The organism is Lysinibacillus sp. FSL K6-0232 (genome assembly GCF_038008325.1).
GTDB lineage: Bacteria > Bacillota > Bacilli > Bacillales_A > Planococcaceae > Lysinibacillus.
On record NZ_JBBOYW010000001.1, the window covers coordinates 4,103,258 to 4,160,928 of the forward strand.

General features: G+C 35.4%; 55 protein-coding genes (2 of these 55 running past the window's edge). 13 read left to right on the forward strand and 42 right to left on the reverse strand.

The window, feature by feature from the left end; translation table 11 throughout:
* The 3 genes from MHB42_RS20275 to MHB42_RS20285 form a co-directional block, all read right to left on the reverse strand.
* Positions 1–72: the beginning of a restriction endonuclease subunit S gene (locus MHB42_RS20275; RefSeq protein ID WP_340808444.1), read on the reverse strand. Its footprint begins 495 nt before the window's first position; 72 of the gene's 567 nt are visible here — the first part of the coding sequence; it begins with the start codon at positions 70–72; its stop codon lies off the left edge, out of view.
* Between the two features lie 333 nt (positions 73–405).
* Positions 406–1,416 (reverse strand): replication initiation factor domain-containing protein, encoded by a 1,011-nt coding sequence (locus MHB42_RS20280; RefSeq protein ID WP_340808445.1) that lies wholly within the window; start codon positions 1,414–1,416, stop codon positions 406–408.
* Between the two features lie 210 nt (positions 1,417–1,626).
* A complete protein-coding gene (locus tag MHB42_RS20285; RefSeq protein ID WP_340808446.1) occupies positions 1,627–2,076 on the reverse strand; it encodes a helix-turn-helix domain-containing protein in 450 nt (149 codons plus the stop codon).
* A gap of 242 nt (positions 2,077–2,318) precedes the next feature.
* Here MHB42_RS20285 and MHB42_RS20290 point away from each other — a divergent pair, with 242 nt between their 5' ends.
* The 4 genes from MHB42_RS20290 (at position 2,319) to MHB42_RS20305 (ending at position 7,401) form a co-directional block, all read left to right on the forward strand.
* On the forward strand, positions 2,319–3,095 hold the full coding sequence (locus tag MHB42_RS20290) for an Abi family protein (RefSeq protein ID WP_340808447.1): 777 nt from the start codon (positions 2,319–2,321) through the stop codon (positions 3,093–3,095).
* Between the two features lie 903 nt (positions 3,096–3,998).
* Positions 3,999–4,172 carry a hypothetical protein gene (locus MHB42_RS20295; RefSeq protein WP_340808448.1) on the forward strand — a complete coding sequence of 58 codons (174 nt, stop codon included), beginning with the start codon at positions 3,999–4,001 and terminating at the stop codon, positions 4,170–4,172.
* Between the two features lie 5 nt (positions 4,173–4,177).
* Positions 4,178–5,647 carry a recombinase family protein gene (locus MHB42_RS20300; protein ID WP_340808449.1) on the forward strand — a complete coding sequence of 490 codons (1,470 nt, stop codon included), beginning with the start codon at positions 4,178–4,180 and terminating at the stop codon, positions 5,645–5,647.
* A gap of 68 nt (positions 5,648–5,715) precedes the next feature.
* Complete coding sequence (locus tag MHB42_RS20305) at positions 5,716–7,401, forward strand: recombinase family protein (protein ID WP_340808450.1); 1,686 nt, start codon at positions 5,716–5,718, stop codon at positions 7,399–7,401.
* A gap of 91 nt (positions 7,402–7,492) precedes the next feature.
* Here MHB42_RS20305 and MHB42_RS20310 read toward each other — a convergent pair whose 3' ends face one another.
* Positions 7,493–9,868 (reverse strand): TOTE conflict system archaeo-eukaryotic primase domain-containing protein, encoded by a 2,376-nt coding sequence (locus MHB42_RS20310; RefSeq protein WP_340725440.1) that lies wholly within the window; start codon positions 9,866–9,868, stop codon positions 7,493–7,495.
* A gap of 265 nt (positions 9,869–10,133) precedes the next feature.
* Between MHB42_RS20310 and MHB42_RS20315 the strand changes: the two genes are divergently transcribed.
* Complete coding sequence (locus MHB42_RS20315) at positions 10,134–11,261, forward strand: Fic family protein (protein WP_340808451.1); 1,128 nt, start codon at positions 10,134–10,136, stop codon at positions 11,259–11,261.
* A gap of 251 nt (positions 11,262–11,512) precedes the next feature.
* Here the strand turns inward: MHB42_RS20315 and MHB42_RS20320 are convergent, their stop codons facing one another.
* The 3 genes from MHB42_RS20320 to MHB42_RS20330 all read right to left on the reverse strand — a co-directional run bounded on the left by MHB42_RS20320 (position 11,513) and on the right by MHB42_RS20330 (position 13,598).
* Positions 11,513–12,325 carry a bacteriochlorophyll 4-vinyl reductase gene (locus tag MHB42_RS20320; RefSeq protein WP_340808452.1) on the reverse strand — a complete coding sequence of 271 codons (813 nt, stop codon included), beginning with the start codon at positions 12,323–12,325 and terminating at the stop codon, positions 11,513–11,515.
* Between the two features lie 138 nt (positions 12,326–12,463).
* The gene (locus tag MHB42_RS20325; protein WP_340808453.1) at positions 12,464–13,300 is read right to left on the reverse strand and encodes a TcaA NTF2-like domain-containing protein; all 837 of its coding nucleotides are present in this window, start codon (positions 13,298–13,300) and stop codon (positions 12,464–12,466) included.
* A gap of 28 nt (positions 13,301–13,328) precedes the next feature.
* Entirely contained in the window at positions 13,329–13,598 is a 270-nt protein-coding gene (locus MHB42_RS20330; protein WP_340808454.1) for a Mor transcription activator family protein, read from the reverse strand.
* 172 nt (positions 13,599–13,770) lie between these two features.
* On the opposite strand from MHB42_RS20330, the gene MHB42_RS20335 reads away from it, so the two are divergent.
* Positions 13,771–14,907 (forward strand): ISL3 family transposase, encoded by a 1,137-nt coding sequence (locus tag MHB42_RS20335; RefSeq protein WP_340804888.1) that lies wholly within the window; start codon positions 13,771–13,773, stop codon positions 14,905–14,907.
* A 146-nt stretch (positions 14,908–15,053) separates the two neighbouring features.
* Here MHB42_RS20335 and MHB42_RS20340 read toward each other — a convergent pair whose 3' ends face one another.
* The 5 genes from MHB42_RS20340 to MHB42_RS20360 all read right to left on the reverse strand — a co-directional run bounded on the left by MHB42_RS20340 (position 15,054) and on the right by MHB42_RS20360 (position 23,480).
* Entirely contained in the window at positions 15,054–16,694 is a 1,641-nt protein-coding gene (locus MHB42_RS20340) for a recombinase family protein (RefSeq protein WP_340808455.1), read from the reverse strand.
* 274 nt (positions 16,695–16,968) lie between these two features.
* Complete coding sequence (locus MHB42_RS20345; RefSeq protein ID WP_340808456.1) at positions 16,969–18,678, reverse strand: DNA primase family protein; 1,710 nt, start codon at positions 18,676–18,678, stop codon at positions 16,969–16,971.
* 237 nt (positions 18,679–18,915) lie between these two features.
* Positions 18,916–20,235 (reverse strand): IS1380 family transposase, encoded by a 1,320-nt coding sequence (locus MHB42_RS20350; RefSeq protein WP_340804206.1) that lies wholly within the window; start codon positions 20,233–20,235, stop codon positions 18,916–18,918.
* A 149-nt stretch (positions 20,236–20,384) separates the two neighbouring features.
* Entirely contained in the window at positions 20,385–21,320 is a 936-nt protein-coding gene (locus MHB42_RS20355; RefSeq protein WP_340808457.1) for a hypothetical protein, read from the reverse strand.
* Between the two features lie 1,162 nt (positions 21,321–22,482).
* Positions 22,483–23,480 (reverse strand): IS630 family transposase gene (locus tag MHB42_RS20360; RefSeq protein ID WP_340808651.1). Its coding sequence is split into 2 segments (ribosomal slippage): positions 22,483–23,022 and positions 23,025–23,480, totalling 996 coding nucleotides; the frame shifts between segments, so codons are not numbered across the junction.
* A 178-nt stretch (positions 23,481–23,658) separates the two neighbouring features.
* On the opposite strand from MHB42_RS20360, the gene istA reads away from it, so the two are divergent.
* Positions 23,659–25,089 carry an IS21 family transposase gene (istA, locus tag MHB42_RS20365; protein WP_258860958.1) on the forward strand — a complete coding sequence of 477 codons (1,431 nt, stop codon included), beginning with the start codon at positions 23,659–23,661 and terminating at the stop codon, positions 25,087–25,089.
* Entirely contained in the window at positions 25,082–25,804 is a 723-nt protein-coding gene (istB, locus tag MHB42_RS20370; RefSeq protein ID WP_258860959.1) for an IS21-like element helper ATPase IstB, read from the forward strand. Before istA ends, istB begins: the two co-directional genes overlap by 8 nt.
* Positions 25,805–26,069: 265 nt before the next feature.
* Here istB and MHB42_RS20375 read toward each other — a convergent pair whose 3' ends face one another.
* The 6 genes from MHB42_RS20375 to MHB42_RS20400 all read right to left on the reverse strand — a co-directional run bounded on the left by MHB42_RS20375 (position 26,070) and on the right by MHB42_RS20400 (position 29,389).
* Complete coding sequence (locus tag MHB42_RS20375) at positions 26,070–26,360, reverse strand: hypothetical protein (RefSeq protein ID WP_340808458.1); 291 nt, start codon at positions 26,358–26,360, stop codon at positions 26,070–26,072.
* Between the two features lie 83 nt (positions 26,361–26,443).
* The gene (locus MHB42_RS20380) at positions 26,444–26,899 is read right to left on the reverse strand and encodes a JAB domain-containing protein (RefSeq protein ID WP_340808459.1); all 456 of its coding nucleotides are present in this window, start codon (positions 26,897–26,899) and stop codon (positions 26,444–26,446) included.
* Positions 26,900–26,961: 62 nt separating this feature from the next.
* A complete protein-coding gene (locus MHB42_RS20385; protein ID WP_340808460.1) occupies positions 26,962–27,483 on the reverse strand; it encodes a DUF1643 domain-containing protein in 522 nt (173 codons plus the stop codon).
* On the reverse strand, positions 27,480–27,785 hold the full coding sequence (locus tag MHB42_RS20390) for a hypothetical protein (RefSeq protein ID WP_340808461.1): 306 nt from the start codon (positions 27,783–27,785) through the stop codon (positions 27,480–27,482). Before MHB42_RS20390 ends, MHB42_RS20385 begins: the two co-directional genes overlap by 4 nt.
* Before the next feature lie 82 nt (positions 27,786–27,867).
* A complete protein-coding gene (locus tag MHB42_RS20395) occupies positions 27,868–28,314 on the reverse strand; it encodes a JAB domain-containing protein (protein ID WP_340808462.1) in 447 nt (148 codons plus the stop codon).
* A gap of 112 nt (positions 28,315–28,426) precedes the next feature.
* Positions 28,427–29,389 (reverse strand): DNA adenine methylase, encoded by a 963-nt coding sequence (locus MHB42_RS20400; protein WP_340808463.1) that lies wholly within the window; start codon positions 29,387–29,389, stop codon positions 28,427–28,429.
* Between the two features lie 51 nt (positions 29,390–29,440).
* On the opposite strand from MHB42_RS20400, the gene MHB42_RS20405 reads away from it, so the two are divergent.
* Complete coding sequence (locus MHB42_RS20405) at positions 29,441–30,286, forward strand: type II restriction endonuclease (protein ID WP_340808464.1); 846 nt, start codon at positions 29,441–29,443, stop codon at positions 30,284–30,286.
* A gap of 46 nt (positions 30,287–30,332) precedes the next feature.
* On the opposite strand, the gene rlmH is transcribed toward MHB42_RS20405, so the two are convergent.
* The gene (gene rlmH, locus MHB42_RS20410; RefSeq protein ID WP_340808465.1) at positions 30,333–30,812 is read right to left on the reverse strand and encodes a 23S rRNA (pseudouridine(1915)-N(3))-methyltransferase RlmH; all 480 of its coding nucleotides are present in this window, start codon (positions 30,810–30,812) and stop codon (positions 30,333–30,335) included.
* 90 nt (positions 30,813–30,902) lie between these two features.
* Positions 30,903–31,067 (reverse strand): CxxH/CxxC protein, encoded by a 165-nt coding sequence (locus MHB42_RS20415; RefSeq protein ID WP_340808466.1) that lies wholly within the window; start codon positions 31,065–31,067, stop codon positions 30,903–30,905.
* A gap of 291 nt (positions 31,068–31,358) precedes the next feature.
* Here MHB42_RS20415 and MHB42_RS20420 point away from each other — a divergent pair.
* A protein-coding gene (locus MHB42_RS20420) for an IS3 family transposase (protein WP_340804338.1) occupies positions 31,359–32,524 on the forward strand; the annotation gives its coding sequence in 2 pieces (ribosomal slippage) (positions 31,359–31,635 and positions 31,635–32,524; 1,167 coding nt in all).
* Between the two features lie 258 nt (positions 32,525–32,782).
* Here MHB42_RS20420 and MHB42_RS20425 read toward each other — a convergent pair.
* The 7 genes from MHB42_RS20425 to MHB42_RS20455 form a co-directional block, all read right to left on the reverse strand.
* The gene (locus tag MHB42_RS20425) at positions 32,783–34,078 is read right to left on the reverse strand and encodes a S1C family serine protease (protein WP_340808467.1); all 1,296 of its coding nucleotides are present in this window, start codon (positions 34,076–34,078) and stop codon (positions 32,783–32,785) included.
* A gap of 165 nt (positions 34,079–34,243) precedes the next feature.
* A complete protein-coding gene (locus MHB42_RS20430; protein ID WP_340808468.1) occupies positions 34,244–35,032 on the reverse strand; it encodes an MBL fold metallo-hydrolase in 789 nt (262 codons plus the stop codon).
* Positions 35,032–35,856: a two-component system regulatory protein YycI gene (locus MHB42_RS20435; RefSeq protein WP_340808469.1), complete on the reverse strand. Its 825-nt coding sequence runs from the start codon at positions 35,854–35,856 to the stop codon at positions 35,032–35,034. The genes MHB42_RS20430 and MHB42_RS20435 overlap by 1 nt, the downstream gene beginning before the upstream one ends.
* Complete coding sequence (locus MHB42_RS20440) at positions 35,843–37,171, reverse strand: YycH family regulatory protein (RefSeq protein WP_340808470.1); 1,329 nt, start codon at positions 37,169–37,171, stop codon at positions 35,843–35,845. The genes MHB42_RS20435 and MHB42_RS20440 overlap by 14 nt, the downstream gene beginning before the upstream one ends.
* Complete coding sequence (gene walK / locus MHB42_RS20445) at positions 37,168–39,033, reverse strand: cell wall metabolism sensor histidine kinase WalK (protein WP_340808471.1); 1,866 nt, start codon at positions 39,031–39,033, stop codon at positions 37,168–37,170. The genes MHB42_RS20440 and walK overlap by 4 nt, the downstream gene beginning before the upstream one ends.
* A gap of 5 nt (positions 39,034–39,038) precedes the next feature.
* A complete protein-coding gene (gene yycF, locus MHB42_RS20450) occupies positions 39,039–39,752 on the reverse strand; it encodes a response regulator YycF (RefSeq protein WP_340808472.1) in 714 nt (237 codons plus the stop codon).
* Between the two features lie 214 nt (positions 39,753–39,966).
* Positions 39,967–41,430 carry a M23 family metallopeptidase gene (locus tag MHB42_RS20455; RefSeq protein WP_340808473.1) on the reverse strand — a complete coding sequence of 488 codons (1,464 nt, stop codon included), beginning with the start codon at positions 41,428–41,430 and terminating at the stop codon, positions 39,967–39,969.
* A gap of 425 nt (positions 41,431–41,855) precedes the next feature.
* Here MHB42_RS20455 and MHB42_RS20460 point away from each other — a divergent pair, with 425 nt between their 5' ends.
* Complete coding sequence (locus tag MHB42_RS20460) at positions 41,856–42,719, forward strand: YitT family protein (protein ID WP_340808652.1); 864 nt, start codon at positions 41,856–41,858, stop codon at positions 42,717–42,719.
* Between the two features lie 43 nt (positions 42,720–42,762).
* On the opposite strand, the gene MHB42_RS20465 is transcribed toward MHB42_RS20460, so the two are convergent.
* The 8 genes from MHB42_RS20465 to rpsF form a co-directional block, all read right to left on the reverse strand.
* Positions 42,763–44,052, reverse strand: coding sequence for an adenylosuccinate synthase (locus MHB42_RS20465; RefSeq protein WP_340808474.1), 1,290 nt, complete (start codon positions 44,050–44,052; stop codon positions 42,763–42,765).
* A gap of 211 nt (positions 44,053–44,263) precedes the next feature.
* Positions 44,264–45,625, reverse strand: coding sequence for a replicative DNA helicase (dnaB, locus tag MHB42_RS20470; RefSeq protein ID WP_340808475.1), 1,362 nt, complete (start codon positions 45,623–45,625; stop codon positions 44,264–44,266).
* 13 nt (positions 45,626–45,638) lie between these two features.
* Complete coding sequence (gene rplI / locus MHB42_RS20475; protein ID WP_340808476.1) at positions 45,639–46,085, reverse strand: 50S ribosomal protein L9; 447 nt, start codon at positions 46,083–46,085, stop codon at positions 45,639–45,641.
* Positions 46,082–48,055, reverse strand: a complete 1,974-nt coding sequence (locus tag MHB42_RS20480; RefSeq protein ID WP_340808477.1) for a DHH family phosphoesterase — start codon at positions 48,053–48,055, stop codon at positions 46,082–46,084. Before MHB42_RS20480 ends, rplI begins: the two co-directional genes overlap by 4 nt.
* Before the next feature lie 13 nt (positions 48,056–48,068).
* Positions 48,069–49,010 (reverse strand): YybS family protein, encoded by a 942-nt coding sequence (locus MHB42_RS20485; protein WP_340808478.1) that lies wholly within the window; start codon positions 49,008–49,010, stop codon positions 48,069–48,071.
* A gap of 192 nt (positions 49,011–49,202) precedes the next feature.
* Complete coding sequence (gene rpsR / locus MHB42_RS20490) at positions 49,203–49,439, reverse strand: 30S ribosomal protein S18 (protein WP_012296211.1); 237 nt, start codon at positions 49,437–49,439, stop codon at positions 49,203–49,205.
* A gap of 40 nt (positions 49,440–49,479) precedes the next feature.
* The gene (ssb, locus tag MHB42_RS20495) at positions 49,480–50,049 is read right to left on the reverse strand and encodes a single-stranded DNA-binding protein (RefSeq protein ID WP_340808479.1); all 570 of its coding nucleotides are present in this window, start codon (positions 50,047–50,049) and stop codon (positions 49,480–49,482) included.
* Positions 50,050–50,093: 44 nt separating this feature from the next.
* Positions 50,094–50,381 carry a 30S ribosomal protein S6 gene (gene rpsF / locus MHB42_RS20500; protein WP_340808480.1) on the reverse strand — a complete coding sequence of 96 codons (288 nt, stop codon included), beginning with the start codon at positions 50,379–50,381 and terminating at the stop codon, positions 50,094–50,096.
* A gap of 166 nt (positions 50,382–50,547) precedes the next feature.
* Between rpsF and MHB42_RS20505 the strand changes: the two genes are divergently transcribed.
* The gene (locus MHB42_RS20505) at positions 50,548–51,096 is read left to right on the forward strand and encodes a DUF3267 domain-containing protein (protein ID WP_340808481.1); all 549 of its coding nucleotides are present in this window, start codon (positions 50,548–50,550) and stop codon (positions 51,094–51,096) included.
* A gap of 52 nt (positions 51,097–51,148) precedes the next feature.
* On the opposite strand, the gene MHB42_RS20510 is transcribed toward MHB42_RS20505, so the two are convergent.
* The 4 genes from MHB42_RS20510 to MHB42_RS20525 all read right to left on the reverse strand — a co-directional run bounded on the left by MHB42_RS20510 (position 51,149) and on the right by MHB42_RS20525 (position 54,644).
* The gene (locus tag MHB42_RS20510; protein WP_340808482.1) at positions 51,149–52,189 is read right to left on the reverse strand and encodes an acyl-CoA dehydrogenase; all 1,041 of its coding nucleotides are present in this window, start codon (positions 52,187–52,189) and stop codon (positions 51,149–51,151) included.
* Positions 52,190–52,371: 182 nt separating this feature from the next.
* The gene (gene ychF / locus MHB42_RS20515) at positions 52,372–53,472 is read right to left on the reverse strand and encodes a redox-regulated ATPase YchF (RefSeq protein ID WP_340808483.1); all 1,101 of its coding nucleotides are present in this window, start codon (positions 53,470–53,472) and stop codon (positions 52,372–52,374) included.
* A 98-nt stretch (positions 53,473–53,570) separates the two neighbouring features.
* Entirely contained in the window at positions 53,571–53,771 is a 201-nt protein-coding gene (locus MHB42_RS20520; RefSeq protein ID WP_340808484.1) for a DUF951 domain-containing protein, read from the reverse strand.
* Positions 53,772–53,786: 15 nt separating this feature from the next.
* On the reverse strand, positions 53,787–54,644 hold the full coding sequence (locus tag MHB42_RS20525) for a mechanosensitive ion channel family protein (RefSeq protein WP_340808485.1): 858 nt from the start codon (positions 54,642–54,644) through the stop codon (positions 53,787–53,789).
* A gap of 91 nt (positions 54,645–54,735) precedes the next feature.
* Here MHB42_RS20525 and yyaC point away from each other — a divergent pair, with 91 nt between their 5' ends.
* On the forward strand, positions 54,736–55,368 hold the full coding sequence (yyaC, locus tag MHB42_RS20530; protein ID WP_340808486.1) for a spore protease YyaC: 633 nt from the start codon (positions 54,736–54,738) through the stop codon (positions 55,366–55,368).
* Here the strand turns inward: yyaC and MHB42_RS20535 are convergent.
* The 3 genes from MHB42_RS20535 to MHB42_RS20545 all read right to left on the reverse strand — a co-directional run.
* On the reverse strand, positions 55,285–56,004 hold the full coding sequence (locus MHB42_RS20535; protein WP_340808487.1) for a DUF554 domain-containing protein: 720 nt from the start codon (positions 56,002–56,004) through the stop codon (positions 55,285–55,287). The two genes, yyaC and MHB42_RS20535, sit on opposite strands and share 84 nt — an antisense overlap.
* Before the next feature lie 74 nt (positions 56,005–56,078).
* Positions 56,079–56,930, reverse strand: coding sequence for a ParB/RepB/Spo0J family partition protein (locus MHB42_RS20540; RefSeq protein ID WP_340808488.1), 852 nt, complete (start codon positions 56,928–56,930; stop codon positions 56,079–56,081).
* On the reverse strand, positions 56,923–57,671 hold the 3' portion of the coding sequence (locus MHB42_RS20545; RefSeq protein ID WP_340808489.1) for a ParA family protein. 13 nt of this gene lie beyond the right edge of the window; only the last 749 of its 762 coding nucleotides appear in the window; its start codon lies beyond the right edge, outside the window; the stop codon is at positions 56,923–56,925. The genes MHB42_RS20540 and MHB42_RS20545 overlap by 8 nt, the downstream gene beginning before the upstream one ends.

Sequence of the window (57,671 nt, forward strand, 5' to 3'; positions counted from 1 at the left end):
GCTCTTATTCATCGCCTTTTTGCGCGTAATGACCATACCTGAGCGTATATCCGCAATATCTCCTATCAGCAAAACTCACACCTCCATTTAGTTAAATGAATTATTTAACAATTAAGTTAAATACATCATATAACGAAATGATTGCGTTTGTAAAATGTTTTTTGAATTTTTTAAATCGTTACAAAGGCAACGATTTCAACTGTACATAGTAAATATAATCAAATGTCTAATCGAACTTCGATTATAATCGCTAATCTAATATGAAATAGATGTCCAAACATATTGCTATTACGAATACAATTGCAATATAACTCGATGACAAATAGATTCATGAATATACATTGGATGATAATCTTGCATCGAACTTCGATTATATTCTGCAATTCATTACAAATAGAATTATCATTATAATTCATATTTTGCATATAGCGCGTTTAATGGATTTTCTAATTTCTTCGGAGCGTTTGGGTAGTTTTTCGGAATGAGGATGGGATTGATTGAAAAATCCCTTAGTAGCTGTAATACTTTATTATATTTATATGGGGTTAACTGTTTTTTCAATGTACTTAATCCATACGTTGAAATTTTTCGAAGTGCGGTTATCAACATGTTCTTATCGTCAGGTGTAAAATGAGAGGCGCGAATTTTTTTCTCTGCTTCATTGAATCTGTAATAATCACCTTGAGGATAAATCGGCAGTAAATACTTTTGAAGATATTCATAATAGAGGGTTTCTTTCAAATAATATTCAAGTTGCATCGGCAAGGGATTTTTACATCTTTTCGAGGCTCTATAACGTAGGTGTTCATATCTAAGACGAACTTCAAATCGAATAACATTTCTTTCATATGATTCAATAGCACATCCTTTTGCTTCGCGTTCGGCACTTTTATCGTAACAACAAACTGATATGGATTCTTGAGTGCTGTGATACACTGTTGTCTTATACTTAATCATTTCACCTGTGTGTTTATCTTTTCCACCTTTGCGCTTGATTTGCTTTTTATATTGGTTAATATGTTTCCCTATCATATGGAAATAAAGTTGGCGGATATGCTCGTCTTCAATCAAAATGTCTAAGCGATAATCAATTCTTTTGAGTGTATGATTTTCATAACAGTCTGTATGTCCAATGAGTAGCATCAACAATTCCATAATACGTCGTTTAATAAGGGGATAATCTCCTTCAAGAATATTGGGTTTTCCGAGCAGGCGCACCGCATCTACAAAAAGAGAGAGATAACATTTCCCAAACTTCTCGATAACTTGAATTGTATAAGCATTATTAAAGTATGCGCCGTACAGCATTTGAAATTTGTCATTTGCCTTTTTGTAACTATCGCCTAAGTTTTCTTCTAACGTGTAAAGGTCGTTTTTCTCAATATGAAATGTCAATTCTGCTGTATGAATTATCATAAAGTACGCTCCTTTTCAGTTGATGGTTAAAATTCTGGGAAGCCTTGAATCATTGATACGAATGATTTCTTTAGTCTATTTTTACGTCCCAGACCCCCTATGAATTTTTCCTTTTTAAATTTTATCATAGCCATTATACAAACAATGCAAGAATTGAAAAGCCCTCTTATTGTCGGACCCTGTTCTATACATAAAAAAGACCGAGAACAATTACATCCTCGGCTCAACAGCGTGCATTCCCTTGAAAGCATTTATTAAACTCCCTATTTCACAAAGTTCGCGCCACATTGATTGTTCATTCCAGTCAAACTCTGCAATACGTTCAATTAAATGAATTACCTGCCTCGTTTCCTCCTCAGTTAAAATCTTGTCCGCTACGCGCAACGGCGACTTGAACATTAACGAATACAGATCTACTACTTCATCTTCTTGCTTAACTAACCCTTCTGCCAGCGTCAATACATCTACCTTTAACGCACGCGCGAGTTCCACTAAAATCGGGAACGATGGAGATTGCTTTTCGTTGCGTTCTAATCTGGATATATAACTTGGACTTACGCCAGTCATATCGCCTAATCGTTGCAAAGTTAATCCCCGTCCTTTTCTGAGTCGCTTCAACTTGTCCGCAAATGCTTCGTCAAATACATTTACCTGTTTCATCTCATTACCTCCTAAAATATACCTAATTGGTAATCCAAATTATTTTTTATCTATTTTATAGTTGACAAAGTAAATTATTACTCTATTTGTTTTATTTTTTAAATTATGCATATAATTAATTTAGAAGAATTCTTAAAATACAAATATTGATTATCTTACTCTATGTCCGTATAATCATGCATTAACTGATAAATTATCAACTTAATAGTAATTAAAATATTCAAATGACTGGAGTGAATATATTGGTTCGAGGTAAAACCGTAAATGGATTAATGAGGCATCTAAGAGATACTCATAACATTGAAATAAATGGCAGTAAGAATAAAAAAGATTTATTAAATATGGGCTATTATCATGGATTTAAAGGTTACCGTTTTATCGGTCAATCAGAACATAAAATCCCTTATACTAAATTTGATGAAGTCGTAGCCGTTTATCAATTCGATTCAAATTTAAAAACAATTTTTTACCCAAATATTATGTTTATAGAAACAGCTATAAAAAACTATACTTTGAATACATTAATCAATTTAGGTCCTGTTGATTTTGATCATATTTTCGCGAATTTACTAAATGATTATAAAAGCGAAAATACAGGTAATAGTAAATATCGAGATAAAATGAAAAAGCGCTTAGAACTTAGAAATAAAATAAATGAAGCGATAAGCTATAATTATTCCGATAAAGTTGCAGTAATCCAACATTTCTTTCACACAAATCAACAGATGCCTTTATGGGCTATATTTGAAGTAATTAACTTAGGGGTTTTCGGTTTTTTCTTACAATGTTTAAATAAAGATGCTCGAATTAAAATTGCTGAAGACTTATGCCTTCACACTACCTCACATAATCAAAACGGTCGAATTGTTGAAGATATTATTTTCTTGATTAAAGAATTACGCAATGCAGTTGCTCATAATTCTGTTGTTTTTGATTGCAGATTTAAGAAAACCAATCCACCTTCAAGATTAAAAGAATATGTACAGAGCGAAACTAATATAGAAAATCATGCGTGTTGATTAACCTTTATTTTACAGAGAATCGCTTAGAATTCATTGATTTCTGTTACAGGTGGACGCTTTCTGCGGGTGTGGCTTCAACTCATTTATTTCGGCAAATGCCGAAATAAATGGATTTTCAGCTCGCACTTTTTCCGCTAGAGTCGCCACCTTTCACGCCAATCAACGAGAGAATGCTTTAGACAAAGCGTTTTCCTTCTCACAACACGCAAATGAATAGCCAATATTTAGATAATCAACACGCTTGATAGAAAATATTACTTTTGATAATATTATTGATTATTTTATCCTCGTAATTTTCTTACTAAAAAAATTAGGTGTAACTAAAACCGAATTGAAAAGAACCATTAAAAGTTTCCATAATGAATCAGAACAACTTCGTGAAAGTATCCCAATCCCTATTCATACATCTATTATGGGTTCTGATTTCAAGAAAAAAATAAATAAATTATCTAATTATATCTGAGTAAATACTTTACGTATAAAATCACTTGTAGTATCATAAGATACAACTAATCGCGGTGTATAGCTTCGGCTTGCACTTAAGGGAGCTGGATGCGTCTGGCTCTCTTTTAATTTCAAAAAAATTCATTAATATTGTTGACACAGAAAAAAATTTGTTGTATTTTATAATCAAAAATTGAATATAGGCAATTTAACATATAGTTTTTGATTTATTTTCCGATAGTTTTAACTGGCTTATTTAGAAATACATGTTTTTATTTAGAGTGCTTTTTAGCAATCAATGGGTATTTTGTGCCCATTTATAGGCTAAGTGCGCCTCTAAGTATGAATGTATCTTTAAATAAGCCAGTTTTTTTGTGCCTTCCTTCTTACATAGGCTACTTGCGCATTTTCTGCGTTAGCCTTCCCCAATAAAATTCCTCGAAAGGATGATCCTCTATGAAACATTTTCCTTCTTTAAATTTCCATGATGAAATGGAAAAACAATTACTCATGGGTGATGAGCTGGAAAAGTACCATGCCCGCCATTTTTTAAATGTCCTCTCAGAAATGATTCTTAAATATGAAAATACTCTTTGCGAGCAACATAAACAAAATCAATTAGGAGCGTGATAGGTATGCGTGCAGTTGGCTACGTTCGTGTAAGTACAGAAAAACAATTAGGTAACACTTCTATTGCAAAGCAAACCGAGGAAATTAAGAAGTTTTGTAAAACTAATGGCATGACTCTTGTCCAAATATTTGATGAAGGCGCTAAATCAGGTAGAACTTTTAATAACCGCGATAAATTTAAAGAAATGTATGCGTTCATTTTTAAAAAAATTAATAAAATTGATTGTGTCGTTGTATATGATTCGGACCGCATTTCTCGTAACAATGTCGAGGCGCTTCAGTTTTATCATCGATTAAATCAACTAAAAATACGACTCGTTTGTATTGCTGATAATATCGATACCGATTCCCCTCAGGCTAAACTTATGTACTATTTCTCTTCACTAATGGCAGATATAGAAAGGGATATGATCGTTAGTAGAACAAGTTCTGGTATGCAAAAACGCGTGTCTAATGGCTTATTTAATGGAGGCATTGTTTACGGCTACACATGCTCCTCTAAACAGCTAAAAGTCGTCCCAAAAGAAGCTAAAATCGTAAAGTTTATTTTCGATAAATACGCAAACGAGCAATGGGGCTATAAAAAAATAGCTTCGGAGTTAAATAATACAGGTAGTCGGACGAAGAAAAATAACTACTGGACTATTTATGCTGTAAAAACGATTTTGACGAATCCGATTTACATCGGGAAAATCAAATGGAATGGTGAATTGTACCAAGGTCAGCATGAGCCAATTATTAGCATTGAATTATGGAATAAGGCAAAAAATGTAATGAAACAGAATAGTCATTATCAAGAGAAAATTCACCCTGGCAGTTTTCCGCTATCTGGTTTATTAAAATGCCCAGAATGTGGCGGTCCAATGGTTCAAGGAAACAGTAGCCCAAAGTATAAGTATTACCAATGCTCACGCAACAAAAATAGCGGTTCCTCTGCCTGCTCGGCAAATCTGATCCCGAAGGAATACGCCGAAAACACCGTATATGCACAAGTATTTGCCACTTTGCAAAAGTATAATCTCATTGAGCCATTAATAAGTACGCTTCAATCTAATTCAATGAATTCAGTGATAGATCTACAACAGCAATTGAAAAAACAAGAAGCTGATTTAACAACGCTAAAACAAAAAAGAAAAGAACTAATGAATTGGCGCTTGCGGGACATTATCACAGAAAAAACATTTAAAGAAGAAATGCGCGATGTACAACAAGAGGAGCAAGCAATTGTAAAGCAAATCGAAAGCATAAATCAGCATATAAAACTATGTGATAAACACGTCCTAACAGCTATTGTTACCCATTCATTAAAGGACTTTACTCACTTTTTTAATACGATAGATGACGCGGACAAAAAGCTCCTTTTACACTCTTTAATTAAAGAAATCCACGTTAATCCAGGTGACAAAACAAAGAACCGAACAATTAAAGACATCATTTATAAATTTGATTTAACGTATTTAAATCAGGCTATTTAAGAGAAAGGTGCACTTCCTTTCTCTTTTTTTCGTTTCATATTAAAATGGCGGTGAAAGGAGGATTTATCATGAATGAAATTAGACAAGTAGCGATTTATTGTCGGGTGTCGACTGAGGAACAAGCAACAGAAGGTTATAGTATTTCCGCGCAACTACAAACATTACGACAATATGCACAGCTATACGGTTGGGAAATTGCTGGTGAATATGTCGATGAAGGGATAAGTGGTAAAAACATTACAGGTCGCCCTGCAATTCAAAAACTTATTGCTGATGTCGAGAACAATAAGTTCCAAGCTGTGCTCGTTTGGAAAATCTCACGTCTATCACGCAACATGTTAGATACACTTACGTTATTAGACTTGTTTGAAGCGAACGATGTAAAATTCATTTCTTACTCTGAAAACTTTGATACAGGTACCCCAATTGGACGTTTAGTTGTTCAGCTTATGGCTTCGATTGCTGAAATGGAACGTAATACGCTATCAGAAAACGTAAAACTCGGCATGAAGCAACGCGCATATGAAGGTTATTGGAATGGGGGCATCGTATTCGGCTATGACGTCGTCGATAAAGCGTTAGTCATTAACGAAAAGGAAGCATTTATTGTTAAATTAGCCTTTGAACTATACGCGGAAGGCAAAGGTTTAAAAGCAGTTGCTAATCACTTGAACAAGGCAGGTTATCGAACGAAACGCGGACATCATTTTTCGGTTAATGGTGTTGCACAAATTTTGGACAACATCGTTTACAATGGCAAAATTAGTTGGGCAAAAGTTGAGAATTGGGATAGCAAGCGCAGAAAAGGCAAAAACCCTAATCCAATCATTGTTGAAGGTAAACATGAGGCAATTATTCCAGACGACCTTTGGAATATCGTGCAAGCACGACGAAATAGTAGGTCCTTTAAACAGCGCCAATCAAACGAACCTTTTTTACTTAGTAGTCTGCTACGCTGTCCTACTTGTAACCAAGGTATGGTGCCAGCCATTACTACTTGGAAATCAAAAGACGGCACTAAAAAGAAATACCGCTATTATGTATGCAGTGACTTTCATAATAAAGGCTCGTCTGCCTGCCGTGCGAACTCAACGAAAGCGTATGAAGCGGAAGCGCAACTTATTGAGCGAATTGAACAATTTGCACATAGCGAACAACAGCTGTTCTCAAAGCTACAAGCTCTTAACACGACGTCAATTGAATTGCTCCATTCCTTAACCAACGAGCTTGAGGACATAAAAAAACGACTGCTCGAAATACAGTCGCTTCAACACCAATATTTAGATGCCTTTGAACAAAAGACGCTCCCCGTTACAATACTGCAAGAGCGCCTTCAAAAACTAACTACTGAAAAGACAACTTTAGAGCAAAGACAAAACGAAATTACCGCGCAACTAAGCTCTAACGATTCAAAGGTTATTCAGCCTGAATTAATTCAGACGTTGCTATTACGATTTTTAGACGCTTATCAATGTGCGCCACGTGAACATCAAAAACGGTTACTACAATTACTAATTGGACAGATTACTGTGAAACATCAAAACGGTAAACCGCGCTCCATTGATACGATTGAACTCGACTTCGATTTTTCGGAAGTAAACGTGTCGAAAACATTTATACTTCTTCATCTTTTATATCGTGAAGCAAATACGGAAGATGAATTTTCATCCCAAAAATTCGCTTACGACCACAAAATACCACCTTATTTACAACTTTTTTTGCCTCTATTTATGATACGGTTCACCGTAATGTAGCTAAGTGCGGTTATTTAACTAACGTTTATAATAAAGAAAAGAAGTACATATTTAATATGGATATCTATTTACTCTAGCACTTTCATATAAATCAAAATAACTTTATTTGCTCTGTACTTGATAACTTACTTTTATTTTCATCAACAAGTTTATATCCCATTGATTGATAAGCCTTCAACCTTTTCTCAAACATTCTCTGCAGCATTGGCTCTTTTCGGTCAACATAATCATATACCTTTACTACTGATTTATTTTCATCTACCCGATGTAACCTACCAACATACTGCTGCAATGTTCCTTTCCATGATAAAGGCATCACTAAAAATAATGTATCTAAACTTGCATGGTCAAAACCTTCTCCTATATATTTTCCTGTTGCGATAATGAGCCGCTCTTCATTCGCATTTAAATTTTGCAATGCATTTAATTTCTCCAATTGCTCCTTAGACTTCATACCGCCCGTTAACACAATCAAATTTTTTACGAAGTTTCTAAACATACCTTCTAAAATTTTCACATGCTCTACTCTTTCAGTCAAAATCAATGGGGTAGCTCCGTTATCTAAAGCTTGTAACACATCATCAAAAATTAATCGATTGCGAACATCATCTTGTATTAGTGCTTTATAAACGTCCTGAATTTTTTTAGAATCATTTGTTGTATTATCTTTAAATTGCGTATAACGAGGATATAGAAGATGCTCAAATGAATGTACTTTTGAATAGGATTTAGCTGTAACTCTATGGCAAATTGAACCTAATTGCATCGTCATAATTGAATGTAAACCATCTTTTCTAGTAGGAGTAGCCGTTAAACCGCAAATATATTTAGCTTCTACTTTTTTCATTACTTTTTCAAAGCTTACTGCTGAAATATGATGACACTCATCCACAATAACCTGACCATAGTTTTTCACTTCATCCTTTATTTCTCCACGATAATTTAAGCTTTGAATTGTGGCTATATCAATATTAAATGTTTGCTTATTTTTCCCTCCACTAATGTGACCTATTAATGTATCTTTATCTAAAAAAACATTAAGACGTTCTTTCCATTGTTCAATTAATTGTTTCCGATGAACAATAATTAATGTATTCACCTTTCTTTGCGCTATCAGTGATGCAGCTACAACCGTTTTACCAAAACCTGTTGTGGCCGATAAAATTCCTATTGGACGTTCCAAAAGCTTTTCTACCGCTACTTGTTGTTCTGGCGTTAAATTCCCTTTGAAGTTAGATGTAATTGTTTCACCTAATTGTGTTTGATCGTCAAATAAAGCCGTAATTCCTCTGCCCTCTAATACCTTTATTAACGCTTCCTTGCATCCGCGAGGGATAATAATAAAGTCAGTAGTTTCCTCATGACAATTTATATTTTTAGGTATACTATGCGTACTTAAGCGTCTAGCCTGTGCCTTGAAAAATTCAGGATTCTTTATTGAGGATAACTTTAAAATCTCATGCATTATTTGCGAAGGAATTTCATGCTTATTTAAATATAGTCCGTTTTTTTCGATGATTGTAATAGCTAATGGAAGCTTATCTACATCGTTATCCTTCACTTCTTTCACTTGTATAATCTGCTTCGGCTGAGAAGTTGCCCATAGTATTTTTTTGATTGCATTTAAATCTAATTTACGAACTTTTTCTAAATATCCCCATTGATCTTCATAAGCATTAAAATTTTCATCTACAAATACACTATTCAACTGTATTCGAGGACCTCTTTGTAAAGGAAGTGCGATTAAATTTCCGAATCCTCCCTTTGGTAAAGTATCTTGATTTGGAAATAGACGATCATAGGAATCCATTCCGATTTCATATCGATTAGAGAGCGTTTCTGATAAAATAAAATGCCCCAATTGTCGAGCTACTTTTGCTGAAATGGGCTCACTAAAAAACAGCCACACATGTCCTCCATTTCCAGATCTCGAACGTTCAATACTAACAGGTACATCAAGTTGTTGACATGTATCTACAAATGCTTGAATATCTTTTTGCCAATCACGTTTATCAAAATCTACTGCTAAAAACCAACACGTTTCATCTTTTAACAATGGGTATAGACCGATAGTAATCTCTCCTGAAAGATGCCGATAAATCGTTTCATCGCTAAGAGGTATTAGTTTTCTAACCTGACATTGCGAACATTTTATATTTGGCTTCTGACATAACGGAGGCTGCCACTCTAACGAACAGGCAGGTGTATAGCCTGATTTATTATTTTTAGACTGCCATCGAACAGCATAAACATCGTCTCTTCCGCGGAATAAACTTTTAAAAATCTGCACTCTTTTTTGAAGGATTTTTTCTTTCAATTGTTCGTTATGATTAGCTCGCTTAACTGGCTCTACTATTTTATTTGGTTCAACTTGCTTTTGTTTAAGCAATCCCCTCAAATGTGCATTTTCTTTTTTTAAATGTTCGATTTCTAAAAGGGCTTGATGGAGTTGTTGTTCAATATTCATCAAATTGTGCCTTTCCGTTTTTTTAAAACTCAATTTTTATTCCGATTCATCTAAATTCATTATAATTTTTTGCACCAGATTTTTGTATCCTTAAATTAAACTCAAAATTAGAAAAAGTAAAAAATAACCAATTATTTCGCTATCAAAATATCTCAACAAATTAACGTATCATTAATTTAAATTTAGCGTATAAATAGCGTATTTAAATTATAAATTAGCATACGAATAGCGTATAATTAACGTACGTTATTATATTCTATTTGAGGTGATTCATCTGTACACACCAAAATTTATTTACACGCAAGCTATTGTAAAAGATTTAATGTCAATTGAACGTTCTCGATCTATCGTAGAACTAATGCCTATTCCGGCACATATTGAAAGTGACTTAAAAGAACAAGCTAAATTAAAAGCAACCCATTACTCAACACGAATTGAAGGGAATACTTTAGATTTAGAACAGGTTGCACGTGTAGTTAAACAAAAGAAGGACGACTTAAGAATACCTGTCGAGGAAGAAGTACGAAATTATTGGGAAGCCCTTTCGTTTTTAACACAAGAAAAAAATAAAAATACACCCATAACTGAAGATTTTATTAAAAAGTTACACTCCATCATTGTTAAACATGGCTCAGGTAGAAAGTCTTCTAAAAGTAATTACCGTGGACCAATGCCTCCAGGAGTACTATTTGCTGTTTTCGATAATCAAACAAGACAACCCGATTATATTCCTCCAGAATACTCTGATGTCCCTGCGTTAATGAAATCTTTTGTTAAATGGATACAGTCAGAAAACGAAATGCCTGTTCCGATTAAAGCTGCAATTGTTACTTATCAACTACTAACGATTCATCCTTTTGAAGATGGTAATGGACGTACCGCACGAGCTTTAGCATCTTATGTTTTATCAACAACTAATTATGATGTGAAAGGCTTCCATTCTATTGAAGAATATTATGTTGAAGATTTACAAGGCTACTACAAACATTTACAAATGGGCTTACCCGCTCTTTATTATGATGGGCGTGAAAATCCAAAAAATTTAGCTCCATGGATTGAGTATTTCCTTAGAACAATGGCACTTGCCTATGAAAAAGTTGCTAATCTATCTATCCAATTTGCTACCTCCACTACAGATCAGCGTATCTTATCGTTAGAGCCAAAAGAAAAAACGTTACTTCGCTATTTAATTGAACGCAATAGACCTGTTAAACCAAAAGAAATTGCTGAACTGTTCCAAGTGAAACCAATAACGATTACAAAATGGGCTAATACTTGGTTAGAAAGAAATATAATTGAAGGGGCTAGTGGAAATCAGCGTATCACATCGTATAGAATTGGTAAAAATTATAAAGATTTAACTTTGAATGATTTAGGTTATAAAGAAGACTAAATAAAATCACGCCAAACATTATCAAATAAATGTTTGGCGTGGCAATATTGATCACTAATTCTTATCTCACTTCTTTAGCTTTCTTCTAGAATATGTTACGCCCTCCCGTAATCTATCTGCAAATTTCTATTTACTATCTAACAAAAACAAACCACCAACTACAATAAATCTACTGTAATCGATGGTTTATTAAAAACCGCACTTACTTATGATACGGTTCTCCGTGATGTGGCTAAGTGAGGGTTTTTTAATTAAGATTTTAGTACTTCTTCAAAATCCACATCTATAATATCTGGGTGCTCTTTTTTCAATTCATTAAAACTGTCAATAATTTCTTCTTCTGACAATGTAAGATTATTTGAGAGAGCATACTGTAACTTACTCCCCATTTTTGACATTGAAGCGTACGTTATACCTCCTGAAACTATCCCACCTAATATCGGAATAGCTTTAGAAACACCTTTAGCAAATGTATCTTTTGTTACTTTCACACCTATGAATCCTAACGTTTTCTTGATAATAGGATAGTATATAGTTTTAGTTAATGCTTGTTGGGGAATTTTTTTTAGTGCTTGTTGGGAGAGTTTAGATGAAAGAACTTTAATAGCAGCTGCACTTCCCCCCACTCCAAACATAACTCCTAAAAACAGAACCAAGTCACCATTAATTTTTTCAATATTAATATCATCATCATCCCAGAAATCTTCATACCCATATAAATATCCTAATTCTTGTGCCATTCGTAAAGCTACTCCAAAAAATTGTAAAGTATCTGCTGGAATTGTCGCTGCCATAGCTAATCCACCAGGAACCCCTGCTACAAAAGATGCACCTGTACTTGTTAATGTTCGAGTATTAATTAATCCTTTTGCGATTTTATCTATTGTTGCCTTATTAACATTAGCTTCAATAGGACCCTGTTCCATTATTGTGACTAGTTGACTTGAAGAAACTTTATCCGAAAAGTTTTTAGCTAGAAATTCTTGTCGATTTACTTTAATACCTGGAATCTTTATAGCATTTGCTAGTACTAACTCAAAAGTACCTGATTCATTATTTGACATCACAATCACCGCTCTCCCTATACTAAATAGACATTTTACAATATTATACATCCAAGAGTATTTCATGTAAATTAGATGATTGCTAAAATAGTAAAAGGAGTGGAAGCAGCAATTGTAGTTCGCTCCCTTCATTTTTAATTATAGTATCTCTAACCCTGTAATATAGAATTCACCATCAATTAATTCTATTGTATATTTGCTATTTTGTTGCACATCTTTACTTCCCTTTTCAGGATTGTCTATTGTGTAATGCTCCTCTACACTTACTTCGTACCTATGCTCTGCAACTTGCTCCATCGAAATAATGGAAAAATCAATCAATTGAATATCTATACCCTGTTTATTTATAGACTCCATATAACTAACTTGCTCTTGATAGAATGGAGAAGATGGATGTATATAGTGTACAAGCTGTAACGCCTGCTCTGTGGTATAAACTTCTAGGTAGGCGGAAATTAAATAATTTATCTGCTCTCTTGCTGATTCTGTTGTATTTATTGCACCTAAAACAGGTATTATATCTAAATCAGCTTGAACACTTTGTGTGTCATCTACCTTATTTTCATTTGTATCAATTTCCTCATTAACTTCATTATTATCACGATTCATTTCCTCGACAGGCTCTTCGTAAAAAGTAATATTATCATCTTCTGCAACAAGATGAGTACCGTATCTCGTGTTTGATTCGTCACTTTCTGTTTTGCTAGTATATTTAAATACATCAATTACAAGACAAATAATAGCTAATGGAATCAGGAATTTATTAACTGTTTTATTAATGGGTCTTAATGCTATATTGACAAATACAATCAAGACAATTACTGCAAATGTAAATGAAATCATACCAAAAGCAACTGTCACAAAAGCGCCTAGTAAAAAACCTTTAAATCCATATCCTAGAAGCAAAAAACCTACACCTATACCAATCCCCATTAAAAGTAAGAAAAACATATATACATTTTCAAACAATCCCATTTCAGAATCCTCCAATGTTAAATTTACCTTATTTACAAATGGCTTTCTTCTTTAATATTTTCCTGATCCAACTATAGGAATAATCATATTTCCTTGCTAATTCTTTAGCGTTTGTTCCATCGTATTCCTTTGCAATTTGTTCATACAAATATTGTTCTGATAATAATCTTTTCGGAAAGGTTACATATTGACCAGCAAAATAGCTATGTACTAACAAGGTATTTTGATACCCAATCAATTCTACAAATTCCTTATATGCCCCATTAAAACATGAACTATCTAACCTACTCGTATCCATTGTTTTCTCCTTTCTCCTTTTTGTTGGTTCTTCACCATAACTTGTGGTTGACTTTCTATTAATTCAATAATTTCATATTTTCTATAGAAGAAAAGCGAAAACTCACGTATCGTAATTGTTGTCGAAACAAACCACGAGAGGAGTTTTCGCTTTGTACTCCAAGTTTATCAAAATGCTATTACCGTTACCATCTTTTTTCGAAGTTTCTTTTCCATCTGACGAAGAACCAAATGTATTTCCTGCTACTGTAGGTGCTTATTCAGTGCCATGTCCAATTTGCCAAGGGAAAACGATTCGTCATGCGCAAACATTACGTCGTTTTCGTCATGGCTATGCTTGGCACCTCGGATTTATTTGGATTGAGATGGCGATTCCACGTCATCGTTGTGTTGCTTGCGACCTCACATTTACCTATGACTTCGGTTTAGGAATTATCCAAGCGTCTTCAGCTATGTTTCGTAAAGAACTTGTAAGGCGTTGCCACGGGCGTTCCATTGCTGATGTGGCACGTGAATATGAACTGCCCTACACGACGGTTGAGCGTTGGTATTACTTGCTGGCAGCTAATGAATTAACGGATGAAATCGCCACTACTATTTGTGTAGACGAGTTCGCTTTGCGCAAAGGACATCATTATGCGACCAGTGTTTTAAATGCCGACTCAGGTCGTATTTTGGCAATTGTTCCTCATCGAAATCAGGACGCTATTACCACTGCTTTACAAAAAGTAACAGGTCCAATTCGTGCGGTGGTCAGTGATTTCGCTCCAGCGATGGCGAATGCGATACAAGCCGTTTATCCCACTGCGATTCATGTGCTGGATCGCTTTCATCTCGTGCAATTTTTCACCGATGCCCAGCAGCGAAGACGCCGGTATTTAGGAGAAGCCAAAAAGCATCATCAATCGCGATTCATTGACCGTTGTTTGGCACGAAAACCTGAACAATTAACGGATGAAGAACGTGGATTTGTTGCACAGTGGCATCAGGAAGATTTGCCTACAAAATACATTTATCAAGCATTGAATCATATGCGTTATGTACTAAAAGCAACAACGATGACACAAGCAAAACGACGATTAACAGAATGGTTTAAACGGTATCAATTTCATCTTTGTAGTGCCGTTTCTAAAATCGCAAAAACATTGAGTACACGTGAAAAAGCATTGCTAGATACCATTATTTCACCGCTATCAAATGGCATGATGGAAGGAACGAATAATAAAATTAAACTTATTAAAAGACGTGGTTTTGGCTATCGAAATGAAAACCGTTTATTTCTTCGTTTACGTTTAGAAATAGGTCACTGATTTTGTCACCCACGGCTTTTGGTGAAGAACCTTTTTGTTGTTATAAATATGGCATTTTTGAATGTGACAAGCACTTTGACTATCAAATGGCTTTTCGCAATGAAAATCCACTTCGTTTTTACCTATTCTTCCTAAAATGAATCACTTTAAATTGCCACTAAAACAGAAAAAGGAGTGGAAGAAATGTCCGTAGACATTTCTCCAACTCCTAGTTGTAACTCTTCCAATACAGCATCATTTAGCTTGATTTGGATGCTTTCAATTTTCCGACTTTCATCAATAGTGATTTGATGAATCAATAAATGCAATAATCTTTTTCTTTGTTCCCTTGTCAATGCTTGTGTAAAGGCTTGATGGAAATTCGTCATGATGGCATGGATTTTTTCATAGGTGACTTCACTCGATACTGTCGATTGCAGTTGTGCTTGAAGTGGCTCTATTTGTACTTTCAGATTGGTCATGGTTTCTTCCATACTTCGTGATTTTCGTTGGAACACCTCTTTGGAAATCACTTCATCTGTATAGGCATCTAACAAGTTGGCTAACTTTTTCTCACAGCGCTCCAACTCCTGTTGATAATGCTCATATTCTCGCTGTAAAGGGGCAATTAACGATTGTTGCTTTGTATTAATGTTATCCACTAATTTTCTCGTCAAATGCTCGCTTTTCATCAATGCTTGCAGTTTATTCAGCACATAATCATCCGCATATTCTGTACGTACCCCATTTGACCGACAAGCAACTGTTCCCTTATTCTTCCATGCACCACAAACATAATACTCTAGGACACGTTTCTCACCAGATTTTGTTCGATTTGTTGTACGTCCTACCACCATTCCTGCATCACACTGTGGACAGCGCATAATACCTGTGAGGGGAAACGCACCCTCATGAATTCGATTGGGTTTACAGGAACGCTCTTTGTAAACTTTTTGCGCTATTTTCCATGTTTCCTCTGAAATAATGGATGAATGCTCACCTTTCACAATGATTGGATTCGGATTAATATTGTTACGACGCTTTTCATTCCAATCTCTTCGAACATTATAGCGAATATAGCCAGCATATATGGGATTTGTTACGATAGTTTTAATCGCATTCAATGAAAAGGTCTTATTCTTTTTTGTTCGATAACCGTCCTGATTTATTTTATTGGCAATTGCCTTATAACCATGACCTGTTGTATACATTTGAAAAATTAAACGTATAATCTTTGCCTCTTGATCATTAATTTGTAAACCTGTCTGTTTTCGCTTTTTGTTCTCATCATCTTTTTCTACCACATCGTAGCCTAGTACTTGACCACCATTCCATTGTCCTTCCTTAGCACGAGCAATCATACCCATCTTGACATTTTCCGCTATGTTGTTACGTTCATACTCAGCAATAGCAGCCATCAAGTGAAAATTGAGTTTACCTGTAGGTGTTTCAGTTTCATGTTTCTCTGTATAAGAACGAAAAGCTATGTTTTTACTGTTGAGTTGTTCCACAATATTCATCAAGTCTAAACTATTACGAGCGAGGCGGTTCATCTTCCAAACAAGTACAATATCAAATTTCTTTTGTCCCGCATCAACTAGTAATCTCTTAATAGCTGGACGTCCTGCGATATTTTTCCCACTAATTCCTCTGTCTACATATTCATCGTAGACAACATAGCCCTCCTTCTCACAAAATTCTTTAAGAACACGTATTTGTTCATCAATACTATATCCTTCCTCAGCCTGCTCTGTCGTTGAAACTCGAGCATATATTGCTACTTTTTTAGGACTCATTTGTTGACTCATCGTCTTTTTCATCTCCTTGATTGGTCATATAGTTTTGGCACATTTCTGCAATAATCATTAATATTTCATTCGAATTCTCCAACTATAATTCTCCTTATAAAAGTCTAAGTGATAATATATTTTTGATTTCTGTAATATTTCAGGGAATAATCCAGATTTTTTCTTTCAATTATTAGCAGAGTGAAAAAGTGGTAGCAAATTTAAAAAAATATAAATTATCCCTGAAAAAATACAAAAATAAAAAATTATTAATTAAAACACTGTCACTTTGACCCTACGTTTTAAAACGTAAGTTTACCCAAAGTTTCTGACCATTTGATTTTTTCTCACCGACAGACCAGTTTTTCCTTTGTATTGCTTCTTTACAATTAGATAAGATTGAAGCTGTCCCTAACGGTATGAAATTTGTAATTGAATTTGTATCTACCCACGCTGTGTATCTTTTAGATATATCTGATTGCAAGATAGTTTCACCATTTGCATATTCTAAGCACTCATCAACAAAGGTACCTACTGAATCATTCATAACTTTAAATTTTCTTAATTCTGATTCACTTGCTGCACAACAAGGTAAATCCCAATTACTTTCTTTTAATTGTTGATAACCCTCATATGCAAAATTAAAAATCCCTGATAATTCCTCTAACAATTCCTTTTCAAGATTTGGATTCATATAAGCTTGATTTTCAAGTAATACTTGTCTAGATTCTACATAGGTACGATAAAATGGGATGATGGTTAACCGTCTATATAATCCATTTGAATGATCATCAGTTATGAATAAACGATTAAGTAATAAAATTAACTTCACATATAGTGCTTTTGTTTTTGGTGCTTGGTGTTTCTTGTTAATTAAAATTGAATCTCCAGAAGTAATCGCTTTAAGACGCTGAGTATTTACCTTTAAAGTTGATTCATTTTCTGACGCAATATTCACAAGCTTCCCATCTAAATCTTGAATACCAAAAGCACCTTCCATCTCATTTAAAGGGGTACTTGATACATTAAATTCACCATAAAGTCTGGTTAAAATTTTTGCTAATACAGATTTACCATTTGAACCGCTTCCTGTGAAAATAAATACTTTGTGAATAGGTGTACCTTTATGCAAAATATATCCCATGATATTTTTTATCAAATGGTACCGTTCTTCATCATTTTCAAAGACATCATTAAGAAATTCTTTAAATTTAGGAGCTTTAGCTTTAGGATCATAATAAATAGGTAACTGATTTGTAGAAATATAGTTTGAATGATGAGGTACAATTTTTCCTGAATCAAGGTTAAAATATCCATTTTTTAAGTTAATAATATTTATATCACCATCAAATTCAGATACTATTGGAATTAATACCTTTAAAGCCGCCATATATTCACTTTCCCAAGACTTCCGCCAGATAGTTTCATCAACTTCTCTTACTATTGCCGCACAAATAGTTTTAAAGAGATTATCTGATATAAACTCATATTTCCCCTCATTACTATATGCGTAAATACGTTCATCATTTGTTTGAATAAATGCTATCCTTGAAAGAACATAGTGGGCAAATACATTTGCATTGAAACAGAATTTTCCGTCATTTCTTTCTATTCCTCTTCTCCTTAGTAGAAGGTCTGAATGGTGACGTAATACGCACTCGGCAGGTGTTTCAGCGAGATGTTCTTCTTGATTAGGAGAATATCCAAACAATTGCAAAACTTGATATGTAGCAGTATTTGCTACAGAAGAATCTTCTTGGATTTTTGTAAATGCAACTTGTTGTTCTTCAGAAAGTTTTTTTAATAAAAGCTGTTCAAATAAATTAGCATCTTTCCCTAAATCAACAAGATTAAGATGTACACATTTAAGAAACTCATCGGATAAACCATTTACATTTGTTAAGACCCAATTAAAAAAGGGTAATTTTGAAATGGAGGTGTGTAAACTTTCTACATCATCCACTTTTACATAATTAGTCAAATTAAATACACTCGATTTATTCATCTTTTCCACCCCTAAACAAAATTGATTATGCATCTGCAATAACAACTTGAACCCGAATTATTCATAGCTAACTGACCTGAGTTCGTTTTGTCATATTTCTTATCACAGACCAAGTTTCTCTGGAATTTAAATGGAGGAATAAATGATTTAGGCCAGTTGATACTTAAAAAATGGGAATTTACCTGTTTTTAGGCAGACTTATCCCTTGGTACGGGTTCGATTTTTTAAAAAAGTGATCTAGTTGGTGGAAAGCTGCTGCACTCTGGTCAGAATGTCTGAAAAGAAGCGCGCATAGACGAAGCTGGACGCTAATTTGAAATGCAGGTAACGACCAGATTTTACAAGTTTACTGGCAACTTTAATTAACCGTGTGCGAATGGTTTGGATTTGAAGCCCATTTTTCGCAGATGGAAACGTTAATGTACGTAACCAATTCGTTAAATTGTAGGCGAGTAAACTGATCATCATGCGTGCTTCGTTCACTTGGAAATCATGGCTTTTCATTTGATCGAATCCGAAGCCATCTTTCGCCTCTTTAATGAAGTTTTCCATTGCGCCACGTTTTTGATAGGACGTGAGAATGGCTTCCGGTGAAAAGGCAGTTTCGCTTAAATTTGTGACGAAAAAGGCATGGGTGAAGAACAGTTCACCTGCTGGGCGTGTAGACTGAATAATGATGCGACGTGACGTATTCCATGAACCAGCCTGATAGATTGACTCCTCCACATAACGTTCGGCTTTTGTGACATCACGGATTTCAGATGTTGGATGTAGTTCTTCCGCAAGTGCTTTCAGTCTGGCGTTCGACTTTAAACGAATGATGTAATAGACCGATTCATCTTCGCAAAGTTTGTATAAGTCGGGTACTGCGAAGCCGCTATCACCACGCACGAGTGTTGTCGTTTCGGGAAAGTTTTCGTTGTAATGATCCAGTAAAGGGCGGACAAATTCCACGACACCGTTTGATGTATACCTATTCCCTGGGCGTAGCTGCGCTTTTAAAAAATCACCGGTGAAGCCGTCAAACGCAACGAGTGGATGAAAGCCGACTGTGCCGTAATGGCTATTGTATGAGGCATTTTCTTGCTTGCCATATGTATCCGCATGAGACGAATCCAGATCAATTAAAAGAGTCGTCGATTGACGTAACTGATGCACCCGGTCCAGTAGTTCTTGATTCGCCGCTTGAAGTTGTTGGAGTGCCTGTTTGTCAAAGCGTTTGAAAAATCGAGATAAAGATGGCTGAGATGCAAGTGCTGGTTTTCCAAGTACACGCGTGAAAACTGGATCGTGCGTTAATGTATCCGCTGCGTCATCCTCGTGATAGCCTGCGATGAGCTGATATATTTTTTGACGAAGAAGTTCCATATTGTCATGGATACAGTAAGAACGCTCATCTTTTAAGTGAAGGTGTTTGGCGATTGTTTTGGAAAAGCCGATTTTTTCATCGAACTCACGGAAGATAAATTGGCCTGTATCAGAAGAAAGCTCACCTCCATCGTGAGTTAATTTCAGTTGGTGATTGAAATGAAGTGTTGTTTGCGGTAATCTAATCATGAGAAGAATCCTTTCTTTTGGTTAGTTCTTGGTCGATTTAACCTTAACAGAAATGGATTCTTTTTTCATTTTTTTAGTGAAAAAGAGAATCCCACAGGAAAGGCGATAAATCGCCTTTCCTGTGGGATTTTGTATTTGGGTGTGAATAATTAGGGTTGAATATCATTAATATTTATCTGGGAATTAATTTGGTGAACTAGACTATCTAAAATTAGCGAAAGATGATGCAAACCAACCATCCCAATTTTCTTTTTAAACTTTAGACAAATTTGAATTTTATCATTTGTAAACTTGCCCAATCCGATTGATTTTAACGTCGAGTTAAATATCACGATATTCTCCAATTTTGAGGTCAGTACTGTATTTGCTGATAACCCATCTACAAGTAATGAAATCTGTTTAATTTTGAACTTAGCAGGTTTAATGTACTTTTTCTTAGGGAGAACCTCATTATTACTTTCACCAGTTGTTAGGTAATGGACTGTTTCATAGATCTCAAATGGTAATTTTAATTTCATTAATTCTGATACCAATTTTGAAATTTCTTCTCTTTCTTCGAAATATAAATTATTCAATGTAACAATTCCTTCGATTCCCGTTTCGATATGATCATAATAAGAAAAATCCAATCGAACTATAAAGTATTTTGAAGTTGTTAGATAACTAATATCTGCAACATTTTGAGCAATATTTAGAAATTTTTTCACCTTAGGTATATCAGTCATAATAACATTCTTAGAGAATACAAATATTAATTCGCCTTGGGTACACCAATACTCCATATTTTTAATAGGATTCTTACAAAATTCACTTGTATAATCACCTTGTAATACATAGATACTTTTATCCTCACTATATTTTTTTACAAATCTCATATAAGGTTGCTGTTTTTTAAGTAGCGGAATAACCTCTATATCCAAGTCATTCCCTTCCCTAAATACCTTTGCAGACGACCAATTTACATGAGTTAATTCATCTAGTAATAAATCTGCATACTGTTTTTCCTTTACACGACCTACTTTTAAGTATTCCTTATTCTTTTCCATTACTTTTGGAAACACATATTGTTTTGCAGCATTCATCATTTCAAAACATCACCTTTCAGAAAATTCCGTTCTTTTTTATAAGCATTTAAAGGTATCATTAGTCATCAAATAAGTTATTTTAATATCATCATACAAATCAAAAATAACTGTTCTTTATTACCTATCCTTAATCGACAATTCATCTAAAAACCTTTAATACCAATGCCTATGCAACAGAATATATATGACTTAAGACGAAAGCGCAACTTATTTTATAGTTAAAAAATCCCAAAATATTATTTAAAAATAATAAATATTTCTCTTTTCTAAAATTCACTTTCTCTTTTGTAAAGGAATATCGTAGCCATAAACCATTAAATCACTTTTAGTAAGGAAAATCGTATCTTCCCGAGCGAAGAGCTGTAAGTATAAGTATTACTTAGGCTTATCACATTTCTCTTATTAGACCTCAATAAAAGAAAATAGGATTTCATATATGTGACAATTTTGTGTACATAATATTCATCCCTATTTTGCTTAACAAAAAAAGAGTAATGGTTCATGGTGGGCATGAACATTACTCTCCCATATTAAGTAATTGAAAGGAAATACAACTTCCTTATCTATTGCTTTTGAAATGAACTTCAATCCAGCCAATAGACAGGAATGGAAAAGGTAAAATATTAATTTCAGACGTATTGAGGGGATTGAAAAAGCCTTTATAAAATTCGAGAAATCCTTGATTATAAATGTAGATCCTTAAACATGAGATGATTTACTGTTATCTTTCCTCCATCTTTATTAAATATTTCTACAATGATAACTGAAAATATCCCTATACATGTGCCAACCACAAAATAATTCAAATCATTTCTCCTCTCTTTGTTTGCTACAAAGCATCACTAATATGGAAATTCCAAAAAATACGCCTTGCTTGAATAATTCAATTTGATTTAGATTTTTATTTTTACAATCAGCCATCCTCTCCCCCCTTTCAATCAAAATTTAACTCAGAAAAATGAGGATAACGTAAAACAAACATAGGCTCTGCGCTGAATCTCTATTAGAATTTTTAATTTACATAAAATTAGATGAAAACTTGCTTATTAACACAAAGTTACCTCTCTTTTCAGGAGTTAAAATTTTGAACCAATATATCATTTACTAGCCAAACTTCATGAAAATTTTCACCACCTGTTTCTATATATACGGTGAAAGAAAATTAGAGTTTCAAGCACAGCCTATTCACCGTATTTTCAGGTGTTTGATTAATCATTTGGATAAAGCCTTGGACAGCACGTTGAATCTTTCCGACATTTGAGTAAAAGACATTGTGGATCACCGTTGTCTTCATCCATTTCCACAGTCCTTCGATTAAATTTAAATTGGGACTGTACGGCGGAAGGAACAGAAATTCAAAGAAATCTTGATACTTTTCTAAAAATGGTTGAATCAATTTCGCATGGTGTATGCGCGCATTGTCTAATACCATCACGATGCGTTCATTCGGATAACGAGCGATGACTTTTTCTAAAAAACTTAGGAATTCAACAGCGGTATATTGTTCTTCTTGCACGCAAAATACATCGCCCGTTTCGTAATCCAATGTACCAATTAGCTTAACCCCTTGATGTCGGCCATATGTTGGAATGATTTTTTGTTGACCTTTAAGAAACCACGTGTTGGAAATCGCTTGGTAATCACGGATCATTGACTCGTCTTCAAATAAAATACGATCAATTTGACCATGAATTAGTTTTTTTTCGCCTGTTCAAATTTTTCAAGGAAAACTGCTTGTTTGAGGGGGTCTGCTTTTTCCAATGTATACGTTGGTTTCGTATAACTTAAACCAAGACGGTACAATAAATCACGTGTCCCACGTACAGAAAAAGACACACCAAATGTTCGCTCAATCCAATCGCGAAGAAGAGGCGCTGTCCAGTTCATTTCAACGGGAAAACCAGCATCTTTAGGCGTTTGGTTGACAATTGTCGCGACGACTCGTGCTTCTTGTTCAGCCGTTAAATGACGCTTTCGACCAGGTTGTTTTTTACGTCCAAGTCCAGCGATCCCTTTTTCACAATAAGCTTTGCGATAATTGAACAGCGTCGCTAAAGAAAGACCTGTATAGTCGACAATTTTTTCATACGATTCGCCGGAAAGTAACATATAAATCACTTGGTAGCGAACGAACATTTTATGATTGTTTTCTTCTTTCATGACAAGCTTTAATTCTTCTAAAGCAGCAGGAATGTGTATTGCATAATAAAAGTGCAGACTAGTGCAGCGAATTTGTACAGAGTCTAGCACTTTTTTAGTGCAAAAAAATAGACTTGCCAGCCACCCCAAGTCACTCTACTGTTAAAGTGTCGAATTTTACCAGTGGAGGTTTGAAAGGATGCTAGCAATGTCTGAAGTTAATTGTATCAAAACATTACGAAATGAAAAAGGATTATCGATTACTGAAATCGCCAATACAATGCAAGTCAATTGGCGTACTGCCAAGAAATACGGTGATGGGGATCAGTTGCCGCAGGAGAAAACTCACCTGAAAAAAGGCATGATGTACGACGAAAAATGGGGAGAAATCGTAGTTGATTGGTTAGAAGAGGATTTAAAACTAAAGAAAAAATTACGCCGTACAAACAAGAAAATGCTTGAGGATCTAGTAAAGATGGGATTCAAAGGTTCTTACAGAACGCTTTGTAATTTTATTCAAGAATGGAAAGCAACAGAAGAAGAGGAAGCAGATAAAGGGCATGAACGTTTAAATCATCCAGGAGGAGAAGCACAGGTAGACTTCGGTGTAATGGAGGCTGTTCAAGATGGGGAAATTATTGATGTTCACGCATTAGTCATGTCATTCCCTGCAAGTAATACAGCATTTGCGGTGCCGATGCCTGGTGAAAACTTAGAATGTTTTTTAGGTGGACTTCAAATGTTGTTTAAACAGGCTGGTGGTATTCCTTTGAGCATTCGAATTGATAACCTAACACCTGCGGTGAAAAAAGTAAGAAAAGGAGATTCAGAGGCCCAATTAACCGAAGCCTTCCGACATTTCCAACAATATTACGGCTTTAAAGTGCAAGTGTGTAACCCACGCAAAGGAAATGAAAAAGGTCATGTAGAAAGAAAGGTTGGCTATGTACGCTATAATTTCTTTAGCTTGCCACCTGTCATTAAAGACCTTGAGGATTTAGGAAATCAATTAGAACAGCAGTTAGCAAATGATCGTCAACGAATTCATTATAAAAAGGAAGTACTGATTGATGAGCTATGGCAGCTTGAACAAAAGCAATTGATCAAATTACCTGAAGAACCATATCCGATATTTAAGCAGTTTCTGATAAAGTTTAATAAGTATAATGAATTCAAGCTTGATGGACATTTGATTCATGTACCAAGAGCAAGGAACTACGTCCAACTTTCTTGTGTGACATATTGGGATTCGTATAAAGTCATCACAAATGACGGTGAAATTCTATTATCTGATGCCCGTCCTTATATGAGAAAACGCCGTTTTATTCCTTGGAAGGAGATTTTAAAAGATTGGTTGAAAAAACCACGTGTTGTAGGGCATTCTCGTTATTCAAACTATTTACCAGCGCGTATTAAAGAGTATTTAACAGTGCCTTCGCTTGCCTTAAGAAAACAACGGATTAATGAATTACTGACGCTTTTACTCACACATGATATGAATGACATTGATCAAAACTTTTATAGTTATATTGGACGTGAGGTAGAAGAGACAGAACACCCTTACGGTGTGAATTGGACAGAATATGATGCCTTATCGCCAAAAGGAACGGAGGCGTTGAATCATGAATGAAGCGATTTTAACGCTCTGTAAGCAATTGAGATTGGCTTATGTGGCAGAAGCTATTAAAGTGGTACCTTTTACCGATCCAGAAGAATATATTTATCAAATTTTATTAAAAGAGCAGCTTGGCAGAGAACAAGCAAAAATAGCGCGTAATTTGAAGCAGGCACGTTTTATCGATACGAAGACGCTTGAAAGTTACCAGTGGCATAAAGATATTTGTTTACCTAGCCATTTAACAAAAGATGAATTAGAGCGACTAGATTTCATTCGAAGAAAAGAGAATATCATTTTAGTTGGAGCACCTGGAACAGGTAAAACTCATTTAGCTTCTGCACTTGGACGAAAAGCTTGTGAACAAGGATTTGAAGTGCGTTTTTATCGCGTTTCACATTTGGTTGAAGAATTAGAGCAAGCACTCCTTGTAGGGAAATTAAAGCAATTTAGAAGTAAATTAGAGAAAGTTGATTTAATGATTTTAGATGAAATGGGTTATTTGCCTTTTGGTAAAGAAGGAGCAGAATTACTGTTTCAAATTATTTCAGAGTTCTATGAACAAAAGAGCTTGATTATCACATCAAATTTAGAATTTAGTCAGTGGAACCGCATTTTCTCGGATTCACGTTTAACGGCAGCTCTGGTGGATCGTTTGATTCACCACGCCCATATTATTTCATACACGGGTCAGAGCTTCCGTTTAACCAATGCGTTGTCGAGAAAATAGAGAAAATATTGGGTGGCAATGCTCTGTATTTTTCGTTGCAATTCTCTGCACTTTTCTCTTGCAAAATACAAGGAATTTGTTCTTCAGGAATTAGGACAATTTTACGCATCATTTTTCTCCGTTTCATATCTATTAAGAATAGTATACAGGAAAACGAAGAAAAAGAGTGTAAGTCTAAAAGTTAATCACCTTATATATATTAAAATTTTTAAATTACATAAAATTAGATGAAAACTTGTTTCTTAATACAAAGTTATTTCTCTTTTCAGGAGTTATAATTTGGAACTAATTTATCATTTACTAGCCAAACCTCATATAAACTTTCACTTCCTGTTTCTATTAGCATTAATGTAAAGTAGTTCCCTTCTACATCTGTATAGTTGGCACTATGACAGAGAATTGGTGCTGGTACAAAGGCAATCATATAAGGTGGTACAAGTTCCTCATCTATTTCCTCATGAGTAAAGCTCATTGTTTCATAGCCTACTTCATGGAGTGGGATTTTCTTTCCTAGTTTTCTCTCCAATACTTCTGTCAATCGTTGGATTGCTTCCACTTTCAATAACCTCCTTATTTTTATGAACATAAAAAGCCCTAACATCCATTTCAGATGTTAGAGCCTATTTATCATTTAAAGCTTTATCCTTTTTCAAAATAACCACTCTCCTTCATTGAAACATAGCTATCATCACCTAACACAATATGGTCAAGCATTTCAACTCCAACAACTAAACCTGCCTCTACTAAACGTTTGGTAACGGCAATATCCTCTTGGCTTGGTGTTGGGTCGCCTGATGGATGTGGATGGCAACAGATGATGGAAGCAGCATTGCTTAAAATGGCTGTTTTCAGTACCTCTCTAGGATGAACTATGGAGAGATTCAAACTCCCTATGTGTGCAACAGTGATGTTTGTTGGCTGATTTTTCACATCAAGGCACATGACCACAAAATACTCTCGGTCTACCTCACCTAAAAATTCCTTGAACAGCTCGTAGCAATCTTGTGGACTACGAATGCGACGATTTTTGTACAACATGCTAGTTTCTCTCACTAATTTGATGGATACAATGTCTACTCGTTTCGATGGTTGCATATAAATTCCTCCTAAAATGTATTCAAGGAAATAATATATGTTCATATTTTTAGTTGAAACATTTAGTCAACTTGCTCTACGGATGGTATGTCATAGGGAACTAATTTCCATTCATTTTTTACCGCTGGATACAAAGGATGAAAACCTCTTCTCCCTTTTGAACTTTCAATTTGAAGAATATTTACCTTCTTATCAAGTAAAATTGCTATAATCATATGCAAACGTTTTAGTGCTTCTTTATTGCTTTCAATACCTGTACCTGCTGCAATAATTACATCTTCTACACGCTGAACTTCTTCTTGGACATACTTTAAATTTTCAATAGCAGAATCATTTGTATTTGCACCAGCAATTGTAGGAAATAAATTCATTATACTAACTGAGCCATAATCTAATTTTGCTAAGTTATTTATTACATACATCGTAGTTTGATCCTGTACGATTTCATTTGCATCACCAGCATTTTTCATGATTATAAGAGCTGGCTTTTTATTTTTATCCCATTCTTTTTTTACAACATACTTATTGGCTAACTTATCATCATAAATGACTTCGGTTTTTATTGTGCTTTTAATTACCTTCAAGTTTCTTCATTCCTTTCTGTAAATTGAGGAACCACCTTATCATCAATTAACCAAACTTCATAAGGTGATGTATTCTCTATTTCAATGGAAATGAGCGTATAATAATTACCTTCATCATCGGTATAATTTGCACAATCACAAATAACTGGTTCTGCTAATTTTGATATAACACTCATTGGAACCATTTCCGTATCTATCTCTTCATGCATTAGACTGACTGTTTCATAACCTATATCTTGAAGCTCGATTTCCTTCCCTAACTTCTGTTCTAAAACTTCTGCTAGTCTTATTAATGCTCTCATTTACATCACTCCCATTCCTCCAAAATAAAAAGCCCCAGCATCTCTAATGGATGCTAGGACTCAAATATTAAAAATCTTCATTTTAAAAGTATCCTTTCTCTTTTAAAGAAATGAACTTGTCATCGCCTATGATGATATGGTCGAGAAGCTCAATGGATAGTAACTTACAAGCCGCCGCTAAACGTTCTGTAATCTCTACGTCTTCTGGACTTGGTGTTGGATCGCCTGACGGGTGTGGGTGGCAGCAGATGATTGAGGCAGAGTTGCTGAGGATTGCTGTTTTCATGACCTCACGAGGATGAACGAGGCTGGCATTGAGGCTGCCAACGTGGACCGTAGAAATGTTAGTTGGCTGGTTCTTTGTGTCGAGGCACATCACGACAAAATGCTCTCTGTCGACGTCTCCAAGGTAGTCTCGGAAAAGCTCGTAGCTGTCTTGTGGGCTACGCACTCTGCGTTGTTTGTAGAGCATGCTAGATTCTTTTACTAATTTTACTGAAACGATGTTAACTCGTTTTGCTGGTTGCATTTTATTTTCCTCCTCTATAAATTAATAAGCCTAAGTATTCAAGAGTAACAATACTTAGGCTTATTATATCAATACAATAATATATATTTATTTTACATTTTATACCAATTCATTACAACAGTTCCAGTTGTACTGTATTAGTGTTTTCCTCAATTTCTACATCAATATCATTTTCTTGTCGGGGACGTAATGGTATGTCGGATAACTCACCATTATATACAAAACCTGGTTTAATAACTAAAGCTTCATTTACTGCATTTCTATTTTCAGTATTTGCCCCTACATGATAAAAATGAGCTTGAGTGATTACTTCTCCATTCCATTGATGTAAGTACTCATTTTCTCGATAAGCATTATCAGCCCACATTGATAATGCATAACCTGATTCTAATTGTTGTGCTATTTCAGCTAAATCTGAAGAATCTTCATCAGTCCATTTATTAAAATAATCAGTATGTTTACCAGCATATGGAGGGTCTAAATATACAAAATCATTTGATTGAACATTGTTCAGTGTTTCTTTCCAATCTTGATTTATAAATACCCAGTCCTTATTTTCCATAACTGATTTAACCCAATAAATTTGATTAACAATTTTAGTTATATACGCTTGTCTAAATCTATCTGGTTTTCTACAAAAGGGAACATTGAATCCACCTTTTTTATTAAATCTCATCATCCCGTTAAAGCAGGATCTAGATAAAAATAGAAAATCTAATGAATTAGGATTTTCATTAAATCTACTTCTTACTTCATAAAAATAGCTGTCTGCTCCATCCCCAGTTTGTGAAAGTAGTTCGCCTTGTTCATAAAGATACTCCCGTACTTGTTCTGGTGTAATGACATTATTTTGGATGTCTTGATAAAATTTTATAATGTGTGGATTACTATCAGCAATAGTAGCTCTCTGCGGCTGTATATTAAATACAACTGTCCCAGAGCCTAAAAAAGGTTCTATCCATCTACCCTCACCATTCCACTCAATAGAAGTTGAAATGAAATTTATTAGCTTTGTTTTTATTCCTTGACACTTTATAGGGGGCACTTTAACATGCTCTATGTTAATTGGTAACATTGTTTAATTATTCCTCCTAATGTATCCTTATATAAAAGGAGGATACATACTATGACTAACTCATCTAATTTTGATTTTATCAATCTATTTTATAACAAAGTTCAAGAAATGAACATCAATTGGGATGTTAAAGGACTGATTGCCAATGAAAACACTGTTTATGCAATCGGAAATGACTCTAAACTATTGGGAAGAATTTTTGAAATAATTTCTGCTCCAGTTATAAAAGCTATAGCAGAAGAACATGGTTACCAAGTAAAAATTCCCGATAAACAAAATACATATCCCGACTTTACACTTTTTAAAAATGAAAGTGATACAAATAAAATTGCTATCGATATTAAAACTACATATAAAGAAGGTAATAAGAAATTAAGTTTTACATTAGGATCTTTTACATCTTTTATTCGTGATAATAAAAAGAATATTGCATATCCTTACAGTGACTATTCTGAACACTTCGTTATTGGGTTTATTTATGAAAGAAATCATACTGCTGAAGAAGGTCAAATCGTAGATTATCAACATTTAAATGAGTTACCAGTGCCATATCAAAATGTGGATTTCTTTGTTCGTAAAAAGGTTGATATTACAGGACAAAAGAAAGGCAGTGGTAACACAGATAATATGGGTTCTATATCTTGTGCAAATGTTCAAGAATTTAAAACATTACAAGGTCCATTCTCTTCATTGTCACAAAACCTTTATTTACACTATTGGAGAAACTACCCTAAAAATACTCAAAAAGATAAAGATTATTTAGATTTAGATGGCTATTTTAGCTCCTTAGAAAAATTAATAGACGATCCTGATGCTACACATAATAAAGAACAGCTAGAAATTTTATTAGAGGAAAGAGAGCCTTATAAAATTTGGAAAGATAATAACAAGCAGTAATTTAAATGGAGTAACGATAATATTCGTTACTCCTAAAAAACCGCACTTACTTATGATACGGTTCCCCCTTCATAATCCTAAAACTTCGATAAATCTGCTCGATCAAGACTAGCTTCATAAGCTGATGTGGTAATGTCATCTTGCCAAAGCATAGCTTTTCGTCTGCGCGTTTTAAAACATCTGCATGCAGGCCGAGGGAGCCGCCGATGATAAAGGCGACTTTGCTTTTGCCGTATGTCATAAGGGCGTCTAAATCGGCAGCCATTTCCTCGCTTGTTTTCATTTTGCCGTCCAATGCAAGGGCAATGACATGGGTGCCGTCTTGGATTTTGGCTAGTATGCGCTCGCCTTCCTTTTTCTTGACGATATCCATTTCGGCATTGCTTAGTTGTTCAGGGGCTTTTTCATCTGGCACCTCGATGATATCTATTTTTGCATAGCTGCTGAGGCGTTTGACGTATTCATCAATACCCATTTTTAAATACTTTTCTTTTAGTTTGCCGACTGATACAATCGATATATTCACACGTTATCCACCTTTACAATTCATTTACAAACATTTTATCCACAAAAGTTATCAACATATCCACAAGCAATTCCTATATATTGTGTAAAGTTATTTACTTGATACAATATATTCTGCTGGCTGTTCACAGTAGCTACATTTTGTGGATAACTTTTTATCCTCGTCGATTTTATCCATAATTGGGAATGCTTTTTGCTCTGCTACAAACATGTCTAAAGCGTGATCTATATGGTTTTCACAGCTATATTTTGTCATTTTTTTATATCTCCTTATTTTCCGAAATTTCCACAAACTTATTCACAATATAGTCTATGTTATCCACAATCCATTGTAACAAAGGAAGAGCCTGTATGGAAGAAGAGCCTTTTTCTCTAGATTCTCTGTGTAAGGTTATTATTCACAATTTTCAAGTTATCCACATAACGATAAAAAAGCGATGGGGATTTTTTAGATTCCTGGACTAACCTAATTTTATAAGACAACATAAAACACCTTCGAATGGGGCATATTGGAAAATATGTACAAATTATTCGGAGGTGTTTTTGCATGGGCAAAAATGTATATTCATCGGAAGTTAAGTGGGCAGTAGTAAAAGAAAAATTAAGTGGTAAGTTAACAACGAAACAAATCATGGAGAAATATGATATTAAAAATAAATCACAGGTTGAGACATGGATGCGTTGGTATAAGAACAATGAGATTTATCGTTTTGATCAACCGATTGGTAAACAATATACTTACGGACATGGACCAGAAGGACAATCGGAAACAGATAAAATAAACCGTAAAATGATGCATTTAGAAATGGAGAACGAAATCTTAAAAAAGTTTATGGCAATCGCAAAGGAGTTGAACGTAAAGTAGTATTGCCAACTGTACAGAAGCTTAGTGAAAAGTATACGGTGACGATGATTCTGAAAGTGTTAAAGATTCCACGTTCTACGTATTATCGCTGGTTAAAAGAAGGAATTAAAGATAAATTAAGTGAAACTGAAATCATACTGATAGAATTATGTAGACGTACAAAATATCGAAATGGGCACAGGAAAATCAAGGCGTTATTGAAGAAGGAATATCATATAGAATTAAATCGAAATACGGTACAAAGCTTGATGCAAAAACATAATCTACAGTGTCGTATTAAACGCAAGCGGAGGTGGAAATCGCAAAGTGGACAAGAAGTAATTGTACCGAATATATTGGCTCGTAATTTTATCGCAGTAAGTCCGAATGAGAAATGGGTAACGGATATTACGTATATTCAATATGGTAGTACTACTCTTTATTTAGCAACTATATTAGACCTTTATAACAATGAAATTATAGCTTATAAGTTATATGACCACCAACAAACACCATTAGTAATGGACGTGTTGAAAGAGGCTTTAAAAGTACGAAATTATCCTAAAGGCGTCATTGTACATTCAGATCAAGGTAGTGTCTATACTTCTTATGCTTATCAAAACCTTATAAAAGAAAGAAATTTAGTAGGAAGTATGTCTCGACGAGGAAACTGTTGGGATAATGCGGTTATTGAGTCATTTCATTCAAACTTAAAAACAGAAGAATTCCAATATACTAAATTTAATTCACTAAATATCGAGGAGGTAAGAGAACGAATTGATGCATATATCAAATATTATAATGAGGAACGAATTCAAGAAAAATTAGGCTACTTAACGCCTATTGAATTTAGTCGTCAAGTAGCCTAAAACAAATAATTCGGTTAACAACAGTATGTTCGGTTAAAAGGAATCTTAAACATACATCGAAGAACGGCTTTACATGGAGTGGCGGGCATGATAGCCTAGTTGGGCAAAGCCAGCTCTATCAAGCTGGCGCTATGGCTCAAGAATTATGCCCGCAGAGGCTCCATGTCAAGCCACTAGAGCATAAATAACATTATTTAATAAAAAGGTGTTTTATGTTTGTCTCAAATCACTAGGGCAGTTCATCCCATCGCTTTTTCTTTATAGTGTGTTACCGTTTGTTAAAGTTAATGTTAATTCCTCTAGCTTGCCTTGACGGTATACCTTTAATGTAAGTTTATCGCCAATTTTTTTATCATTATATAAATGCTTACGTAAATCAATAGCTGTTTCAATTTTTTGCCCATCCATTTCTACGATAACATCATATTGTTGAACACCTGCTTTTGATGCTGGTGAGTTTTTAATAACATCTGTTACAACAACGCCTGTTGTTACTTCTTCAGGTAATTTTAATGTTTGTTGCTGATAGAATGCTGGAACATCTGTTAAATCTGCTAAGGATACACCCATTGTTGGACGTTCCATTTTGCCGTTTTTCTCTAGTTCCTCAATAATTGGAATAGCTGAGTTCACTGGAATGGAGAAACCTAAGCCTTCAACAGAGGATTCAGCAATTTTCATGGAATTGATGCCTACTAATTCTCCAGCTAAGTTAACAAGAGCTCCCCCACTATTACCTGGGTTAATCGCTGCGTCTGTTTGTAAAACTTCTTGCTGCCAATCTTCTGTGCCATCACCATTTAAGTCTACAGGTACGGAACGATCTTTACCTGAAACAACACCTGTTGTCACAGAGCCATAAAAGTCTAAGCCAAGTGGATTTCCGATAGCAATAACCGTTTCACCTTGCTTTAGCACATCAGAGTTACCAAAGGTTGCGACTGTTTTTACATTCTTCGAGTTAATTGAAATTACAGCGAGGTCTGTCCAAACATCAAGACCTACTAATTGAGCTTCTTCTTTTGTGCCATCTGGCATCGTCACCTCTAACTGTTTAGCTCCTTCAATTACATGGTTATTTGTGACGATAAAGGCTTTATCTCCTTCAACTTTATAAATAACACCTGAGCCGCTTCCTGCCTCTTGTGTTGTTGTCGACGGTGGACTCCAAAAGCCTCCGCTTGTTACTTCTTGAATATTTGTTATACCAACAACTGCTGCTGAAGCTTTATCAACTGCTGCTGTAACATCTGATTGTACTTCTGTTGCAACTTGATTAATGGTTGTCTGATTTGCTGTTGAGTTACTGGATGCTGTACCAGGCATTTGATTGACAAGTCCGGGTAATAGCAGCCATACAAGTAAAGCACCGATAATAACCCCGATTAGCCCACTAAAGAAATAGCCTCCTTTGCTGCCGCCACCTTTCTTTTTATGGCGTTTAGCCTGTAATTCCTGCTCCTCTCGCTCTAATCGTTCTTGAAGAGGTGTTTTTGGTATTTCATCTTTCTTTAATAAATCATTGTTTTTATCATCATCTTGAAAATAGCTCATGTGCCTCATCCTTTCATATACTGCTATTTGTTAATTGTTACCCTAATCTTACAATTCAAACATTAAAATTAGATGAAAAACAAATAAAATGGACATAAAAATAGCTGCCCAATGCATTTTTTTAATGCACTGAACAGCTTCAAGTTTTGCCTAAATAGCTGATGCTTAAACCGTGACTAATTTTGTTGGTTCTTCTGCATCTGTATCAAAAAGATGAATATACTCACCTACAATTATGCCACAAGATTGCAAGGTTTGGGAAACACTCATGCGTGCAAGCTCCTTCATATTATTATCCTTACTTAAGTGGGAAAGATAAATATTTGTAGGCTTCTCAAATACAACCTCACTCATTGCAATGGCTGCATCCTCATTCGATACATGTCCTACATCGCTTAAAATGCGGCGTTTAATAGACCATGGATAGCGTCCCATTTGTAGCATGTTGATATCATGATTGCTTTCAAAAACAAAGGAGTCTGCACCACGGATAATCCCCTTCATACGGTCACTAACATAACCTGTATCCGTGATAATAACAAGCTTGCGATTATTTTCATGGAAAGTATAGAACATAGGGTCGGCTGCATCGTGTGATACGGCAAAGGATTCCACAGCTAATGAACCAAAGTGCTTAACAGTATCCATTTCAAATTCAAAGCGCTGTTCTATAGGAATATCCCCTACAAGCCCATCCATAGCCTGCCATGTCTTGGCATTTGCATAAATAGGTACATTATATTTGCGTGCCAATACACCAATACCTTTAATATGATCGCTATGCTCATGTGTAACAAAAATACCGCTAAGCTGCTTCATATTACGGTCGATTTTTGTAAAAAGCTGTTCCATCTTTTTCCCACTAAGACCAGCATCAACGATAAAGGCATGATCATCATTTTCTACATAAATCGAATTGCCTGTACTGCCACTTGCTAAAACACTAAATCGCATTATTCAACTCCCCAGTCGTTGTCTTCTTCAATCTCTTGATTGTCCCCATTAATTTCGATAACTTTCCCTTCAACTGCATTGACAAAATACTCCTCTATTGTGTCATCTGCTAGCTTGACCTGTACTTCCCATGTGGGTACCAATACTTGTGTACGTGTTAATTTCACAAGTGTTGAGTAACCCAACTTCATTTGCGTAATTTGTGACTCTGACTTTAATGTTCCCTTGGCATACAACGTTTGAATAATTTGCAGTGGTGGAATGACACTTTCCTGCTGCTCCATTTCCTCAATATTATCAATCATTGTTTGCTCATACATTATAACTTCATTGTTTGGATTCCATTTTATCTTTAATGATCCATTATAATAAAACATTCGATTATTTGTTTTTTGGAAAAAAATTGCGGTTCGTTCCTCATGATCTATTTTCCATAAGGCATAGGATGCCCCTTCATTTATATTAGCAAGAGCAAAATCTGTAAAGCTCGTATTATCACTTACATTTCGTAGCTTCACAGGCTTTATGAAAATGGCATGAACTTTTGTATTATCATCCAGAATTTCGATTTGTTGATTTGTATCGCTAAATTCAGCTTCTGTGAATTTATGTACTTGCGCTGAAATATAAGAAGCCGATTCGATATTATTTGGTAATGTGCCATACGTAATATTATCATCCTTTAATCGTGCTTCTATTGTTCTTTCACCAGGTACTTCAATGTCTTTCGCTTCATTATAGCGATTTAAGTAAAGCAAATAGAGGGAGATATTTAAAATTAAAAACACAAGGATAAAAATAGATTTTGTTTTACTCCAATCCATTTTTGACACCTCCTAATACTTCAGGCGTCAGCTTTATCCATGTCCCTTTACGAATAACAAACCAACACGGCTCAAATGTAAATATATTTAATTCTTGGTTTTGTGTAATTAAATTATAGCCTCGCACAATTTCATCAATATCCGATAACACAATACTGTTCGAATCTTTAATAAGCTCTATAACTTCTGTACCAGATGGTAGCTCTATAATTTCCTTTTCAAATGGAATATCCATATCTAAAGAAAAGTATGGACGCTTATAGTGGAAGATTCGGCCGTCCCCCCAAATTGTTGTCATTCTTGTAATCACATGGTTACTGTAAACCGGTAAGCCCTGCAAATAAAATTGATAATCGATTTGATTTTTATTGGCTCCAGCTGACACATATCGAAAGTCAGCAGTAAATCCTCCGTGCTCATTAATAAATTCAAAACTATCCTTTATTAATTTGGATGGTTCGACTCTTATACTACTTTCAGCAGCAGGATACACATAATTCAACGATTTCAAGTTTGTATCCAATGTCATTAATGACATCCCATCTGTATACTTTTCAGAGGTTGCACTTTCAACATTTCGTTGCACAATATTGGCATCGGGAAATAGCACATTTTTAAATAGCTCTGGCGTAATATCTTCAATATAGTACGTATATTTGACAGATTCATTTTTAGTATCAGCAAGATAAAGTGATGTATAACTACCTCGCTCTATTTCTTTAAATGCCTCAAATTTTTTAGCAGGCTCAATAATCTCTTGCATAAATTGATTCATATTTGGAATGCTGACATGCGAACGAAATAACGATTGATTATTATTACTAATATAATAAAGTGTTAGCTCTTTATTATCATAATTACTCCAATCAATAATCATACGATTAAAAGTAGTTTCAGGTAAGGTCTTATCTGTAAATTGAAAAATTGTATTAAAGGCTGAGAATGGTACCTCACCTGTAAAAAATATCGTCATACGCTTATCTGCACGGATAATTTCATTGACATAATTTGATGAAAGACTATTGTTAATAGGCACTAAATCAAGAACATTCCAGCCTTTAAATGTTTGCATAATCTCTTTCATCGTCGTGTTAGATACAGTACCTGTAAATTTCTCATCAAAGCGATAAACTGCCTTATATGGACGAATAATATCCTCCATATCCTTTTGAGGTTTAATTAAAATTTCTTTCCCCTCATTTTTTTCAATATATTTATAGTCAGGTGTATAGGTCCAAATTAAAAAGGTTAATACAACGCTTAGCATAACAAGTAGAAATAACACAACAGATTTAACTGGCTCTATATATCTCATTCCCACTCACCTGCCTCACTAAATTCATCTGCATCATATGGTAATGTGAAGAAAATTGTTGTCCCTTGACCTTCCTCACTTTCAGCCCAAATTTTACCGCCATGTGCCTCAATCATTTCCCGCGCAATAGCCAAGCCTAAGCCTGTCCCTCCCATGGAACGGGCACGAGCACGGTCAACACGATAGAAACGATCAAAAATCCGACCTACATTTTCCTTTGGAATCCCCATACCATCATCTGAAATCATAACCTTCAATGTATCTCCTTGTCCTGTAAAACCAAAGCGAATATTGCCACCGTCAGGCGAATACTTAATAGCATTTGAAATAATATTATCAATAACCTGTGTCACCTTATCTGTATCAATATCTACATAAAATGGTGTTTCAGGGAATAGACGTTCAAAATGCACTTTATCGGTTTTAGACATCTCAAAACGATCAATAATGCGATTAAAGAAGGAATTAAATAAGACAATATCCTTATTTAATTCATAATCTGCACTATCCATTCGTGATAATTGCAATAAATCATTAACTAAGCGAATCATACGCTCTGTTTCTGTTTGTGTAACATGTAAAAAAGTAGGTGCGATATTTTCATCTTTCCATGCACCATCTGCCAATGCCTCTAAATAACTACGCATTGTTGTTAATGGTGTTCTTAGCTCATGCGAAACATTCGATACAAATTCGCGACGATCCATTTCTATCTTTTCCTGCTCTGTAATATCATGCAGCACTGTAATAAGACCATTAATAAACCCTGTTTCCTTTTGAATAACAGAGAAATTGGCACGTAAAATATAAGGTGCATCTGCTGTACTAAAATTTAGGTTAACAGCATCATGCATATGGATTAAATCTTCAAAACTATATTCCTGATCAATCCCTAAAACAGAAGCAATGGGACGACCTAATGTAATATCTCTTGAAATATGCAATAATTCCAATGCAGGGTCATTAATTAAAATAATGCGCCCCTTACGATCTGTTGCAATAACGCCATCTGTCATATTAGTCAAAACCGAATCTAGCTTACGTCGCTCAGCCTCTGTTGTAGATTGAGCCTCCTGTAAACGATTTGTTAAATGGTTAAAGGTAATTGCGAGCTGTCCTATTTCATCTGTGCCGTATACTCGTACCTTTCGAGAGTAGTTCCCCTTCGCCATCGCCTGTGCTTGCTTTCGCATATCAGCAATTGGCTGTGTAATTGTACGTGCAACTAAAATACCTAAAAAGACCGTAATTACTAAGGACATAGCTGTACCAGCAAGGAAGATACGATTAATATCATTCATTTGTTCAAAAACCGATTCAATATTCGCCTCAATATAAAGAACACCAATAATTTCATCATCAGGTCCTGCACCAGCTCGAATCGGGTTTGCTAATACCCATACTCGATTCCTTGTTTGATTATCCAATTTAATAATATCAAAGAGTGCTTCTGCTGATATTGCCCGACGTACAAGGTCTGTGTTAGAGCGTTGCCCAATCAAATTTTGATTTTCAGGCTCAGATGTCGCCAATATACGTTGTCTTTCATCAATAACACGAATTTCTAAAATATCGCCATTTGAAACATCCCTTAGCCCTGTAGAAAACTCTGTCACAATGGACTTTAGACTTTCCTCCAGCCTAGGCATGCTTTCATCGCGTTCCTTTAAAATTTCTTCGCGAATACTATATTCCATCAAATCAACACGCTGAAAAATGGAATCTTGGAAGTTGCTCTTTAAATTTTGTTCCAATTGGCGAGCGAAATAGATACCGATAATTTGTAAAGCAAGCAATATTAATAAAATATAAATCAGCACTAATTTAACATGAATGGATTTAAAGAAGCTTACTTTTTGCATGCATTTTACTCCTGTTCAGGATTTCGTAAATAATAACCTACACCACGTCGTGTCACAATCCAAGCTGGATGACTAGGATTATCCTCAATTTTTTCTCGTAAACGGCGAATTGTCACATCAACCGTTCGAACATCACCAAAATAGTCATAGCCCCATACTGTTTGCAATAGATGCTCACGCGTCATTACTTGACCAATATGTTTTCCTAAATAATGTAATAACTCAAACTCTCGATGTGTTAGTTCAATGGCTTCATCACGCTTCATCACCAAATAAGCATCTGGCTGAATAACAAGAGAGCCTACTACAATCTCATTGGATTCTTCCTCTGCTTCCTCTGCTGCAGGAGCCACTACTTGTAAACGACGCATATTTGCCTTTACACGTGCAATTAGCTCACGCGTACTAAAGGGCTTTGTAACATAGTCATCAGCACCCATTTCTAAGCCTAATACTTTATCAATCTCAGAGCCTTTTGCTGTTAACATAATAATAGGGAAGTCGTATTTTTTGCGCACCTCTCTACAAACTTCCATTCCATCACGCTTTGGCAGCATAATATCTAACAGCATTAAATCAGGCTGCTCCTCCTCAACCATCTTTAGTGCCTCATCACCATCATAAGCACAAATTACTTTATAACCTTCTTTTATTAAATTAAATTGCAAAATATCTGCAATTGGTTTCTCATCATCAACAACTAATATTGTTTTATTCATACATTCTCTCCCTTTCGTTTTCTATCTATATTCAATAAGCTGTATTTGTAAATTCACTACCCTTAACTCTATCATGCTTTTAAGTTCTGTGCATTAATCGAAGTGCTATCTCTCTAATACTGTGACATTATAAGCTATATTTCAACAAATATTTCTCGGGAAATAATAGAAAAAGGACAGTCCATTATTTCGGACTGCCCTCTATTCAATATACTTATCGACCTACATAGGATAAAGGATTTTCTAATGAACCATTCTTTTCAATTTCAAAGTGTAAATGTGTACCTGTTGAATAGCCAGTAGAACCCATAATACCAATTACTGAGCCTTTTTCCACTACTTGTCCTACCGAAACATTGATTGAAGATAGATGTCCATAAAGTGTTGTATAGCCATTATTATGATTAATGACAATGCGATTACCATAGCTACCAGATACACCAGCTGCCACAACTACGCCATTATCAGCTGCTAAAATATTGTAGTTGCTTGGACGAGCGATATCAATTCCACGGTGGAATTCTCCCCAGCGCTCACCCATACCACTTGAAACATAGCCTCCAACTGCTGGCCATACAAATTCACCTGTTCCGCGTGAAGAAATGACTTTTGTTCCCACTACTTCAATTTGATCAACTGGCTCTTGAATCACTTTTTCTTCCAATACTGCTTTGGATGTTTGTGTACCATTTTCAGATGTTAATGCATAGATTGTTTCCTTTTTGCCATTAGCACCCTCTTGCTTCACTACTTTTTCACCTTTATACATTGCAGGGTCTTCTTCTACTACTGTTTTAAATGGAATGACATCTGCTACCTTTTTTGCCTTTTTAACCTCAAGTGTTACAAATGGTTTTGCGACTGTTACATTTAATGTTTGTCCAATTTGTAAAACCGTATCAACTGTAAGATCAGGATTTAATGCTAATAGTTCAGCTGTTGTTAAATTATGCTTTTTGGCAACTGATCCTAATACATCACCTGCTTGAATTTGGTAGGATTCTTGCTCAAGATAGCCTGTCATTAAATATTTAACTGCCTGCTCAGGTGTTACAATTTTGGATGGTGCTACCTTTTCTGATAGCCCTGAAACGCCTTGCTTAAAAGAAACATTTAGCAAGCTTGACTCATTAGGTTGTAATTCTGGTACATTATTAGCAGATTGCTGATTTTGCTGTAATTTATCTAATTCTTGCTGCGAAGCATATTGTAGCTTTAGCATGCGAACCACTTTTTCATATGCCTCTGTATCCTTTAAAGAAACTACTGGCTTATGATCTACTAATAATGTAAAAGCGTCAGATTTAACTTCTAAAGACTGCTCAAGCTTTGATAAGGTTTCTGTATCTTTTGTTTCATTTGTAAATACTTGCTCTGGAATTATTTTAACAGCTGAGCTTGCATCAATCGATAATTCTTCAAATTTTTGACTTGCCTCTTGTTCTTTAGATGCAATCATTTGTTGAACAGCTGTTTCATCAGATACAGCACCAATATATTCTTTTCCCACATAAACATGGAAGATTTTATTTAAATTTTCTTTAGCAGGCTCTTTTACAAACCCCATATTAAACGTTAAGCTTGTCATTAGCATTGTAATGATCGACACTTTTTTAAAAGAAGAAAAATTGTCAGTGAATCTATTGCTTTCTTCTTTTTTATGCCAAAACGAATTCATCAATAAAGCCCCTTCCAATTTCACCTTGAGATAGGATGATTTACCCACAAGGAATTTTTGCACCCTTATAATGTACCATAAAGAAAATACTGTTTAAATGATTTCATTCTTTTGTAATATAAATGTATTATTTATTGATGAATTGTTACATAGCAATTTATTACCATAATAGGAGGTGTATTAAAAGTACCTATTGGGCTTTATAAGATACCTTTCCATTAATAAATAGTTGTTACTTCATCATAAAAGTGTTATTTGTCGAAAAAAAACTAAGCCCTTAGTACACTAATCTATTATTTTTTTCACATGAATTTTGCCTTAATACTTCCACTTTTCTAATATTTCGATAAAATATAGAAGAAAGATACTATTGGATTGGAGCGATTAAATTGAGTGATTCACAAACCTCTGGGCATACAACAAAAATGTTGAAGCATCAGAAAAATAACATGCAGAGAATTTTTGCAAGAATTATTATGGTATCACTAGGTGCTATCATTATGGCATTAGGGCTGGAGCTATTTTTAGTACCTAATCAAATTATGGATGGTGGCATCGTGGGTGTTTCGATTATTACAGCACATCTACTAAATTTACCCCTCGGTATTTTCATCTTCATTTTAAACTTACCTTTTATTTATTTAGGCTATAAACAAATCGGTAAAACCTTCGCACTTTCTACAGGACTTGGTATTACCGTACTCTCGGCAGCAACACTTGCTTTACATAGCTTGCATCCATTTACTAAAGATACTCTATTGGCAACAGTTTTTGGAGGTATGATTTTAGGAATTGGTGTTGGTATTGTTATTCGTTATGGCGGTTCATTGGATGGAACTGAAATATTAGCCATTTTATTTAATAGCAAGACACCATTTTCAGTTGGAGAAATTATTATGTTCTTCAATATTGCTATTTTTACTGTTGCTGGATTTATTTTTACTTGGGAGCAAGCGATGTACTCCATTCTCGCATATTATATTGCCTATAAAATGATTGATATTGTTATTCAAGGACTGGAAGAATCAAAATCTGTTTATATTATCAGTGATGAGATTGATGAAATTGGACAAACTATTATGGATCGACTTGGACGTGGTGTCACTTTCCTGCATGGTGAAGGTGCTTATACGGGGAATGATAAAAAGGTTATTTTTACTGTTATTACTCGTTTAGAAGAATCGAAGCTAAAATCAATTGTTGCAGAGATTGACGATAATGCCTTTTTAGCAATTGGTAATATTGCAGAGGTAAAGGGCGGTCGCTTTAAGAAAAAGGATATTCATTAAAAAATGGGTGTACCTTGTATGGCACACCTATTTTTCTATTTCATTATGCTTCCCAAACGTCTACTAATACATTTGTTTGCTCACGAGCAGGTCCAACTGAGAAAGTAGCAATTTGAATACCTGTTAATTCACTAACACGCTCTACATAGCGACGTGCATTTTCAGGCAGCTCTTCTAAAGTTCGGCAGCCTGTAACATCCTCTGACCAGCCTGGAAGCTCCTCATAAATCGGCTCACATTGTTCAATAATATGAAGATTTGCTGGATATTCTGTAATCGTTTCGCCTTTATAGTTATAGGCTGTGCAAATTTTAACAGTGTCTAAGCCAGATAAAACATCAATAGAGTTAAGTGCAAGATGTGTAATACCACTAACACGGCGTGAATGGCGAACAACTACTGTATCAAACCATCCTACACGGCGTGGACGACCTGTTGTTGTACCATATTCTCGACCAACTTCACGAATTTGCTGACCCACTTCATCAAATAATTCTGTTGGGAATGGACCATCACCTACACGAGATGTATAGGCTTTGGATACACCAATAACGTTTGTTACTCGTGATGGACCAACGCCAGCACCAATTGCTACACCACCTGCAACAGGGTTTGAGGATGTAACAAATGGATACGTGCCTTGGTCGACATCAAGTAAAACACCTTGTGCTCCTTCAAATAATACTTTACCGCCCTCATCAAGAATATCATTTAAAATTTTAGATGTATCTGTCACATATTTTGCAATTTCTTGCCCATAGCCGTAGTATTCCTCGAACATTTCCTCGAATGTCATACCTTCAACTTCATAGAATTTCTCAAATAATTTATTTTTAATCGCTAAATTATGACGTAGTTTTTCTTCAAAAATTTCCTTATCAAGTAAATCAGCCATACGGATACCGATACGTGCTACTTTGTCTTGATAGCAAGGCCCAATCCCTTTACAAGTTGTACCGATTTTATTTTCCCCACGACTTTCTTCATCCGCAATATCCTGCTTAATATGGTAAGGCAAAATAACATGTGCACGATTAGAAATACGTAGATTATCTGTGTTAATACCACGCTCTTGTAAGCCTTTAAGCTCCGTAACTAATGATTTTGGATTCACAACTAAACCATTACCGATTACTGAAGTTTTATCTTTATAGAAAATACCTGATGGAATTAAGTGTAATTTATATGTTTCACCGTCAAATTTAATAGTATGCCCTGCATTATCTCCGCCTGCAAAACGCGCAATTGCATCTGCTTTTTGTGATAGGAAATCTGTAATTTTACCTTTTCCTTCATCTCCCCATTGCGTTCCTACAACTACAACTGATGTCATAATCAGCACCTCCGTTAGATACCTGTGTATCTCAATTTTCAAGCCTAAATCATTGTAACAATGATAGAAACACCTCGTCAATAAAAAACAGTTAAAAACACGAACATAAAATCAAAATTTCTGATTCAACGTTCGTGTTTAATAACCATGTGATATAAATATTATCGAGCATTTAGATTAATGGGAAATAATAGAATTCACACATAATACATTAATCACGAGGTGGTGGTGGCGGCATTTGCGACCAGTCCACATTGATGAATTTATTGAATTCCTTTTTAAATGCAAGGGTAACAGTGCCTGTTGGGCCATTACGTTGTTTTGCAATAATAATTTCAATCATATTTTTATTCTCGGATTCTTTATCATAGTAGTCATCACGATATAAAAAGGCAACAATATCAGCATCTTGCTCAATACTTCCTGATTCACGTAAATCACTCATCATTGGCCGTTTATCCTGACGTTGCTCAACGCCACGGGATAGCTGTGATAATGCAATAACAGGAACCTTTAATTCACGTGCTAAGCCTTTTAATGAACGTGAAATCTCAGATACCTCTTGCTGACGGTTTTCCCCTGGCTTACCACTACCTTGAATAAGCTGTAAATAATCGATTAAAATCATACCAAGCCCATGCTCCTGTGCTAAACGTCGACATTTGGCACGAATTTCATTGATACGTACACCTGGTGTATCATCAATAAAAATCCCTGAATTCGATAAACTACCCATTGCCATTGTTAGTTTACCCCAATCTTCTGTAGTTAAAGCACCTGTACGTAAAACTTGGGCATCAATATTTCCTTCTGCACAAAGCATACGCATAACAAGCTGCTCAGCTCCCATCTCTAAAGAAAAGATTGCCACATTTTCACGTGCTTGTACGGCAACACTTTGCGCCACATTCAAGGCAAAGGCTGTTTTCCCTACAGATGGACGCGCTGCTACAATAATTAAGTCATTGCGTTGAAAGCCAGCAGTAATATTATCTAAATCACGGAAGCCTGTTGGTATACCTGTTACTTCTCCCTTCTGTGATTGAAGCTGTTCAATATTATCAAAGGTTTCCACAAGTACATCTTTCACATGCTTAAAGTCGCCCGCATTTTTGCGATTGGCAACCTCCATCATTTTCTTTTCTGCTTCACCTAGTAATGCCTCTACCTCGTCCTCACGTGTGTAGCCATCCTCCACAATTTTAGTAGCTACACGAATTAAGCGACGTAATAGTGCCTTTTCTTCAACGATTTTGGCATAATGGGCAACGTTTGCAGCTGTAGGGACAGCATTGGCGAGCTCTAATAAATAAGATAGCCCGCCAACATCCTCAAGTTCCTTTTTAGCTGATAATTCTTCCGTAACTGTTACAACATCTATCGCCTTTCCTTGGTCGCTCAAGCGTAGCATCGTTTCGAAAATCATTTTATGTGCATTGATATAAAAATCATCTGCTAATAAAATTTCAGATGCTGTAATAAGTGCTTGAGGCTCAAGGAAAATAGCACCGATAACCGATTGCTCCGCCTCGCGGTTATGCGGTGGAACGCGGTCTATCATCGGTTCGCTCATGCATCGTCGCTCCTTATTCTTCTGTTACATGTACTTTTAATGTAGCTGTCACTTCTTGGTGTAGTTTAACAGGAACATTTGTAAAGCCTAGTGCACGAATTCCATCATTTAAAGTCATTTTACGTTTATCAATTTTAATGCCATGTACCTTTTGTAAAGCTTCTGCAATTTGCTTTGTAGATACGGAGCCAAATAAGCGTCCACCTTCACCTGATTTTGCCTTTAGCTCTACTGTTAAAGCTTCTATTTTTGCTTTTAATGCTTGAGCTTCTGCTAATTCAGCCGCCGCATTTTTTTCCGCTAATTTTTTTTGCCCTTCTAATTGGCTTAATGCTTGAGCATTCGCCTCTGCTGCATAGCCATTTTTTATTAAAAAGTTTTGTGCATAGCCATCAGCTACATTTTTAATTTCACCTTTTTTGCCTTTACCTTTAACATCCTTTAAAAATACTACTTTCATTCGTCATAACTCCCTTCAAAGACCTCATTTATAGCTTCTTCTAAATATTTTTTCACACTATCTATGGATTTTTCATCTATTTGGCATGCTGCATTTGTTAAATGTCCACCACCGCCAAGCCTTTCCATAATAAGCTGTACATTTACCTCACCCAATGATCGTGCACTTATGCCAATTTTGCCGTCTGCTCGATGTGCAATCACAAAGGAGGCGCCAACATCCTTCATTGTCAATAGAATATCTGCTGTTTGTGCAATTAGGACTGAATCATATATTTTTGATTCCTCACCTACAGCCACAGCTATTCCCGGTTTTATAAACCGAACAGTTTGCACAATTTTTGAGCGCTCAATATAAGTATCTATATCCTCTTTTAAAAGCCTCTGTACAAGCACGGTATCTGCACCATTTGTACGTAAATATGACGCTGCCTCAAATGTACGTGCGCCTGTACGCAGTGTAAAACTTTTTGTATCAACAATAATCCCTGCTAGCAATGCAGTAGCCTCTAGCATATTAATTTTTGCACGCTTCGGCTGATATTCCAGCAACTCAGTTACAAGCTCAGCCGTAGACGAAGCATATGGCTCCATGTAAACAAGTGTTGGATTTTCAATAAAGTCCTCACTACGGCGATGGTGGTCAATCACAACAACCTTTTCAGCTATTTTCAATAAATGTGCATCAATCACTAAGTCAGGCTTATGTGTATCAACAATAACAAGCAATGACTTTTCGGTCATTTTCCCTGCTGCTTCCTCTGGTGTTAGGAAATGCTCATAGAAATCTGACTTACGCTCAATTTCATCCATTAAACGTGTAACGCTGCCATTTAACTCATCGAAATTAATAATAACATAGCCTTTTACATCGTTCATTTGTGCCATTTTACGTACACCTACAGATGCGCCAATAGAGTCCATATCAGGATTTTTATGTCCCATAATAAACACTTGGTCACTATCCTGAATTAAATCACGTAATGCATGTGAAATAACGCGCGCTCTTACACGTGTACGTTTCTCAACTGGATTTGTTTTCCCACCATAAAATTTAAGCTTACCTGTTGGTTGCTTGATTGCTACTTGGTCGCCCCCGCGCCCTAATACAAGGTCTAGGCTGGACTGTGCCAATTCACCAAGCTCCACCAATGAGGAGGAACCTACACCAACACCTATACTAAGTGTTAAAGATAAATTCTTTTGCGCTGTTTTTTCTCGAATCGTATCTAAAATAGCAAATTTTTTCTTTTCTAATTCTGTTAAAATAGATTCGTTTAATACAGCTAAAAAACGATCGGATGATATTCGTTTGACAAATACACCATGCTCTGCAGCCCATTCATTCACAATTGATGTAACCAATGTATTCGTTAGGCTACGTAGCTGATCATCCATCGCTTGTGTAATTTCATCATAGTTATCAACAAATAGAATAGCAATAACTGTACGGTCTGCATAATATTGCTTTTCTATAGCAACTTGCTCTGTTATATCGAAGAAATACAGTAATCGCTCTTCTCTTTTATAGTACACTCGATATTTACGATCATGTAATGTAATTGTTGCTTCATTTTTTTCTTCAGTTTTCATTAATACATAAATGTCGTCCGATATATCAACAATGCCTTCTCCTACTAATGTTTCCTTCTTTAAAACACCTTGCATATACGGATTCGACCATTCAATTTCATATTGCTCATTCACGAGCAATATTCCGATTGGCATTTCGAGCAATGCCTCTTCTCCGACTTTTTTCATACGGAAAGAAATGGATTCAATATGCTTTTCCGTTTCTAGAAAAACAATTTGCTCCACCTTCCATGCATAGGCCATTAACAGCGTAAAGCCTACCCCATAACCGATACCTATCCCAAAATTCCATATACATAGAAGTGCGAACGTCACAATGCCAAAAATGGAAAGAATAAAAAGCGGATAGCGAATTGGTCGTTTTCTAAAAGTCCCCATTACAATCATCCCCTTATTCTTTAGTCTTCCCCTTTACAAGTGAACGTACGTCAAAGCCTAAGTCAATAATACCTAATAAGATAATAAAGGAGGATAGCGGAATAGCTAATAAGGTAGCCACCCATTTAACCCCATTCGGCATGCCCTTTTTAGCAATAAAGTAATGGATAAAAGATATCCCCTGTAAAATAAGCAACATCCATAAAACATAAGAAACGTTTAAGACAATAATATCTAGTGTAGAGCCAGCCTCTGGGCGCATAAATAAATTAATACATAAAATAATCATGTAATACCATAAAATAGAGCGTGGTAATCGCATATTTTGAAATGGAGCAAATTTTGGAACGTCTACACCAAGTCGTTTTAAAGCTGGTAAATTTAACGTTATAATAAGAAACGCCACAAAAAATGCTGAAATTGTAATTGTTGCTGGCATTGTTAATTCAATTGTATTAAACATGGCTTCTAATTGTTCAGGTGTAATAGCTACTTGACCTGTAACATTTTTAGCAAATTCATTCGATTGCTCGTAATTTTCACGAACCATCTCTAAGCTCATGCTAATAAAATCAATACCGGCAATTTTGACATATGCCATATAAATAATTGCCATAGAAATTAAATTAGCGATTCCTGTTGATAAAAATAAATAAAGCTTACTTTTCTTTTGATAAATTGCGCTCCCCATTACAATACCTACTAGCCCTAACATAAAGGCAAATGGCAACATCGTAATGCCACTTGTAATCGTTGTTAAAATACAGCCTACTACTGCTACAAGTATTGATGCGGAACGCTTGTAATTTGCGCTATACCAAGCAATTGGTAGTGGAGCAAACAATAAAGCTACTATAAAGATAAATGGTACATATGCAGAAATAAGCATTAAAATTGTAAAAATTGCAACCATCATTGAGCCTTGTACAAGCGCTTTTGTTTGATTATTCGGCATTGAAAACCTTCCTTTTTTCAGTCAAACTTACTACCCTTTATTGTACCATTTTTTATAGCATTGAACAAAACACACTTAGCTTATGAAAAGTAGCTTAAATAATAATAAAAAAACCAGCATACTCCGATAAAAATATCGTCATATGCTGGTATTTAAAGTTGATGTAAGGTCATTACCTTAGCGTCATCAATCTTATTTATCTTCTGCTACGAATGGAAGTAATCCCATGATACGAGATACTTTAATAGCTGAAGTTAATTTACGTTGGTACTTAGCGCTAGTGCCAGTTACGCGACGTGGTAAAATTTTACCGCGCTCAGAGATGAATTTTTTTAATAAATCCACATCTTTATAGTCGATATGCGTAATGTTATTAGCAGTGAAGTAGCAAACTTTACGGCGTTTGCGGCCTCCGCGACGTGGTGCCATAGTGTGTCTCCTCCTTATCTTTTTTTATGATTTAGAAGTATTAGAATGGAAGATCATCCTCAGATACTTCGATTGGCCCTTTGCTATTCGCAAATGGGTCCTCATCTACACGTGTATAATTTTGCTGATTCATTGGTGGTTGATTTTGTTGATACGTATCGCCGCCATAAGAACCTTGTCCTGGCATAGCACCACCAAATTGTTGTTGTGGTTGACCACCACCGTATGGTGATTGGTTATTACCGTAAGTTTGTCCAGCACCGTATTGAGGAGCAGGCGCACCACCACTATTGCGGGGTTCTAAAAACTGTACGCTATCCGCTACAACATCTGTTGTGTATACTCGTTTACCGTCCTGTCCTTCATAGCTGCCTGTTTGGATACGACCTTCAACTCCAATCAAACTTCCTTTTCGCATAAAGTTCGCTAGGCTTTCAGCCTGTTTTCGCCATGCAACACAACTAATGAAATCAGCTTCACGCTCACCCTGTTGGTTTGAGAATGTACGATTGACAGCAACTGTAAATCTTGTAGACGCAATTCCATTTGGTGTATAACGTAGCTCAGGGTCTTTTGTTAGTCTTCCAACTAATACGACACGGTTTATCATCAGAATACAACCTCCTTTTCAGCGTTTTGTTAAAAAATAAATAATTAAGCTTCTTCACGAACTGCAATGTGGCGAATGATGTCTTCGCTGATGTTAGCAAGACGTGTATACTCGTTAATTGCTTCTGAAGGAGCGTTTACTTTTACGATTTGGTAGTAACCTTCGCGGAAGTCTTGAATTTCATAAGCTAGGCGACGTTTGCCCCACTCTTTCGCTTCGATGACTTCTGCACCGTTAGAAGTTAAGATTTCGTTGAAACGTTCAACTAAAGCTTTCTTCGCTTCGTCTTCAATGTTTGGACGTACGATGTACATTAATTCATATTTTCTCATCTGTTTACACCTCCTTATGGACTTAGGCTCTCCTATTAATAAGGGAGCAAGGAGCAAGTAATTAATTATTACTCACATCAATGAATTGTAACATATAGATAGTAGTCTTTCAAGTCGCAAAGTAATAATTCATTTTATATAATGGATAGAAGAAAGGAGAGCATTTATGCTACCAGACAGAGAACCGATTATTATTGAAGTCAATTTAAAAAAATTAATGATGGATAATATTGTGGTAACAGTTGGGCTTGTACTATTATTTACAGCTATTCAATACATTTGCTTGAAGGATTTTTATTTTTCTATTTGGGCGATGATTGGTGGTATAGCATTATTCGCTATTTTATATATTGTTTTTATTGTTCTGCATGAAGCGTTTCATTTAATCGGCTTTATGATTTTTGGGAAGGTGCCTTATAAATCTTTAAACTATGGTATAAATTTAAAGCTTGGTATTGCCTATGCAACAACTAATCAGCCGCTCCCTAATCATGCTATGAAAAAGGCTTTATTATTACCATTTTGGACAACTGGTGTCCTACCAACTATCATTGGGTTTTATTGTAACAGCACCGTTTTAATATTGGTTGGCGCCTTTTTAATAGCAGGAGCTGTAGGTGATTTTGCTATGTATAAAGAATTACGTAAATATCCGAAAGATGCGCTTATACAGGATGACCCACATTTGCCAAAGCTATATGTATATCTTCCTTAGCCAAAAATAGGCTGTTAGAAAAGCAGTTCTTCCCTTAACAGCCTATTTTTCCTTACGGTGTTAAAAATCCATGCTGTGCTGCTGTATATAAATTGCGCCAAATGCGATTAATCGTAGCTGTTTCGGTAATAGCGTCCATTCCTAAGCTACGTACTAAATTATTTGCGATCTCCACACAAGCTGCAGCAATCTTCTTAGTCATTTGTGTAAACTGCAATAGTTCTTCCTCTGTTAATTGACTACCTTGCTGATGCTTTTGCCAGTATGTCGATAGCATTGTATAGAACTGCTCTTCATATTGTTTAAAATGCTTCTGCTGCTGTATCACTAAAAATTGTAATGCACCAATACGTTCAATTCGGCTAGCATCATGCTGTCGTTGCTTTATTAAATGAAGTGATTCCTCTAAGAAATTTTCTGTTATACCTAAGCAAACACTTAAAAAAGATGCCTCTGCAAAAGTAGCAAATGGAAAACTATGTACTAAATTACCATAATTATTTTTAATCGTTCCTAATTGGAAGGTTGCCTCATGTGGCACCCATATATGGTTAACACGAATTGTATGGCTTGCTGTAGCCTTTAGCCCCATTGCACGCCAATCATTTAAAACCTCAACATGCTGACGATCCATTGAACAGCTAATAATATTCTCTGTTTTCACACCATCCTGCTCGACAACGCAATTCATTGTAAAGGTTGTGGCATAATCAGCACCACTGCAATATTTCCACTGTCCTGTTACATAGTAGCCGTTATCTGCTTTAACAGCGATACCCGTTGGATAACCACTACCTGCTATTACAGCATTTTTAGGTGTATAGATGTTTTCACAAATATCTTTGTTGAATGCTGGAATAAATGCATTGCCGCCTGTACCAATTGTAATAAGCCAGCCAAAATTACCGTCAAGCGCAGACATTTGCTGAAATATCTTGATACCCTCTAGTAAGTCTAAATCTTTACCGCCTAACTCTTTTGCTGTAAATATTTTAAACAATTGCTGCTCATAAATAAAATCTAATACATCCTGTGGTAGCTTTCCTAGCTGCTCAAATTCTAATCCACGTTCCTTTATTTGCACTGCATCCATTCCTTAACCGCCTCCACACTATACTATAAATAAAAATCCGCATAGCTACTGTAGGAAGAGTACGAAAGCTAGTAGATAACATATATCACTAATATACCTCGTGTCTTACCTGCAGAAAGCAACGCGAATTTTTATAATGCTTAAATTTAAAATAATAGGCTTTTTAAGTTGTTTTATACCGTTTATACATTAAAGCGGAATAGCATAATATCGCCATCTTGAACTTCGTAATCTTTCCCTTCAAGACGTACTTTCCCTGCCTCTTTTGCTGCTGCCTGAGAGCCTGCCTCTAACAAATCATCAAATGAAACTGTTTCAGCGCGAATAAAGCCACGCTCGAAGTCTGTATGAATAATCCCCGCACATTGTGGTGCCTTCATTCCTTTACGGAACGTCCATGCACGCACCTCCTGCACCCCTGCTGTGAAGTATGTGGCTAAGCCTAATAAATCATAAGATGTACGAATTAATTGATCTAAACCTGATTCTTTAATACCTAGTTCCTCTAAGAACATCGCTTTTTCTTCATCGTCAAGCTCAGAAATCTCTTCTTCGATTTTTGCACAAATTGTAATCACTTGGGCACCTTCAGCAGTTGCATATTCACGCACCTGTTGAACATACTCATTGCTATCAGCATCTGCTACCTCATCCTCAGAAACATTTGCTACATATAGCATTGGTTTAATTGTTAGTAAATGAAGACCTTTAATAACCTTTAGTTCATCTTCTGATAATTCGGCAGCACGTGCTGGACGACCATTTTCTAATTGCTCTTTAATTTTTAGCAACACTGGCTCTTCAGCCATCGCTTCTTTATCTTTTTGCTTTGCCATTTTGCTAACACGTTGTAAGCGTTTATCTACGGATTCTAAGTCTGCAAGTGCAAGCTCTAAATTAATAACCTCAATATCATCAATTGGATTCACTGCACCTGATACGTGTGTAATATTTTCATCTTCAAAGCAACGTACAACCTGACAAATTGCATCTACTTCACGAATATGGGCTAGAAATTTATTGCCTAATCCTTCACCTTGAGAAGCACCTTTTACGATTCCTGCGATATCTGTAAATTCAAATGCAGTTGGTACAGTTTTTTTCGGTACAACTAATTCTGTTAATTTATCTAAGCGTGCATCTGGTACTTCAACAATGCCAACATTTGGATCAATCGTTGCGAATGGGTAATTTGCAGCCAATGCGCCCGCTTTTGTAATTGCGTTAAATAATGTTGATTTTCCAACGTTAGGTAAACCAACGATTCCAGCTGTTAATGCCATGAATGGACACAACCTTTCTACTAATCGGTTTCAATTTTCTCTTCTATAACCTTATCTATTATATTGATTCGCTTCTAAAAAGTCTAATATGCCTAATATTAAGCTTCGCTAGCAGATAGCAATACCTTTTTCAGCTTTTTCTCAAATTCACGGCGTGGAATCATTACACTATGCTGACAGCCCTCACATTTAATACGCACATCTGCCCCCATCCGAATGATTTTCCATCTATTTGTGCCACATGGATGTTGTTTTTTCATTTCAACAATATCATTTAAGCCAAATTTTTTTGCTTCCATATTAGTTACTTCCCCCTATTCTTTACCAAAGAACATCACTTTTGGATAAGCCATTGGAATATGATTTTCTTCAAAAAGCTTTGTAATATCACGTCGAATAATACGTGCAATACCATATTGTTGCTGTGGTAAAGTTTCTACAGAAATACGGATAGTTACTTCTTTTCCTTTTACATTTTGTACACCTAAAAATACTGGTACCCCTACAAGCTCTTTATGGTTATCTGGCAATGTTTTTAAGTAATTTTGAATAATACTCTCAGCCTTATCAAAATCTGCATCAGTCATTATTTCTAAGTCTATAAATATTTTAGAGTTGTTTATCGAATAGTTAACTACTTCTCCAATTGCACCATTTGGGATAATAAACTGTTCTCCTGTTACACCATTAATCTTTGTTGTTCGTAAGCCTATTTCTGTAACTGTTCCTTCTGCCGCATTAATCTTTATATAATCACCTACACCAAATTGGTCTTCAAAAATAATAAAAAATCCTGTAATAACATCTTTTACTAAGCTTTGAGCACCAAAACCTATTGCTAAACCAACAATCCCAGCACCAGCTAATAGCCCAGCAACTTTAATTTCTAATGAAGAAAGAATACCAATAATCGCTGAGAAATAAACAGCATAGGAAATGACACTTTGCAACAATCTTGCAATTGTACGCTGACGACGCTCTGAATGGTTTAATGGTGAACGCATACGCATTAAAAATACTTTATTAATAAACTTTTTCCCTAATCTTACAGCTAGCCATGATATTAATAAAATTATAATAATTTCAATGGATGCATCAATAACCTTTTCCCATAATGCCTGAGATGTTAGCTTATCCCAGTATCTATCCACTAATTTCTTACTCTCTTCCATTATTACCACCTCTTGAATAACATGTTAAAAATTTGTGTATACTGCATAAAAATTAAGCACTTCTAAAATTAATAAGAAAGTGAGTTTTTTTATGAATACTATACCAAATTTATTATTACCTTATTCCCTTCATCATGAAAGCAAAAATGCTGTTTGGCAATTAAGCACATTATTTTTAGAGCATATACCATTCCAACATGAACGATTAATTTTTTGTTGTATTGGCAGTGATCGCTGTACAGGTGATACACTTGGACCATTAACAGGCAGCTTCCTAAAAAAGTCTGTTAGCTTTCCGTATGAAGTTATAGGGTCTTTAGATAACCCACTACATGCTTTAAATTTAGGTACTACTATGCAACAGCTACACAATCATACTACAAAACCATTCATTATTGCGATTGATGCCTGTCTTGGCAGTGAAGAGAACGTTGGACATATTTCAGTACAAAGTGGACCAATTTTCCCTGGAAAGGCAGTAAAAAAAGAATTACCTCCAATTGGTGACATTTCTGTAAAAGGAATCGTCAATATTGGAGGCTTTATGGAGATGCTTGTGTTACAAAATACAAGACTTCATATTTCTTATGCAATGGCTGAAAAGCTGGCAAGAGCTTTATTATTAGCTGCTCATCGGTATTCATTGAAAAATGTAGAAGACAGCGACCATGATTCCAACAACGATAATACCCGGCAGGAGGTTAGCAGCCTTGATCTTCGTTAAGCCTGCTATATTTAACCCAATAGCCATAATCATTACACCACCTACAGCTGTCATTTCTGTAATAAACATTTGTAAGGCAGCATCAGGAATAAATACACTAATAACACCTGCAAACAATGCTATAAGCCCTTGATAAACTAAAACTGGTACTGCGGATAGTAGTACACCTATGCCTAATGTAGAGGCTAAAATAATGGAAGTAAATCCATCTATTAAGCCTTTTGTAATTAGTACATTGTGATCATTACGAAGACCACTATCGAGTGCACCGATAATGGCCATCGAACCTACTACAAATATTAATGAGGCTGTTACAAAGCCTTCTGCTATACTAATTTGATTTTGTGTATTGCGTTTTGTACTACGAAATAATGATTCTACCCATTTACCAAGACGATTCATTTGCCGATCTAAATCTAACCATTCACCTACTACTGTACCTACCACTAAACTTACTACTAGTATAATAAAATTATCGCTTTCAAAGCCCATTTTTATTCCTAATAATGCTACCGCTAAACCAATAATGGACAAGACAGTAGACTTCATTGATTCAGGAATATTTTTGAAAATGCGCCCTATTAATGCACCTACTACAATTAGTCCTGCATTAATTAATGCTCCCAGTAATACCACTCTAAAGCCTTCCTTCTCTCTAAAAAATAGAGAGCGCCTGCTTGCTTGGCGCTCTAATGAAATTATAAAAATAGTTATTCTTGTTCCTGTAAATTTAATATTTCCAAAATACGCTCTAAATCATCTTCAGAGTAAAATTCAATTTCAATTTTCCCTTTATTATTTGTTTTTTTGATTTGAACATTTGTTCCAAAGTAATCACGTAATTGTGTTTCTTTAGCAGCAACAAAAATATCCTTTTTCTTTGGTGGAATTGTTTCACGTGAAACTTCTTCGTTTAAGTTTTGCACTAACATTTCCACTTGACGTACATTTAAACCTTGTTGAATAACTTTATTCGCTACTTCTGATATTCTTCTTTTATTTTTTAAGCCAAGTAATGCACGTCCTTGTCCCATTGACAATATGCCCTCATTTAACATTTGACGCACATCTTGTGGCAAGGCAAGTAGGCGAACATGATTCGCTATATGTGGTCTACTTTTACCTAAGCGTTTTGAAAGCTCTTCCTGTGTTAAATGCAAGTTTTCCATTAAGCTTTGGTAGGCTTCAGCTTCTTCAATAACTGTTAAATCTTCGCGTTGAAGGTTTTCTAAAATGGCTAGCTCCATCATTTGTGCGTCTGATAGCTCTTTAATAATGGCTGGGATAACTTCTAATCCAGCTATTATGCATGCCCGATAGCGACGTTCACCAGCAACAATTTCAAACTTACGTGCCTTTTTTCTTACTGCAATAGGCTGTAAAATACCATGTTCCTTAATGGAATCTGCTAACTCCTGTAAAGTTTCCTCGTCGAAATTTTTTCGAGGCTGAAATGGGTTTGCAACAATACAATCTAATTGGATTTCTTCCACTTGCCCACTTTGTTCTAAAGACTCTCCCGGAAATAGTGCACCAATACCTTTCCCTAAACCTTTAGCCATTTTTAATCACTTCCCTCGCCATCTCCAAATAAACCTCTGCACCTCTAGATTTTGCATCATAAGTGATAATTGGTTGTCCATGACTTGGTGCTTCACTTAAGCGCACATTACGAGGAATTATTGTTTTATATACTTTATCTTGGAAATATTTTTTTACTTCATCAATAACCTGTAAGCCTAAATTTGTCCGCGCATCCAGCATTGTGAGTAACACACCATCAATATATAGCTGCTGATTCAAATGCTTTTGGACAAGACGAACTGTCGATAACAATTGACTTAACCCCTCCAACGCATAATATTCACATTGTACAGGGATAATTAACGCATCTGAAGCTGTTAAAGCATTGATTGTTAGTAGTCCTAAGGACGGTGGACAATCAATAATAATATAATCAAAATCTTCTTTTACATTTTGGAGTGCATGTTTTAACCGCACTTCTCTGGAAATTGTAGAAACCAATTCAATTTCAGCCCCTGCAAGCGAGATCGTTGCTGGCACGATTGATAAATTTCCTACATTTGTTTTTTGAATGACATTTTCAACATCTTCATCATCAATCAGCACATCATAAATACATCCCTGGATTTCTCCTTTATCGATACCAAGCCCACTTGTTGTATTTCCCTGTGGATCAGTATCGATCAATAGCACTTTTTTACCTAAGTATGCTAGGCAAGCGCTTAAATTGACTGAAGTTGTTGTTTTACCTACGCCACCCTTTTGATTGGCGATTGCTA

Coding starts and splice junctions, on each gene's coding strand:
- MHB42_RS20280 (WP_340808445.1), bottom strand. CDS start 1,416: ATGATAATTCATACAGCAGAATTGACATTTCATATTGAGAAAAACGAC.
- MHB42_RS20285 (WP_340808446.1), bottom strand. CDS start 2,076: ATGAAACAGGTAAATGTATTTGACGAAGCATTTGCGGACAAGTTGAAG.
- MHB42_RS20295 (WP_340808448.1), top strand. CDS start 3,999: ATGAAACATTTTCCTTCTTTAAATTTCCATGATGAAATGGAAAAACAA.
- MHB42_RS20300 (WP_340808449.1), top strand. CDS start 4,178: ATGCGTGCAGTTGGCTACGTTCGTGTAAGTACAGAAAAACAATTAGGT.
- MHB42_RS20305 (WP_340808450.1), top strand. CDS start 5,716: ATGAATGAAATTAGACAAGTAGCGATTTATTGTCGGGTGTCGACTGAG.
- MHB42_RS20310 (WP_340725440.1), bottom strand. CDS start 9,868: ATGAATATTGAACAACAACTCCATCAAGCCCTTTTAGAAATCGAACAT.
- MHB42_RS20320 (WP_340808452.1), bottom strand. CDS start 12,325: ATGTCAAATAATGAATCAGGTACTTTTGAGTTAGTACTAGCAAATGCT.
- MHB42_RS20325 (WP_340808453.1), bottom strand. CDS start 13,300: ATGGGATTGTTTGAAAATGTATATATGTTTTTCTTACTTTTAATGGGG.
- MHB42_RS20330 (WP_340808454.1), bottom strand. CDS start 13,598: ATGGATACGAGTAGGTTAGATAGTTCATGTTTTAATGGGGCATATAAG.
- MHB42_RS20335 (WP_340804888.1), top strand. CDS start 13,771: ATGCTATTACCGTTACCATCTTTTTTCGAAGTTTCTTTTCCATCTGAC.
- MHB42_RS20340 (WP_340808455.1), bottom strand. CDS start 16,694: ATGAGTCAACAAATGAGTCCTAAAAAAGTAGCAATATATGCTCGAGTT.
- MHB42_RS20345 (WP_340808456.1), bottom strand. CDS start 18,678: ATGAATAAATCGAGTGTATTTAATTTGACTAATTATGTAAAAGTGGAT.
- MHB42_RS20350 (WP_340804206.1), bottom strand. CDS start 20,235: ATGATTAGATTACCGCAAACAACACTTCATTTCAATCACCAACTGAAA.
- MHB42_RS20355 (WP_340808457.1), bottom strand. CDS start 21,320: ATGATGAATGCTGCAAAACAATATGTGTTTCCAAAAGTAATGGAAAAG.
- istA (WP_258860958.1), top strand. CDS start 23,659: ATGCTAGCAATGTCTGAAGTTAATTGTATCAAAACATTACGAAATGAA.
- istB (WP_258860959.1), top strand. CDS start 25,082: ATGAATGAAGCGATTTTAACGCTCTGTAAGCAATTGAGATTGGCTTAT.
- MHB42_RS20380 (WP_340808459.1), bottom strand. CDS start 26,899: ATGCAACCATCGAAACGAGTAGACATTGTATCCATCAAATTAGTGAGA.
- MHB42_RS20390 (WP_340808461.1), bottom strand. CDS start 27,785: ATGAGAGCATTAATAAGACTAGCAGAAGTTTTAGAACAGAAGTTAGGG.
- MHB42_RS20395 (WP_340808462.1), bottom strand. CDS start 28,314: ATGCAACCAGCAAAACGAGTTAACATCGTTTCAGTAAAATTAGTAAAA.
- MHB42_RS20400 (WP_340808463.1), bottom strand. CDS start 29,389: ATGTTACCAATTAACATAGAGCATGTTAAAGTGCCCCCTATAAAGTGT.
- MHB42_RS20405 (WP_340808464.1), top strand. CDS start 29,441: ATGACTAACTCATCTAATTTTGATTTTATCAATCTATTTTATAACAAA.
- MHB42_RS20415 (WP_340808466.1), bottom strand. CDS start 31,067: ATGACAAAATATAGCTGTGAAAACCATATAGATCACGCTTTAGACATG.
- MHB42_RS20425 (WP_340808467.1), bottom strand. CDS start 34,078: ATGAGCTATTTTCAAGATGATGATAAAAACAATGATTTATTAAAGAAA.
- MHB42_RS20430 (WP_340808468.1), bottom strand. CDS start 35,032: ATGCGATTTAGTGTTTTAGCAAGTGGCAGTACAGGCAATTCGATTTAT.
- MHB42_RS20435 (WP_340808469.1), bottom strand. CDS start 35,856: ATGGATTGGAGTAAAACAAAATCTATTTTTATCCTTGTGTTTTTAATT.
- MHB42_RS20440 (WP_340808470.1), bottom strand. CDS start 37,171: ATGAGATATATAGAGCCAGTTAAATCTGTTGTGTTATTTCTACTTGTT.
- walK (WP_340808471.1), bottom strand. CDS start 39,033: ATGCAAAAAGTAAGCTTCTTTAAATCCATTCATGTTAAATTAGTGCTG.
- yycF (WP_340808472.1), bottom strand. CDS start 39,752: ATGAATAAAACAATATTAGTTGTTGATGATGAGAAACCAATTGCAGAT.
- MHB42_RS20455 (WP_340808473.1), bottom strand. CDS start 41,430: ATGAATTCGTTTTGGCATAAAAAAGAAGAAAGCAATAGATTCACTGAC.
- MHB42_RS20460 (WP_340808652.1), top strand. CDS start 41,856: ATGTTGAAGCATCAGAAAAATAACATGCAGAGAATTTTTGCAAGAATT.
- MHB42_RS20465 (WP_340808474.1), bottom strand. CDS start 44,052: ATGACATCAGTTGTAGTTGTAGGAACGCAATGGGGAGATGAAGGAAAA.
- dnaB (WP_340808475.1), bottom strand. CDS start 45,625: ATGAGCGAACCGATGATAGACCGCGTTCCACCGCATAACCGCGAGGCG.
- rplI (WP_340808476.1), bottom strand. CDS start 46,085: ATGAAAGTAGTATTTTTAAAGGATGTTAAAGGTAAAGGCAAAAAAGGT.
- MHB42_RS20480 (WP_340808477.1), bottom strand. CDS start 48,055: ATGGGGACTTTTAGAAAACGACCAATTCGCTATCCGCTTTTTATTCTT.
- MHB42_RS20485 (WP_340808478.1), bottom strand. CDS start 49,010: ATGCCGAATAATCAAACAAAAGCGCTTGTACAAGGCTCAATGATGGTT.
- rpsR (WP_012296211.1), bottom strand. CDS start 49,439: ATGGCACCACGTCGCGGAGGCCGCAAACGCCGTAAAGTTTGCTACTTC.
- ssb (WP_340808479.1), bottom strand. CDS start 50,049: ATGATAAACCGTGTCGTATTAGTTGGAAGACTAACAAAAGACCCTGAG.
- rpsF (WP_340808480.1), bottom strand. CDS start 50,381: ATGAGAAAATATGAATTAATGTACATCGTACGTCCAAACATTGAAGAC.
- MHB42_RS20505 (WP_340808481.1), top strand. CDS start 50,548: ATGCTACCAGACAGAGAACCGATTATTATTGAAGTCAATTTAAAAAAA.
- MHB42_RS20510 (WP_340808482.1), bottom strand. CDS start 52,189: ATGGATGCAGTGCAAATAAAGGAACGTGGATTAGAATTTGAGCAGCTA.
- ychF (WP_340808483.1), bottom strand. CDS start 53,472: ATGGCATTAACAGCTGGAATCGTTGGTTTACCTAACGTTGGAAAATCA.
- MHB42_RS20520 (WP_340808484.1), bottom strand. CDS start 53,771: ATGGAAGCAAAAAAATTTGGCTTAAATGATATTGTTGAAATGAAAAAA.
- MHB42_RS20525 (WP_340808485.1), bottom strand. CDS start 54,644: ATGGAAGAGAGTAAGAAATTAGTGGATAGATACTGGGATAAGCTAACA.
- yyaC (WP_340808486.1), top strand. CDS start 54,736: ATGAATACTATACCAAATTTATTATTACCTTATTCCCTTCATCATGAA.
- MHB42_RS20540 (WP_340808488.1), bottom strand. CDS start 56,930: ATGGCTAAAGGTTTAGGGAAAGGTATTGGTGCACTATTTCCGGGAGAG.